The sequence below is a fragment of the Undibacterium sp. Tian12W genome, assembly GCF_049339405.1.
Taxonomy (GTDB): domain Bacteria; phylum Pseudomonadota; class Gammaproteobacteria; order Burkholderiales; family Burkholderiaceae_D; genus Undibacterium.
The window spans coordinates 1-57671 of sequence record NZ_JBMPPK010000020.1; the positions used below are offsets into that span (position 1 = coordinate 1).

General features: G+C 50.7%; 53 protein-coding genes and 1 tRNA gene (1 of these 54 running past the window's edge). 27 read left to right on the forward strand and 27 right to left on the reverse strand.

Annotated features, from left to right (window positions below; all coding sequences use genetic code 11):
- Nucleotides 1-1153: 1153 nt before the first annotated feature.
- Nucleotides 1154-3424 (reverse strand): TonB-dependent receptor, encoded by a 2271-nt coding sequence (locus ACO0LI_RS22995; RefSeq protein WP_423035512.1) that lies wholly within the window; start codon nt 3422-3424, stop codon nt 1154-1156.
- Nucleotides 3425-3643: 219 nt separating this feature from the next.
- Between ACO0LI_RS22995 and ACO0LI_RS23000 the strand changes: the two genes are divergently transcribed.
- Nucleotides 3644-3901 carry a hypothetical protein gene (locus tag ACO0LI_RS23000; protein WP_423035514.1) on the forward strand — a complete coding sequence of 86 codons (258 nt, stop codon included), beginning with the start codon at nt 3644-3646 and terminating at the stop codon, nt 3899-3901.
- A 35-nt stretch (nt 3902-3936) separates the two neighbouring features.
- Here ACO0LI_RS23000 and ACO0LI_RS23005 read toward each other — a convergent pair whose 3' ends face one another.
- Nucleotides 3937-4803 carry an SDR family oxidoreductase gene (locus ACO0LI_RS23005; protein ID WP_423035516.1) on the reverse strand — a complete coding sequence of 289 codons (867 nt, stop codon included), beginning with the start codon at nt 4801-4803 and terminating at the stop codon, nt 3937-3939.
- A gap of 49 nt (nt 4804-4852) precedes the next feature.
- Nucleotides 4853-5512: an O-methyltransferase gene (locus tag ACO0LI_RS23010; protein ID WP_423035518.1), complete on the reverse strand. Its 660-nt coding sequence runs from the start codon at nt 5510-5512 to the stop codon at nt 4853-4855.
- Between the two features lie 415 nt (nt 5513-5927).
- Between ACO0LI_RS23010 and ACO0LI_RS23015 the strand changes: the two genes are divergently transcribed.
- The 8 genes from ACO0LI_RS23015 (at nt 5928) to ACO0LI_RS23050 (ending at nt 15956) form a co-directional block, all read left to right on the forward strand.
- The gene (locus ACO0LI_RS23015; protein WP_423035520.1) at nt 5928-6560 is read left to right on the forward strand and encodes a TetR family transcriptional regulator; all 633 of its coding nucleotides are present in this window, start codon (nt 5928-5930) and stop codon (nt 6558-6560) included.
- A 78-nt stretch (nt 6561-6638) separates the two neighbouring features.
- Nucleotides 6639-7838: an NAD(P)/FAD-dependent oxidoreductase gene (locus ACO0LI_RS23020; RefSeq protein WP_423035522.1), complete on the forward strand. Its 1200-nt coding sequence runs from the start codon at nt 6639-6641 to the stop codon at nt 7836-7838.
- 308 nt (nt 7839-8146) lie between these two features.
- Nucleotides 8147-8359, forward strand: coding sequence for a 30S ribosomal protein S21 (gene rpsU / locus ACO0LI_RS23025; protein ID WP_005877634.1), 213 nt, complete (start codon nt 8147-8149; stop codon nt 8357-8359).
- 240 nt (nt 8360-8599) lie between these two features.
- Complete coding sequence (locus tag ACO0LI_RS23030) at nt 8600-9046, forward strand: GatB/YqeY domain-containing protein (protein WP_110257242.1); 447 nt, start codon at nt 8600-8602, stop codon at nt 9044-9046.
- Between the two features lie 50 nt (nt 9047-9096).
- The gene (gene dnaG / locus ACO0LI_RS23035) at nt 9097-10890 is read left to right on the forward strand and encodes a DNA primase (RefSeq protein ID WP_423035524.1); all 1794 of its coding nucleotides are present in this window, start codon (nt 9097-9099) and stop codon (nt 10888-10890) included.
- A 1151-nt stretch (nt 10891-12041) separates the two neighbouring features.
- The gene (gene rpoD / locus ACO0LI_RS23040) at nt 12042-14210 is read left to right on the forward strand and encodes an RNA polymerase sigma factor RpoD (protein ID WP_422952800.1); all 2169 of its coding nucleotides are present in this window, start codon (nt 12042-12044) and stop codon (nt 14208-14210) included.
- A gap of 166 nt (nt 14211-14376) precedes the next feature.
- A tRNA-Ile gene (locus ACO0LI_RS23045) sits at nt 14377-14453 on the forward strand.
- 6 nt (nt 14454-14459) lie between these two features.
- Nucleotides 14460-15956 (forward strand): DEAD/DEAH box helicase, encoded by a 1497-nt coding sequence (locus tag ACO0LI_RS23050; protein ID WP_422952758.1) that lies wholly within the window; start codon nt 14460-14462, stop codon nt 15954-15956.
- A gap of 69 nt (nt 15957-16025) precedes the next feature.
- On the opposite strand, the gene ACO0LI_RS23055 is transcribed toward ACO0LI_RS23050, so the two are convergent.
- A complete protein-coding gene (locus tag ACO0LI_RS23055; RefSeq protein WP_422952759.1) occupies nt 16026-16970 on the reverse strand; it encodes an ornithine cyclodeaminase family protein in 945 nt (314 codons plus the stop codon).
- A gap of 385 nt (nt 16971-17355) precedes the next feature.
- On the opposite strand from ACO0LI_RS23055, the gene ACO0LI_RS23060 reads away from it, so the two are divergent.
- A complete protein-coding gene (locus tag ACO0LI_RS23060) occupies nt 17356-17688 on the forward strand; it encodes a DUF3579 domain-containing protein (protein WP_422952760.1) in 333 nt (110 codons plus the stop codon).
- Between the two features lie 40 nt (nt 17689-17728).
- Here ACO0LI_RS23060 and ACO0LI_RS23065 read toward each other — a convergent pair whose 3' ends face one another.
- Nucleotides 17729-18640, reverse strand: coding sequence for a LysR family transcriptional regulator (locus ACO0LI_RS23065; protein WP_423035526.1), 912 nt, complete (start codon nt 18638-18640; stop codon nt 17729-17731).
- Nucleotides 18641-18741: 101 nt separating this feature from the next.
- Between ACO0LI_RS23065 and ACO0LI_RS23070 the strand changes: the two genes are divergently transcribed.
- From ACO0LI_RS23070 to ACO0LI_RS23090, 5 genes are all read left to right on the forward strand, one after another.
- Nucleotides 18742-19473, forward strand: a complete 732-nt coding sequence (locus ACO0LI_RS23070) for a histidine phosphatase family protein (RefSeq protein ID WP_423035528.1) — start codon at nt 18742-18744, stop codon at nt 19471-19473.
- A gap of 20 nt (nt 19474-19493) precedes the next feature.
- Entirely contained in the window at nt 19494-20258 is a 765-nt protein-coding gene (locus ACO0LI_RS23075; protein WP_423035530.1) for an SDR family oxidoreductase, read from the forward strand.
- 25 nt (nt 20259-20283) lie between these two features.
- Nucleotides 20284-20733, forward strand: coding sequence for a PaaI family thioesterase (locus ACO0LI_RS23080; RefSeq protein ID WP_423035532.1), 450 nt, complete (start codon nt 20284-20286; stop codon nt 20731-20733).
- A 58-nt stretch (nt 20734-20791) separates the two neighbouring features.
- Nucleotides 20792-22018 (forward strand): acyl-CoA dehydrogenase, encoded by a 1227-nt coding sequence (locus ACO0LI_RS23085; RefSeq protein WP_110255837.1) that lies wholly within the window; start codon nt 20792-20794, stop codon nt 22016-22018.
- Nucleotides 22019-22152: 134 nt separating this feature from the next.
- Nucleotides 22153-23856, forward strand: a complete 1704-nt coding sequence (locus ACO0LI_RS23090) for a long-chain-fatty-acid--CoA ligase (protein ID WP_423035534.1) — start codon at nt 22153-22155, stop codon at nt 23854-23856.
- 87 nt (nt 23857-23943) lie between these two features.
- Here the strand turns inward: ACO0LI_RS23090 and ACO0LI_RS23095 are convergent, their stop codons facing one another.
- From ACO0LI_RS23095 to ACO0LI_RS23115, 5 genes are all read right to left on the reverse strand, one after another.
- On the reverse strand, nt 23944-24120 hold the full coding sequence (locus ACO0LI_RS23095; RefSeq protein ID WP_422952767.1) for a hypothetical protein: 177 nt from the start codon (nt 24118-24120) through the stop codon (nt 23944-23946).
- 75 nt (nt 24121-24195) lie between these two features.
- A complete protein-coding gene (locus ACO0LI_RS23100; RefSeq protein WP_423035536.1) occupies nt 24196-24648 on the reverse strand; it encodes a hypothetical protein in 453 nt (150 codons plus the stop codon).
- A gap of 28 nt (nt 24649-24676) precedes the next feature.
- Nucleotides 24677-26137, reverse strand: coding sequence for a TIGR01777 family oxidoreductase (locus tag ACO0LI_RS23105; protein WP_423035538.1), 1461 nt, complete (start codon nt 26135-26137; stop codon nt 24677-24679).
- Entirely contained in the window at nt 26134-26781 is a 648-nt protein-coding gene (locus ACO0LI_RS23110) for a DUF4166 domain-containing protein (RefSeq protein WP_423035540.1), read from the reverse strand. The genes ACO0LI_RS23105 and ACO0LI_RS23110 overlap by 4 nt, the downstream gene beginning before the upstream one ends.
- Nucleotides 26778-27248 carry a cell division protein gene (locus tag ACO0LI_RS23115; RefSeq protein ID WP_423035542.1) on the reverse strand — a complete coding sequence of 157 codons (471 nt, stop codon included), beginning with the start codon at nt 27246-27248 and terminating at the stop codon, nt 26778-26780. Before ACO0LI_RS23115 ends, ACO0LI_RS23110 begins: the two co-directional genes overlap by 4 nt.
- A gap of 177 nt (nt 27249-27425) precedes the next feature.
- Here ACO0LI_RS23115 and ACO0LI_RS23120 point away from each other — a divergent pair, with 177 nt between their 5' ends.
- From ACO0LI_RS23120 to ACO0LI_RS23140, 5 genes are all read left to right on the forward strand, one after another.
- On the forward strand, nt 27426-28118 hold the full coding sequence (locus ACO0LI_RS23120; protein WP_422952771.1) for a response regulator: 693 nt from the start codon (nt 27426-27428) through the stop codon (nt 28116-28118).
- Nucleotides 28115-29440, forward strand: a complete 1326-nt coding sequence (locus ACO0LI_RS23125) for an ATP-binding protein (protein ID WP_423035544.1) — start codon at nt 28115-28117, stop codon at nt 29438-29440. Before ACO0LI_RS23120 ends, ACO0LI_RS23125 begins: the two co-directional genes overlap by 4 nt.
- 169 nt (nt 29441-29609) lie before the next feature.
- Complete coding sequence (pal, locus tag ACO0LI_RS23130) at nt 29610-30146, forward strand: peptidoglycan-associated lipoprotein Pal (protein WP_422952773.1); 537 nt, start codon at nt 29610-29612, stop codon at nt 30144-30146.
- A gap of 175 nt (nt 30147-30321) precedes the next feature.
- On the forward strand, nt 30322-31158 hold the full coding sequence (locus ACO0LI_RS23135; protein ID WP_423035546.1) for a serine hydrolase: 837 nt from the start codon (nt 30322-30324) through the stop codon (nt 31156-31158).
- A gap of 99 nt (nt 31159-31257) precedes the next feature.
- A complete protein-coding gene (locus tag ACO0LI_RS23140) occupies nt 31258-31599 on the forward strand; it encodes an NIPSNAP family protein (RefSeq protein WP_422952775.1) in 342 nt (113 codons plus the stop codon).
- Between the two features lie 37 nt (nt 31600-31636).
- Here ACO0LI_RS23140 and ACO0LI_RS23145 read toward each other — a convergent pair whose 3' ends face one another.
- Complete coding sequence (locus tag ACO0LI_RS23145; protein ID WP_423035548.1) at nt 31637-32026, reverse strand: winged helix-turn-helix transcriptional regulator; 390 nt, start codon at nt 32024-32026, stop codon at nt 31637-31639.
- A 115-nt stretch (nt 32027-32141) separates the two neighbouring features.
- Here ACO0LI_RS23145 and ACO0LI_RS23150 point away from each other — a divergent pair, with 115 nt between their 5' ends.
- The 3 genes from ACO0LI_RS23150 (at nt 32142) to ACO0LI_RS23160 (ending at nt 35113) form a co-directional block, all read left to right on the forward strand.
- Entirely contained in the window at nt 32142-32675 is a 534-nt protein-coding gene (locus tag ACO0LI_RS23150; RefSeq protein WP_423035550.1) for a nuclear transport factor 2 family protein, read from the forward strand.
- 59 nt (nt 32676-32734) lie between these two features.
- Complete coding sequence (locus ACO0LI_RS23155) at nt 32735-33592, forward strand: SDR family oxidoreductase (RefSeq protein WP_423035552.1); 858 nt, start codon at nt 32735-32737, stop codon at nt 33590-33592.
- 216 nt (nt 33593-33808) lie between these two features.
- On the forward strand, nt 33809-35113 hold the full coding sequence (locus ACO0LI_RS23160) for an alpha/beta hydrolase family protein (RefSeq protein ID WP_423035554.1): 1305 nt from the start codon (nt 33809-33811) through the stop codon (nt 35111-35113).
- A gap of 48 nt (nt 35114-35161) precedes the next feature.
- Here the strand turns inward: ACO0LI_RS23160 and ACO0LI_RS23165 are convergent, their stop codons facing one another.
- The 11 genes from ACO0LI_RS23165 to ACO0LI_RS23215 form a co-directional block, all read right to left on the reverse strand.
- Nucleotides 35162-35731 carry a NuoB/complex I 20 kDa subunit family protein gene (locus ACO0LI_RS23165; RefSeq protein ID WP_423035556.1) on the reverse strand — a complete coding sequence of 190 codons (570 nt, stop codon included), beginning with the start codon at nt 35729-35731 and terminating at the stop codon, nt 35162-35164.
- The gene (locus ACO0LI_RS23170; RefSeq protein ID WP_423035558.1) at nt 35688-36566 is read right to left on the reverse strand and encodes a helix-turn-helix domain-containing protein; all 879 of its coding nucleotides are present in this window, start codon (nt 36564-36566) and stop codon (nt 35688-35690) included. The genes ACO0LI_RS23165 and ACO0LI_RS23170 overlap by 44 nt, the downstream gene beginning before the upstream one ends.
- Nucleotides 36567-36624: 58 nt before the next feature.
- On the reverse strand, nt 36625-37242 hold the full coding sequence (locus tag ACO0LI_RS23175) for a hypothetical protein (protein ID WP_423035560.1): 618 nt from the start codon (nt 37240-37242) through the stop codon (nt 36625-36627).
- 49 nt (nt 37243-37291) lie between these two features.
- A complete protein-coding gene (locus tag ACO0LI_RS23180; protein ID WP_423035562.1) occupies nt 37292-37897 on the reverse strand; it encodes a response regulator transcription factor in 606 nt (201 codons plus the stop codon).
- Nucleotides 37894-39003: a sensor histidine kinase gene (locus tag ACO0LI_RS23185; RefSeq protein ID WP_423035564.1), complete on the reverse strand. Its 1110-nt coding sequence runs from the start codon at nt 39001-39003 to the stop codon at nt 37894-37896. The genes ACO0LI_RS23180 and ACO0LI_RS23185 overlap by 4 nt, the downstream gene beginning before the upstream one ends.
- Before the next feature lie 42 nt (nt 39004-39045).
- Nucleotides 39046-40866: a CIA30 family protein gene (locus tag ACO0LI_RS23190; protein WP_423035566.1), complete on the reverse strand. Its 1821-nt coding sequence runs from the start codon at nt 40864-40866 to the stop codon at nt 39046-39048.
- Between the two features lie 26 nt (nt 40867-40892).
- Nucleotides 40893-41141 (reverse strand): hypothetical protein, encoded by a 249-nt coding sequence (locus ACO0LI_RS23195; RefSeq protein WP_423035700.1) that lies wholly within the window; start codon nt 41139-41141, stop codon nt 40893-40895.
- Nucleotides 41126-42982 (reverse strand): signal peptide peptidase SppA, encoded by a 1857-nt coding sequence (sppA, locus tag ACO0LI_RS23200; RefSeq protein WP_423035568.1) that lies wholly within the window; start codon nt 42980-42982, stop codon nt 41126-41128. Before sppA ends, ACO0LI_RS23195 begins: the two co-directional genes overlap by 16 nt.
- A 31-nt stretch (nt 42983-43013) precedes the next feature.
- Nucleotides 43014-44027 carry a S1/P1 nuclease gene (locus tag ACO0LI_RS23205; protein ID WP_423035570.1) on the reverse strand — a complete coding sequence of 338 codons (1014 nt, stop codon included), beginning with the start codon at nt 44025-44027 and terminating at the stop codon, nt 43014-43016.
- A 376-nt stretch (nt 44028-44403) separates the two neighbouring features.
- Complete coding sequence (locus ACO0LI_RS23210; protein WP_423035572.1) at nt 44404-45150, reverse strand: hypothetical protein; 747 nt, start codon at nt 45148-45150, stop codon at nt 44404-44406.
- A gap of 26 nt (nt 45151-45176) precedes the next feature.
- A complete protein-coding gene (locus tag ACO0LI_RS23215) occupies nt 45177-45368 on the reverse strand; it encodes a hypothetical protein (RefSeq protein ID WP_423035574.1) in 192 nt (63 codons plus the stop codon).
- Here ACO0LI_RS23215 and ACO0LI_RS23220 point away from each other — a divergent pair.
- The 4 genes from ACO0LI_RS23220 (at nt 45367) to ACO0LI_RS23235 (ending at nt 49562) form a co-directional block, all read left to right on the forward strand.
- Nucleotides 45367-47043 carry a peptide chain release factor 3 gene (locus ACO0LI_RS23220; protein WP_423035576.1) on the forward strand — a complete coding sequence of 559 codons (1677 nt, stop codon included), beginning with the start codon at nt 45367-45369 and terminating at the stop codon, nt 47041-47043. The genes ACO0LI_RS23215 and ACO0LI_RS23220 overlap by 2 nt on opposite strands.
- 320 nt (nt 47044-47363) lie before the next feature.
- Entirely contained in the window at nt 47364-47678 is a 315-nt protein-coding gene (locus ACO0LI_RS23225) for a hypothetical protein (RefSeq protein WP_422952790.1), read from the forward strand.
- 271 nt (nt 47679-47949) lie between these two features.
- On the forward strand, nt 47950-48759 hold the full coding sequence (locus ACO0LI_RS23230) for a transporter substrate-binding domain-containing protein (protein ID WP_423035578.1): 810 nt from the start codon (nt 47950-47952) through the stop codon (nt 48757-48759).
- Between the two features lie 143 nt (nt 48760-48902).
- Nucleotides 48903-49562 (forward strand): amino acid ABC transporter permease, encoded by a 660-nt coding sequence (locus tag ACO0LI_RS23235; RefSeq protein ID WP_422952792.1) that lies wholly within the window; start codon nt 48903-48905, stop codon nt 49560-49562.
- 25 nt (nt 49563-49587) lie between these two features.
- Here the strand turns inward: ACO0LI_RS23235 and ACO0LI_RS23240 are convergent, their stop codons facing one another.
- The 5 genes from ACO0LI_RS23240 to ACO0LI_RS23260 form a co-directional block, all read right to left on the reverse strand.
- Nucleotides 49588-51045: a M48 family metallopeptidase gene (locus tag ACO0LI_RS23240; protein WP_423035580.1), complete on the reverse strand. Its 1458-nt coding sequence runs from the start codon at nt 51043-51045 to the stop codon at nt 49588-49590.
- 8 nt (nt 51046-51053) lie between these two features.
- Nucleotides 51054-53162 (reverse strand): tetratricopeptide repeat protein, encoded by a 2109-nt coding sequence (locus tag ACO0LI_RS23245; protein WP_423035582.1) that lies wholly within the window; start codon nt 53160-53162, stop codon nt 51054-51056.
- Between the two features lie 70 nt (nt 53163-53232).
- Nucleotides 53233-53970, reverse strand: a complete 738-nt coding sequence (locus ACO0LI_RS23250; protein WP_423035584.1) for a YoaK family protein — start codon at nt 53968-53970, stop codon at nt 53233-53235.
- Between the two features lie 138 nt (nt 53971-54108).
- On the reverse strand, nt 54109-55623 hold the full coding sequence (locus ACO0LI_RS23255) for a tryptophan halogenase family protein (protein ID WP_423035586.1): 1515 nt from the start codon (nt 55621-55623) through the stop codon (nt 54109-54111).
- Nucleotides 55624-55782: 159 nt separating this feature from the next.
- Nucleotides 55783-57671 carry the 3' portion of a TonB-dependent receptor gene (locus ACO0LI_RS23260; RefSeq protein ID WP_423035588.1) on the reverse strand. The gene runs 868 nt beyond the window's last position, so only the last 1889 of its 2757 coding nucleotides appear in the window; the start codon falls outside the window, past its right edge — the gene reads right to left on this strand; its stop codon occupies nt 55783-55785.

The following is a 57671-nucleotide window of genomic DNA, read 5'->3' on the forward strand; positions in this document are numbered from 1 at the left end:
GCAGGAAGATGAGCGTTACGACCAAATGAAATTGGGACTGTAGCCGCCTTTAGGCGGCTCAAGGGTTACCAGCGCCTTTGAGGCGCCCCAGCAATAAACCTCCGGCTTTGCCGGAGGTAATTTAATTTTGGAGTTCAGAAATTGATAGAAACAATTAAGACCTCATTTCTTTTTGCATGACGGAAAAGAATGCTTATTTAGTGAGTACATAGCAACTTCTCTCGCAAATACCGTGCCCAAATTATCACTAGGAAACTTACCGCGCCCATCATCATGTAGCCTTTATTGCTATAAAACAAACCTAAGCAAAACCTATAGCGACCCTTCCAGTAGGTGTCCTTGTAAATTCTGCAATTGGTGACCTCACTATATCAGCGATTTTTTTCTTTCTGAAAAATAAATTAAAAGTTGAAGATGCAATTTACACGGTAGTTTTAAACGCATAAAGCTCATTGTGCAAAGCTTTATGAACTGCAATGGGCAACGCCACTAGGTCTTGATTTGCAGCTCCACACACATACTCTCGAACAGTGTGGTGCTTGGGGCCAGAAGCAGAATAAGTAGATAGCGTTCCAAAGGCCATAGCCCTTGCAGGTCCAACTGCAACACCAGAGGACATTTATTGTGAAATAGTATGAATGAGCGTCGCCATTACTAGTTGCAGGGGTCACTAGTAGACGGGGTCACCCATTAACCCCCGGTAGTCAAGTAGTCGAACCACATACTCGCAACACACCGCGATCATATTTACCACGCCATCACACGCTTGTTTCAGAATGCCGTCGTGCCTTTTGCTTCAACGTGTGGTTGCGTGAATCGCACCAGTCACCCATGTGGATCTAGCGAAACATCAAACTGGATTTCGCCCAAGTAGCACAGCTACTCCAGAAGCATCTCAGTACCGCGTTGCGTCCAAGTGATGGGCAGATCTACGGCTACCGGATTCGGTTCCAACCCCTTGTGGCTCGCATTGCAGACGACTCATTGTAAAACAGCGATTGTGATGGCAGATACTGCGTGTCCAATCAGTTCTGATGGCTTGTGATCCAACCCCAGTCTCTGGCTCACGCAGTGCTGCCAACTCTCAGGTGTAACGTTCCCCCCAAAAAAAACGCCGGATCACTCCGGCGTTTTTTATCAGCTTAACAAGCTATCAGAAGTTAGCCTTGAACTGTACGCCGTAGTTGCGTGGTTCGTTCAGGATACCTGTCAGGTTGTTGAAGTCGATGGCGGCAATGACTTGTTGCTTGTTGGTGATGTTGCGACCATAAGCAGCGAGTTCATATTTGCCGTCAGCCCACATGTAAGCCAGGCGCAGGCCGCCTTCGAGCATGGATTTGGCTTTGTATTCCTTGGCTTCATACAGGAACATATTGTAGGAATCTTTGTAAGACCAGTCTGTGCTGGCGTACAAAGTGCCTTCGCCGATTTGTGTGGAATAACGCAGCGAGAAGTTGCCTACCCATTTAGGTGCGCGTGGCAGTGGGTTGCCACCGATCAGTACCGTACCGGCAACAGGGCCGGCAGGGTTGGTGACTGTACAGCCGTTACCGCAAGGCGCGACGAACAGTTTGCCATCCCTGATTTCAGTATCGTTGTAGCTGACACCTAATGTGGTTTTCCAGTTGCGGTTCAGGTTGGCTTGCAATTCCATTTCAAAGCCTTGGCCAACAGCTTTGTCAGCATTGACCAGTTTGTTCTGGTTCACGCCGCCGCTACCTGCTGTCAACTGCAAGTCTTTGGCTGTATATTGGAATACTGTTGCGCTGATACGTGCTGTGTTATCCAGAATGTCTTTCTTGATACCAGCTTCGAAGGACAGGGTTTTTTCTGAATTGGCGACGGAAATACTGTCACCAAACAAAACACGGCCCTGGATACTCGGTGCGCGGTAGCCAGTAGCGATACGGGCAAACACGGATGTTGCTTTATCCAGTGTGTAGTTTGCACCCAGATCCCAACTGATGTTGGTGGCAGATGGGTTGGCTCTGAACAAAGGTGTGCCAGGCGTGCCCAGGGCTGTGCCTGGTGTCCAGGTACGTTGTGCATCAAAGTCTTTTTTATCGCTGGTATAACGCAAGCCGCCGCGCAGTTTGAACTGGTCAGTAACCGCATAGTTCACAGTACCGAAGGCTGCCCAGGATTTTGCGCTTTGATGTTGAACTGCATAACCATCTTGTGGATTGCCTGGTGCCAGGGAATTGAAGTCGAAGCTGTCAACTTGCAGTTCTTCACTGAAGTAATACAAGCCACCTATCCATTGCAGCGCGTCTTTAGTATTGGATTCAACGCGGAACTCTTGCGTGATCTGTTTCAGGCTAGGCAAGCCATCTGCAGTTTCAGATGGGAAGGGGATAAAGCCAGGGCCCATAGAAGAAGCGAACGATGCGCCATAACCGCCGTCAACGTCAGCGCGGCTATAGAATTTTGCCTTGTCATACGCTGTGATGGAGTGCAGGCTGATGCCTGGCATATCCCAGCGCAAGCGTACACTACCACCGGAAGATTGCAGCTTCTGGCTGTTCAGGCCATCCGTCGGGTAGCTGGCATAGTCAAAGCCTGGAACAATATTGTTTGTTCCTTTTTGGATAATATTGGCGCGGAACAGAGTGGCATTGCCAGACATGTCACGGCCATGCAAATTCACCAGAGCACTGAAGTCGCCATTTTTATACAAGAATTGCAGACGTGCAGCATTGTCGCGGTAACCTTCGAGATTTTTCTCACCAGTCGAACGTGGGTTGGTAACGCGGTCATCACGTGTTTGTGATTGTGCCGAGAAGCGCATTGCCCAGTCTGGATTCAGTGGCACGTTGATAGCGCCTTCCAGATTGATCGCTTTGTAATTACCAAAGCCGATATTGCCATAGCCCTCAAAACGACGGGTAGGTTTGGCAGAGTCAAACTTCAGTACACCGGCTGGCGAGTTGCGGCCGAACAGCGTGCCTTGTGGGCCGCGCAGAATTTCTACCTGGTCTACGTCAAATACCGGGAAGCCTTTCAGCATAGGGCTTTCTTGCACAACATCGTCATACACCAGGCCAACTGGCTGGGACGCATTCAGATCGAAATCGGTATTGCCCAGACCACGGATATAGAAGCGTGGGAAAGAGCGGCCAAAGTCGGATTCTACGTTCAGGCTAGGTACGCGCGCCGCCAGGAAACGAATATCCTGACCGCTGGCATTGTAAGTATCGAGAGCCTCGCCTTTGATGGCAGAAATGGACATCGGTACTTCTTTGATGTTTTCTGCACGACGGTTGGCGGTAACGATGACGGTTTCCAGTTGCGTACCATCATTTTTTGCTGCAGGCGTGGCAGCCTGAGCCCAGGCAGCTTGCATGGGGAAGGCTGCAGCAACCGCCAGGGCGATCACGCTGAAGCTGACTCCCTTGTGCAATTGCTGAGAAATAGTTTTGCGCATGTTAAATTCCCAAGTTGATGTTAATCGATGATGTTCTGAAATGGTGCACTTGCACCATCCCTGAAATGGGGCGTGGTGAAATCGGGGATTTCTCTACGAGCGCCACCGCAAACGTTTGCGTAATCGTTTGCGGTGCGGCGAATCTGTTATCTCTCTAGCCAGCAAACAAGTCAAGAATTACTTAAATCCAAATAAGGAAATAAGCTTTTTGCTGCAAGAATGTTGCTAATTTCAAACAATAATGTTGCCGAACAGAACTCCCGGTTTGCAAATTTTTTTTGCCTGAAAATGGGGCAAGGCAGGAGGCGGGAATGGAAAGTGGACTTGCTGCAGACGACAATTGCCATAAAATTTTTCATGACATATCAGGGACTTGAAAAAAACTGGTCTGCTGATTCAACTATCCTCATGTTGCTGAAGCAGGTGGAAGACAAAAAACCTTGGCAGCCGCTGTTAGCAGCTTGCCAAGGTATTTGAGGGAGTTTCCTTGAAATAAATGTCAGTCAGTGTGGTCAGCTGATGTAATAAGCGGCCTGGTCCAGGTCTGTGAGCAGGGACGGGCCTTCAGGAATCCAGCCTAGCAGTGCTCTCGTCCGCAAACTGGTAGCAGCCATGTCAGCCCCAGCCATTTTTGCGAACCAGCCAAAGTGATCTGCTTCTCGCGATTCGACTGGCAAGCCCAGGTGGTGGCCTATCATTTCGGCTATCGTCTTGAAGGGAATGCTCTCATCGGCGACGGCATGGTAGACCGAGTCGGTCACACCCTGTTCCAGCGCGAGGCGGTAGACACGTGCAGCATCTTGCCGGTAAACACCAGACCAGCAGTTTTGGCCGTCGCCCAGGTAAGCGGAGACACCCTTTTCCTTTGCCAGTCGTATCAGCAGAGGCACGAAGCCATAATCGCCAAGGCCGTGAACTGATGGCGCCAGCCGGACTGTCGCCGCACGTACGCCGCGTTCAGCCAGTGTACGGGCCGTCGGTTCTGATTTGCGCGGTGAACCCGGATTGGGCAAATCCAGTTCACTTGCTCCACGCGCCATTCCAGACAGCCCGGAAGTGACGATGAGCGGGCGGTCTGACCCCTCCAGTGCGCTTCCCAGGGCTTCGATGACAAGACGGTCTTGCTCGCAATTCTCAATGAATTTTGAAAAGTCATGATTGAACGCAGTGTGAATGACGGCGTCAGCTTTGTCTGCGGCTGTACGCAGTGCATCAAGATCTTCCAGCCTGGCGAGCAGGACTTTTGCACCCGTTGCAGCGAGTGCGGTTGCTTTTTCGGCAGAGCGGGCAAGCCCAGTTACCAGATGACCTGCGTTGATCAATTCCTGAACTACTGCAGAGCCTACCCAGCCAGTAGCTCCTGTGACAAATACGTGCATAATATTTTCCTTAAATTTAATTGTGATTTGTTTGAGGGTTTGTGAGAATTCAGCCCAGCCACATCGATACTTCTACATCGTCGCCAAATGGCAGGGACAGATAGCCGCTACCTGGTGCACGTATCTGCGCCAGGTAATCAGGGCTGTAGTCGGCGTTATCGGCAATGATCAGTGCACCCGGGCGCAAGTGCTTTTGAACCAGCATCAGGACATCGCTATAGAGTGCCTTGGCACCGTCGAGTAATAACAGGTCAATGGATGCGGGAAGATCTGTTGCCAGCGTCTGCAATGCATCGCCTTCACGTATCTCGACCAGATCAGCCAGACCGCCTTCGTCCAGATGTTTGCGTGCCTGCACCACCTTCGATGGCTCAAATTCGCTGCTGATCAGGCGGCCGCCACCGTTGTCGCGCAATGCTGCAGCCAGGTGGAGAGTGGAGATGCCGAAGGACGTGCCAAATTCAACGATATTGCGGACATTGCTGCTGCGCGCCAGCATGTAGAGCAGCACGCCTGTCTCGCGTGAGACGGGCAGCCAGAGGTCTTTCAGCAAATTATAAAAATCCAGGTATTCGGTTTTGCTGTGCATCAGGCGTTCGCGCTCTTCACGCGAGATGCTGGCAATGGCTGGGCTGGTCGCAGCATCGGCTTGCCTGAACAGACGGTCAAGCAAGGTCGCCAGTGTGGGTGAATTAAGTGTATTGGTCATGAATGTATCCGGTTCTGAATTGAGTGCAAATGTAAACGCCACCTGCCATGCAGACGGCTATAAATAAAACGCGATTAATTCGTCGCATTGGTGAAAAATGATACGGGCAATGATTCACCTTGACTAATCGCATTGGGCATCGCGTTTTTTGGCAGGCTTGCATTAATGGATAAGTCTTTGATTCACTATAAGAATTTGTGTTTCAGGTAGCGATAATTGAGGTTTTGAATGACATGATCATCAGATCAAAGCTCAGGTTTTGCTTTGATCTGAAATTGCTTTCATTGCAATGATTTAGGTGAATTGCAAGCTGATTGAGGGATGACACAGCTTGGGTTAATATGTGATGGATTCATCGCATTACCACAGGATGGATTTTCCATTTTCTTGTTCGCTTTCTACGGTTTCTTACACGATGACTACCCGCCGCCGTCCTCAGGTTTCCACCCGCAAGCAACCACAACAGGTGCGCTCGGCAGGTCTGGTAACGGCAATCCTGGAGGCGGCAGTTCAGGTACTGGCGCAAGAAGGTGTGACGCGTTTTACTACGGCCAGAGTGGCAGAGCGGGCAGGGGTTAGCATAGGTTCGGTTTATCAATACTTCCCTAATAAGGCCGCGATTCTGTTCCGGTTGCAAACCGACGAGTGGCAACAGACTACCGAGATGTTGCGCCGTATTCTTGAAGACACCAGCAAGCCGCCGCTCGAACGTCTGCGCACACTGGTCCATGCTTTCATACGTTCAGAATGTGAAGAGGCTGAAACACGTCTGGCGCTCAGTGATGCCGCACCGCTTTACCGCGACGCGCCCGAGGCGCAGGAGGTAAAGGCGTCCGCAGACCATACTATCGACTTGTTTATGGCAGAAGTACTGCCTGGGGCATCTGGCGCCACGCGCACGCTTGCTGGTGATCTGGTCACCACTACCCTGAGTTCAGTAGGCAGCAGTTTTTCTGGCACACGCCGCACTCAGGCAGAGATCAAAACCTATGCCGATGCCATGGCGGATATGTTTTGTGCTTATCTCAAGGGCATTCAGCAAGATTGAGCTGCATTCGCAGATTCATTGCGCCTGCCATAAGCTACAATCTCGCCTGAATTTTTGAAAGTACCGAAAGTAAATACCATGAGTAATCAATTTGACCTTGCCGTGATAGGCGCAGGCGCAGCCGGGATGATGTGTGCTGCTGTTGCAAGCCAGCGCGGCAAGCGCGTGGTATTGATTGATCATGCCACCCGTCTGGCAGAAAAAATCCGTATCTCGGGTGGTGGGCGATGCAATTTCACTAACCTGCATGCAGGCCCGAATAATTTCCTTTCCGAGAACCCGCATTTTTGCAAAAGCGCTTTATCTCGCTACACGCCGCAAGATTTTTTGTCCTTGATGAAGCGCTATCAGATTGCCTGGCATGAGAAGCATAAAGGCCAATTGTTTTGTGACGACAGTGCTGAAGACATCATCCGTATGCTCAAGGCTGAGTGTGATGTCGGCAAGGTCGACTGGCGCATGGGCTGCAAGGTCGATGATGTGCAACAACAGGAGCAGGGCGGTTTCTTGCTGCAAACCAGCGCAGGCTTCATCCGCACTGCGCAAGTGGTGATTGCCTGTGGTGGCTTGTCCATCCCAAAGATAGGCGCGACTGACTTTGCCCATAAGGTAGCGCGCCAATTTGGCCTGAAGATCATAGAGCCACGTCCGGCTCTTGTGCCTCTGACTTTCGACGCCAAAGCCTGGGAACCTTTCGTGCCCTTGTCTGGTATTTCACTGGAAGTAGATATAGAAACAGGTGAGAAAAAATCACGCACAGTATTCCGTGAAGATTTGCTGTTCACTCACCGTGGCTTGTCTGGGCCGGCTGTTTTGCAGATATCCAGCTTTTGGGAGCCTGGCAAAGCCATACGCATCAATCTCTTGCCAGAAGTCGATGTGGCAGAAGACCTGGTGGGTAATAAATCGACGATCAAAAAGAATCTTGCAAATCATTTATCGCAATATCTGCCAGCTCGCCTGGTTGATGGGCTGTTAACTGCCCATGGTTTTGCTGGTGATGCCAGAGTAGCGGACATGCCGGACAAGCGCTTGCGCCTGCTCGGTGAAAAGCTGAACCGCTGGGAACTGATACCGAATGGGTCTGAAGGTTACCGCAAGGCTGAGGTCACCCGTGGTGGTGTTGATACCCGTGAGTTGTCCCAGCAAAGCATGATGGCGAATAAAGTGCCTGGCTTGTATTTTATCGGTGAGGCAGTCGATGTGACGGGTTGGCTTGGTGGTTATAATTTCCAGTGGGCCTGGGCTTCCGGTACAGCCGCTGGACTGGCGATATGAAGTGTTGTAAGAGCGGTGTTGTAAGAGCAGTGTTGGGCAGTGTTGTCATGGCGTTGTATTTTTGCCTGTTATAATACCCGGTAGCAGTATGTTGAATTGCATCTCGTTTTTTACTCTGTAATGAATGATATTCAGGCACATACCCCTGCAAATATCGAAATTTCCAGCTAAATGTGGGCGAGAATTTGATGATCTTGTTTTGCCTTGCGTAAGTTTTTGCGCAAGATTTAATCAACTTCCTTCCATTAATTTAATTTTCCTGTTAATATCTCGGTCTTCCTATAAATCTTTCCATGGTTTGAACTTACATGACCACAATTCGCCTTAAAGAAAACGAGCCGTTCGAAGTTGCCATGCGCCGCTTCAAGCGCACTATCGAAAAGACCGGTCTGTTGACCGAATTGCGCGCTCGCGAGTTCTACGAGAAGCCAACAGCAGAACGCAAACGTAAGTTGGCTGCAGCTGTTAAGCGTCACTACAAACGTATTCGTAGTCAGCAATTGCCTAAGAAGATGTACTAATCCAGCTGTTGTGTCTGGCAATTTGCCGGATGCCTCATCGCTGTTGGTGCATTAAAGCTTAGGTTTGCATGCCCGCTCCGGTCAGCCGCAGCGGGCTTTGTTGTCTTTGTTTCGGGCATTGTGCAGGCGCTGTGCAAGTATTATGCAAATATTGTGTGCCGCATTGTATGTGCCCGGGCTGGTATGTGATTCCAGTGCAAATTTGCGCGGAATTCATTTAAATAATTTCAGGAGCAGCTTATGAGTTTGAAAGAACAGATCACCGATGACATGAAGGCTGCCATGCGCGCCAAAGAAACAGTCAAGCTGGGTACTATCCGTTTGCTGACTGCAGCCATGAAGCAAAAAGAAGTCGATGAGCGCGTAGAGCTGGACGATGGCATGGTATTGGCCATCATAGAAAAAATGCTCAAGCAGCGTAAAGATTCCATCACCCAGTTTGAGGCGGGTGGTCGCCAGGATCTGGCTGATATAGAAAAAGCTGAACTGGCAGTTTTGTCTGTCTATATGCCAGCCGCAATGTCAGATGAAGAAGTGCAGGCAGCCGTGGCTGCTGCCGTGGCAGAAACTGGCGCAGCCGGCCCGCAAGACATGCGTAAAGTAATCGATGTATTGAAGGCAAAACTGGCTGGCCGTGCCGACATGGGCAAGGTTTCTGGTCTGGTCAAAGCGGCATTGTCCAAGTAATCTGGTCATCTGCTTAGACTTTTGTTTTATCCTTTAGCTGGCGTCCTGCTTTGATACCACAAAGTTTTATACAGGATTTACTGGCCCGCGTTGATATTGTTGACGTGGTGGGTAAATACGTGCAGCTCAAAAAAGGTGGCGCAAACTACATGGGTTTGTGCCCCTTTCATAACGAAAAATCCCCAAGTTTTACCGTCAGTCCGACCAAGCAGTTTTATCATTGCTTTGGTTGCGGTGCGCATGGCAGTTCCATCGGTTTCCTGATGGAATATTCTGGCCTCAGTTATGTGGATGCCATCCGCGACCTGGCGCAAAACAATGGCATGATCGTGCCAGAAGAAGACCGGCTCTTGCCCGCGCAACGCGCAGAAGTCACGGCAAAAAGCCTGGCTTTGTCAGAAGTCATGACCAAGGCAGGTGAATATTACAAACAGCAATTGCGTACTGCACCGCAGGCTATCGCTTATCTGAAGAAGCGTGGTTTGACTGGTGAAATAGCGGCGCGCTTTGGACTTGGTTTTTCGCCAGACGCCTGGGATGGTTTGCGCAGCGTCTTCACTGACTACAATGTACCTGCCCTGGTCGAAGCTGGTCTGGTCATTGATAAAAGTGAAGAAGAGGGCGGCGGTCGCAAGCGTTATGACCGTTTCCGTGACCGCGTCATGTTCCCGATACGTAATACCAAAGGCCAGATCATCGGTTTTGGTGGGCGCATCATGGAACAGGGCGAGCCCAAATACCTGAACTCGCCAGAAACCCCGTTATTTCAAAAAGGCCTGGAGTTATATGGTCTGTTTGAGGCGCGCCAGTCCATACGTGAAGCCGGCTATGTGTTGGTCACTGAAGGTTATATGGATGTGGTGGCGCTGGCGCAGATGGGTTTTCCGCAAGCGGTGGCAACCCTGGGTACGGCGTGTACGCCTACCCATGTGCAAAAACTTTTGCGCCAGACGGATCATGTGATCTTCAGTTTTGACGGTGATAGCGCCGGTCGCCGCGCGGCGAGGCGTGCACTCGACGCCTGTCTGCCGCATGCGAATGACGACAAGGTCATCAAGTTTCTGTTTTTACCCAAGGAACATGATCCCGATAGCTATATCCGCGAATTTGGTGCCGATGCCTTTGAGCAGGAAGTGCGCGATGCGATGCCGCTGTCGCAATTCTTTATGCGCGAAATGATAGGCGACAATGATTTAAATACTGCAGAAGGGCGCGCCCGCACACAGTTTGACGCCAAGCCTCTATTGCAGGCCATGCAGTCATCCGGTATGCGTTTGCAACTGGTGCGCAATCTGGCGCAGGTAACGCAAACCAGTCCGGCTGAAATTGAAACCATGTTTGAACTAAGTCAGCCAGTGGCCCGCGTCAAGCTGGCGCCACCCAAAAGCAAACGTAATGCACCGGTTGGCCTGGAGTTGCAGATCATGCGCATCCTGGTTGCGCATCCTTCGCTGGCGGTGATGCTTGATGAAAGCGTGCTGGCAGATGCAGCAGCGTTGTCACCCGATGGGGCTAATATGCTGCGCAGCCTGGTATTTACGGCGCAAAGCATGGGTGAAAGTGCCCAGTTTGCTGCGCTGGCAGAGCAATTGCGTTCCCTGGGTTCGGATTTTGATGCGCTGATTGCCGAGATTGCTGAGCAGGCAGAGACTGATATCGATATTGTCCGGCTGGAATTGGCCGGGGCTCTGCGGCAAATGCGCCATCAAGTCTTGCGTGCCGAGGCCGAGAACCTGGCTGCGCGTGGCTTGCGTACTCCTGAAGACATGGCGCGTTACCGCGAAATTGGGCAATTGCAAGAACAGCTTAAGAAGCAAGCTGCTGAAGAAGCGGCGCGTCGTTAAATAAAAAGCAATTTCCAACGTTGGAACTTTTTCCAGTTCGTAACTGTCATGACAGTTTGCGTCGGGGTCTTGTTATTTCCGGTTTTGACGTCATTTCTGCTATTGAAGTCGGGGCGCGGATTAAGTTATTTAATTATTTGTTAATTAATTTTGCCGACCCATGCAGAGTGGAGTGAGGTTTTTGCCTATTTTTTCTCCAGTATTTGCCTAAAATTTATTCACCAAATTGCCACTAAGTTGATATAAGCACAGTCTTAGGCTGGAGTAAAGTAGGTTCGCGTGGTATAATTAAAGGCTTTCGATTCAAGGTCTTAGGTTGTTTCATTCTGGGCGAAGCTTTTTGCATTTGCACAGAATGTGTTGTTTAGGTGAGCGTAATGCTCCTCCGAGTAACCCAAAACACTGGCGCTGAGACTCGGGAAGTCTGCAACAAACCAGATTTTGCTCTGCGATGCCGATCACCAGATCTGCTGGCAGCGCATTTTCTTTTTTGTGATGTGCCCACAGGCGACTTCCTCAGTTCCGGATGGTTTGATTCAATGGCTAGCGCAATGAAGAAACCCGCGAAAACCCTGAAGTCCACTACGGTAACAAAAGCCGTGGCAAGCGCACCGAAAAAGTCGCCTGCCACTGCAACGAGCAAAGCGGTAAAAACCGCGGCAAGTGCTGGCACCAAGGCAAAGACGGCTGCAGCGTCTGTTGCACGGAGTACGAGTAGTAAGGCTGTGACTGTCAGTAAAACAGACAAAACAGCGGAGCAAAAAGGGGTTGCGAAAGACGTTAAAGCGCCTAAAGTGATAAAGACCTCACTGGCAGCGGAGACCGTCAAGGTGAAACAGGCAACAAAGCAGGCAACAAGTAAAGCAGTATTGAAAACGGCAACAAAAGCCAAAGACACGGATGAAATATCCGCGTCTGCGACAAAAACGGCTGGTAAGGAAGTGAGCGGCAAGAATGCGACACCACCGGCAAAAAAAGGGAATCAGCCAGCAGAAGCGGCCGAATCCCAGCTCAGTGGAAAAACCAGGAGTGCATCTGCAGCCCGGCCAGAACCAGTATCCGTATCATCGAAAGCTTCTGTGACAATTAACAAAACCGATTCAAAGACAGTGACTAAGCCAACCAAGAATTCAGCGAAAGCTGCACCAGAGGTGCAGGAAATCAAAACCGGTTCTGCGCCTACAGTAAGCCAGACGACCGATGCTGCGGTGCTTGCCGCCATTGACACCTCCGGCTATGTATTGCCCGGGGTGAAGGTGCCTGGTCGCCGTGGTCGCAAGCCAAAAGAATACCAGCCTGAGAATGAAGAAATCGCCGCGCTCAATGCAGTAGAGCGCGCCGAGATGAAAGCCATAGACAAGGCCAAGGCAAAAGACCGCAAGGCCAAAGAAAAGGCTTTGCTCAAAGATGCCTTCTCTTCTGATCCTGAGGCTACTGAAGAAGAACTCGAACGCCGTCGCCAGAAACTGAAAACCCTGATTAAGCTGGGTAAGGACCGTGGCTACCTGACGTTCGCAGAAATCAACGATCACTTGCCAGAAAACGTTGTCGATCCTGAAGCCATTGAAGGCATCATTGGTACCTTCAATGACATGGGCGTGGCCGTGTATGAGCAGGCCCCTGATGCTGAAACCCTGTTGTTGTCGGATAACGTCGTCACTGTCACGACCGATGATGATGAAGTTGAAGCCGCTGCTGAGGCTGCACTTTCTACGGTTGATTCTGATTTTGGTCGCACCACTGACCCTGTGCGCATGTATATGCGCGAAATGGGTTCGGTCGAGTTGCTGACGCGCGAAGGCGAAATCGTCATCGCGAAGAAAATCGAAGAAGGCCTGAAAGACATGATACAGGCGATCTCTGCCTGTCCAACCACGATTGCAGAAATCCTCGCTGCGGCTGACCGTATCGCTGCCGATGAAATCAAGATCGATGAAATCGTCGATGGTCTGGTCGATCCGAATGCGGATGAACAGGCTGCGCCGGTAGTTGTGGTTGCAGAAGAATCGTCTGAAGAAGATGAAGAGGACGAAGAGGAAGAAGAGGAAGAAGAAGACGATGATGGCGGTGCCGCTGGCGCAGCTGCAATCTCTGCTGAACAACTCGAACAATTGAAACGTGATGCCCTGGCAAAATTCGAAATCATTTCAACGAATTTTGACAAGATGCGCAAGTCCTACGAAAAAGAGGGCTACAACTCCAAAACTTACGTCAAGGCGCAAGAAGCCATTTCCAGCGAATTGCTGGGCATACGCTTTACCGCGAAAGTAGTTGAGAAATTGTGCGACACCCTGCGTGGTCAGGTAGATGAAGTACGCCATGTAGAAAAGCAGATACTCGAAGTTGTCGTTAATCGTTGCGGCATGCCACGTTCCCACTTCATCAAGGTGTTCCCTGGTAATGAAACCAACCTGAGCTGGGTTGAGGGCGAAGTAAATTCTGGTCATTCCTACAGTGCTGTGCTGGGCCGTAACATCCCTTCAGTGCAACAACTGCAGCAGAAACTGATCGACCTGCAATCTCGCGTAGTTTTGCCTTTGCCTGATCTGCGCAACATCAACAAAAAGATGTCTGCCGGTGAAATGAAGGCACGCAAAGCCAAGCGTGAAATGACTGAGGCCAACTTGCGTCTGGTGATTTCCATCGCCAAAAAATACACGAATCGTGGCTTGCAATTCCTGGATCTGATTCAGGAAGGTAATATCGGTTTGATGAAGGCAGTCGATAAGTTTGAATACCGTCGTGGTTATAAATTCTCGACCTATGCAACATGGTGGATACGCCAGGCTATTACCCGTTCTATCGCCGATCAGGCACGCACGATTCGTATTCCAGTGCATATGATAGAAACGATTAATAAAATGAATCGTATCTCGCGTCAGATTTTGCAAGAGACAGGTGTAGAGCCTGATCCTGCAACGCTGGCGATCAAGATGGAAATGCCGGAAGATAAAATTCGCAAGATCATGAAGATTGCGAAAGAGCCGATTTCCATGGAGACACCGATAGGCGACGATGATGATTCCCACTTGGGCGATTTCATCGAAGACAATCACACATTGGCGCCGGCCGATGCTGCTCTGCATGCATCGATGCGCAATGTAGTAAAAGACGTGCTCGACTCTTTGACGCCGCGCGAAGCAAAAGTATTGCGCATGCGTTTTGGCGTTGAAATGTCCACGGATCATACCCTTGAAGAAGTAGGTAAACAATTTGACGTGACCAGAGAACGTATTCGCCAGATAGAGGCTAAGGCTTTGCGAAAATTACGCCATCCATCACGCTCGGATAAGCTCAAGAGCTTCCTCGAAGGTAATTAATGTTATATAATGGGCGTCGGTTTTCCGGTGCCCATTGAAATTGTTGTGCTGAAATTTGGCGCAATTTTTGCAGGCGGCATCATCTGGCTTTACCTGCAAAACCTGAAGTATTTTTCCAAACTGGATTAACCTCAGATTAAAGCAGGCAGAGCTTGCAGAAAGAATTGGGCCCATAGCTCAGTTGGTTAGAGCAGCGGACTCATAATCCGTTGGTCGCAGGTTCAAGTCCTGCTGGGCCCACCAACTACCATGACTGATATCAAGTCCCCAGTTACACCCTCTGATGAGCAAGCTACCCCTACGGTAAAGTTTGCCGATTTTGGTCTTGCGCCAGAAATCTTGCGTGCCCTGACAGATCAGGGTTATGTGCATCCAACTCCAATTCAGGAACAGGCTATTCCAGTTGTCTTGCAAGGCCGTGACGTGATGGGCGCAGCCCAGACCGGCACAGGCAAGACTGCAGGTTTTTCTTTGCCTATCATCCAGTTGTTGCTGGCCCATGCAAGCAGCAGTGCTTCGCCGGCACGCCACCCTGTGCGCGCACTGATTTTGACGCCGACACGTGAACTGGCTGACCAGGTCGCAGAAAACGTCAAGGCTTATTCCCGTCACACGCCCTTGCGTTCTACCGTCGTATTTGGTGGCATGGACATGGCACCGCAGACGGCAATCTTGCGTAACGGCGTCGAGATCGTGATTGCCACGCCTGGTCGTTTGCTCGACCACGTACAGCAAAAAACCGTCAACCTGTCACAGGTCCAGATACTGGTCATGGACGAGGCTGACCGCATGCTGGACATGGGCTTCCTGCCTGACCTGCAACGCATCATCAACCTGCTGCCTAAAAAGCGCCAGAACCTGATGTTCTCTGCGACGTTCTCGCAAGAGATCAAAAAACTCGCTGCCAGTTTCCTGACCAATCCGCAAACCATAGAAGTGGCACGCAGCAATGCTACTGCCGATAATGTCACGCAGATTTTGTACAAGGTATCGACGGAAGAAAAACGTGATGCCGTATCCTTCATCATCCGTGAACGCGGCCTGAAGCAAGTCATCGTGTTTTCCAACACCAAGATAGGTGCGTCACGCCTGGCTGTGCATCTGGTCAAGCAAGGTGTCAAAGCATCTGCGATTCATGGTGACAAGTCACAACAAGAACGCATGGCTGCACTTGAGGCTTTCAAGCAGGGTGAAGTTGAAGTACTGGTAGCGACTGACGTTGCTGCGCGCGGTCTCGACATTGCCGAGCTGCCTTGCGTCATCAATTTTGATTTGCCGTATAACGCCGAAGATTATGTCCACCGCATAGGCCGTACTGGTCGTGCCGGGGCCAAGGGGGATGCAATTTCCCTGCATACTGACCAGGATGAACGTTTGCTGATCGACATAGAAAAAATGATCAAGCAAAAAATCGTGCGCCTGAATCTGGCCGGTTTTGTCGCGACGTCCGTGCATCAGCCAGAACATCGTGCACCGCGTGAACGGGGCGAGCAAGGCGATCGTTCCGGTCGTGGTGACCGCGCTGACAGGTCTGACCGTGGTGAAAGAAGCGAGCGCCCAGCGCGTAGCTATCAACCACCGAAAGAGAAAGTCGATCCGTGGTTCCTCAAGCCTTATGAACCAAGTTCAGGTGCGAGTTCAAGCAGCAACAATACGACAGCGTCGATGGCATCACCATCAAATGCCAGCACACCAGCCAAGCCACAAAAACGTGCGGCTTTGTTGGGTGGGTTTCCTAAGAACTAAAATCGGGTTTAGCAAGGTCCATGGCTTTGTGGAATGTATATTATCTCGTAGGTTGGGCCGGGCCCAACCTCAATATTGTCTCGACCACACCAAATTCGCTGCACACAAATCCTCGATTGCCGTTCCCACTGATTTGAACAAAGTGATCTCGGCATTGCTCTTGCGGCCCAGGTGCTTATCAGCGCAAAGCTCGGCCAGTTCCGCAACAATCGCTGATTTTGCCAGGCTGCCATTCGCCAGTGTTTGTGTGATATCTCCTGCCTCAGCCAGGGCACCTGCATAAGTATCGACAAACACGGTGGCTCTGCTCATTAGCTCGTCATCCACTTCACGCATATCTGGCTTGAATCCACCTACCAGATCAAGATGCGTTCCCGCTTTGACATAGTCACTCAACACAACCGGTGTCTTGCTGGTGGTCGCGCAACAAATGATGTCGGCTTCATGGCAAGCTGCTGCCAGGTCTTCCCTGACATGTACTCTGATATGTGCCGGGAATTCTGTATGCTCGCGTATTATTTTCGCGGCACCTGCTGACTTCTCTACGGATCTGCCCCAGATGCTGATATCAGTAATTGCCCTGGTCTGGCAATGTGCAATCGCGATATGGGGTGCCAGGCTGCCGTTGCCAACCAACAGCAAATGCCGTGCATCGTGCCGGGATGCATAAGAAGATGCAAGAGCCGAGGCCGCAGCGGTGCGCCGCAAAGTCAATTCCTCACCATCCATCAAGGCCAGCGGTGCACCTGTTTTAGTGCTAAATAAAACAAAGACTGCTTGCACGGTTGGCATGTCTGTATTCTTTGGTGCCACCGTCACCAGCTTCACACCCAGTTGCCCTTGCGGCTGCCAGACCGGCATCAGTAGCAAACTGGAATTATCTGCTTCAGACAGGTTGTGAGCATGCCGTTTCGGCGCAATGACTTCTTGCGTAAATGCCAGGCGTAATGCGGGTATCAGTTTTGCATAGGGCAGGGCGATGCTGACTTGTTCTTTTGTGAAATAAGGGATCATATTGTGTAATCAGAAGCTTGCTACGAATGGATGCGTTTTTTTATTGTAAGGGCATATGCATTTTGCATTCAATGATGTAATGCCTGAACACGGCAGATGCATCAATTTTTATTAAACGCCAACTCTCTTCCTGCGGTTTGTGCTTCGCTGATAAATACAGTGCTTGTCAATCAGGCAAAGCCTTGTGCTGACTTTTCTTTACTCCCTCTCAAAATGCACTATAGTGGCTCAATAAGATTGCATGCTATGCATCAAAGCCAGATATATCAGCGATGCCAGTTTTGATTCAAGTCTTCTATAAGATATAATATGGAAGTATATTGAAAGCTTGGTATTACATAATGATGTTAAGCTTAATTCACTCTTGCTTTTGCAAGCCGAGCACATGGCCGATTCCAAAGAAACGCAACAAGTACGCGAGTTTTTCATCCAGGGTGTAACCAGCGATGGAAAACAATTTCGCCCCAGCGATTGGGCAGAGCGCCTGTGCGGAGCCATGTCCTGTTTCAGCCCCGACGGTGGCAGAAATTCACACTTGCAGTATTCACCTTATGTACGCCCGATCTTGTTGAACGGCGTGCGTTCTGTCGTGGTGAATGAAGCCATACGTGAAATCGAACCGCTGGCTTATCATTTCGTCGTCAGCTTTGCTAAAGATAATGATTTGCAAATTATCGATGCCTGTCTGCTGCCAGACGAGCCTAAGGCTGGCAAATAAATCCCATTCCATTTGAGTTGAATGCAGGACCAGGCCGGTATCACACCGTCTGATCCTGAAACGCCTCTATCACCTGTTGTCTCAACCAGCGATTGGCAGGGTCATTTTCCACATTCTGGTGCCAGTACAAATACACATCCCATGAGGGCATGGCTGCTGGCAGCGGCAATATCTGATTGTCGAATTGTTCATTCGCGATACGTGCATAGCCTTCCGGCATGGTCAGCAGTAAATCTGTCTGGCTGACTACCCGGCAAGCGGCAAAATAATGCTGACAACGCAGGCGTATGCGTCTTTGCAAGCCAAGACGGCTCAGCTCAAAATCTTCCAGACCCATACCTTTACGGCGTGAACTGGCGAGTATGTGTTCGGCCTGCATATAGGTATCCAGATCCAGCTTGCCCTGTATGACGGGGTGATCGCGCCTGGCCAGTACAACAGTATTTCCTTGCACTACCTTCTGACGGTGTATCTCATTTGGCAATGGCAACAGCATGTCAATCGCCAGATCCAGGCTGCCAGCCGCCAGTTCGCTAACCAGTTCCCGTCTTTCCACCTGTATTGCCGCCAGATTGATTTGTGGTGCCTGCCGGGTAATGCTCTCCATCAGCGGTGGCAGGGCGGTCGATTCCAGCACATCACGCAAGGCCAGATTGAACTGTTTGCTAGCCAGTGCCGGGTCAAACTTGTCATTTTCGGTCAGCGTCACTTCCAGCCCGCGCAGAGCTTGCCGCACCGGCTCTATGATGCTGCGCGCCAGTGGGGTCGAGACCATCATCTGGCCTTGGCGTACAAACAGAGGGTCATTGAACAATTGCCGCAGGCGGTTCAGCGCATGGCTGATAGCTGGCTGGGTCAGGTTCAATTGCTGGCTGGCGCGGGTCACGCTGCCTTCGGTATAGATGGCAACAAAGACAGTGAACAAATTCAAATCGACGCGTGATAAATGCATGGGATTAATTAATCTTGATAATAACTATTCATTTGATCAATTATAGTCCCGGGCTTACACTTTGTTCATCAATTTATAAGTGATATCTCACAGAGGAAGTAATGGCAGCTTTATATCTGGTCAGGCACGGGCAGGCTTCATTCGGCAACCAGAACTATGACCAATTGTCTGAACTCGGCGAACAGCAGGCAAGACACTTGGGTCGCTGGTGGGCAGCGCGTGATATGCAGGTATCTCGTGTCGTCACTGGCGCGCTGAAACGTCACCAGCAAACCGCGCAAGCCTGTCTTTCCGAAATGCGGCAACAAGATGTTGATGCACTGGATACTTCAGCCTGGCATTGCGATGCCGGTTTCAATGAATACAACCACCATGAAGTGCTGGCACGGCACGTACCTGCTTTTGATGATCCGGCAGCAGTCAAGCATTTCCTCATGAATACGCCGAATGGCAAGCAAGCCTTCCAGGATATTTTTGCCCAGGCCATCAGCCGCTGGATGTCAGGTGAACATGATGCTGAGTATGTAGAAAGCTGGAATGCATTTCGGGAGCGCTGCGTTATCGCCATGCACAAGCAACTGGCAATTGCGGATGATGCCAAGAACATCGTCGTGTTCACTTCTGGCGGCACGATCTCGGCCTTGTGCCAGCATGTGCTGGGTTTCCCTGATCCACGTTTTGCTGAACTCAACTGGTCACTGGTGAATAGCGCGGTCACCCGCTTTCATTTGCAGCCAACGTCTGAGGGCATATTGCGTCCTGCGCTGGCTTATCTGAATAATTTTTCACACCTGGAAGTGCTGAACAATCCAAAAGCAATTACCTACGTATAAAAACAAAAGAGAGACAAGACATGAAAGCAATTTTTGATTTGACCGGCAAGGTCGCACTGGTCACTGGTGCCAGCCGTGGCATAGGTGAAGCTGTTGCCAAAACCTTGGCTGCTAACGGTGCCCATGTCATCGTGAGCAGCCGCAAGGCAGAAGCCTGCGAAGCCGTGGTAGCAGCAATCGTCGCTGCCGGCGGCAAGGCAGAAGCTCGCGCCTGCCATATTGGTGAAATGGCGCAGATCGATGCCTTGTTTGCCGATATCACAGCCGCGCATGGCAAACTCGATATCCTGGTCAATAATGCTGCCACTAATCCTCACTTTGGGCATATCACCGAGACGGATGTCAGCGCCTTCCAGAAGACGGTTGATGTCAATATACGCGGCTATTTCTTCATGTCTTCAGCTGGTGCCAAACTGATGGCAAAACATGGTGGGGGCAGCATCATCAATGTGGCTTCTGTCAATGGCGTAGTGCCAGGTGCCATGCAAGGGATTTATTCCATCACCAAAGCAGCAGTCATCGCCATGACCAAATCCTTCGCGCAAGAGTGCGCGCCCATGGGTGTGCGCGTGAATGCCTTGCTGCCTGGCGCGACCGATACCAAGTTTGCCTCCGCCCTGTTCCACAATCCTGTGATCCTTGAAAAAGCACTGACCCGCATACCGATGAAGCGCATTGCCGAACCTGACGAAATGGCGGGCACGGTCTTGTACCTGGCATCGAATGCATCCAGCTATACCACGGGTGCCTGCATCAATGTTGATGGTGGTTATCTGGTTAGTTAATAAGGCAAAAGGACAAGGCGCGATCATGAAACCGGCATACGAGGCTAGCAATCCAGATTACGCAGTGCAACTGAAGAGTCTGGTGCTTGCCATGCCCATGGCGCAATGGCTGGGCATAGAATTTGTGAAGATAGTGCCGGGCGAAGTGGAACTGGACATTGCCTATCGCGAAGAACTCAGTTTCGTACCAGGGAAGATGCAGGCCACAGCCATCTTTGCAGCAGCAGATTTTGCCGGCGTCTCTGCCGCTGGTACCCTTTTACCAGCAGGCTGGATCAACGCCAGCATAGATTGTAATTTAAAGATAGTCGCCCCTGCTAATGGTGAAAAATTGCGAGCACGTGGGCGAGTGGTTTCAAATGGAAAGTTATTGACAGTCAGCGCCGCAGAGGTTTTTTCTGTACGTGATGGCAAAGAGGTTTTGTGCGCAACAGCATTGCTGACAGCGCGCAATATCGAACTACAAAGAAAGTAAAGCGGACATAGCCATGTCCATTTGAAAAAACTGAACCAACAAGGAAAAAGGACACATCATGGATTTTCAATACAGCCCCAAAGTCAAAGATTTGCAGGCACGCCTGATCGCCTTCATGGACGAGCACGTCTATCCAAATGAAAAAACTTTCTTTGGCGAGATAGCCGCCAACCGCAAGGCAGGCAATGCCTGGATACCGACCAAGGTGGTTGAGCAATTGAAAGCCAAGGCACGCGATGCCGGTTTGTGGAATCTCTTTTTGCCAGAATCTGGCCATGGTGCAGGTCTGACCAATCTCGAATACGCGCCGCTGTGCGAAATTATGGGTCGTGCCGTCTGGGCACCTGAAGTATTCAATTGCTCGGCACCTGATACAGGCAATATGGAAGTGTTTGCCCGCTATGGCACGCCTGAGCATCAGGAACAATGGCTCAAGCCCTTGTTGCGCGGTGAAATTCGCTCCTGCTTTGCCATGACAGAACCGGCAGTGGCCTCTTCTGATGCCACCAATATTGAATCATCGATAGTGCGTGATGGTGACGAGTACGTCATCAATGGCCGCAAATGGTGGTCGTCTGGGGCGAACGATCCGCGCTGCAAAGTGTTTATCTTCATGGGCAAGAGTGATCCTGACAATGCTGATCGTCACAAGCAGCAATCCATGATCATCGTGCCGCGTGATACACCTGGCGTGACTATTTTGCGCGCCTTGCCGGTATTCGGTTATGACGATGCACCGCATGGTCATGGCGAAGTGCTGTTTGAAAATGTTCGTGTGCCGGCTTCAAATATCTTGCTGGGCGAAGGCCGTGGTTTCGAGATTGCCCAGGGCCGTCTGGGACCTGGCCGCATCCATCACTGCATGCGTTTGATTGGTCTGGCAGAGCGCGCACTCGAAGACATGTGCAAACGCTCTTTGACACGCGTGGCCTTTGGCAAACGCGTAGCCGACCAGGGCGTGACGCTGGAACGTATCGCCAATGCCCGCATCCTCATCGACCAGGCACGTTTCCTGGTCTTGAATGCTGCACAGATGATGGACACGGTTGGCAACAAGGCCGCAGCTAAAGAAATCGCCATGATCAAGGTGGCAGCACCAACCATGGCTTGCCAGGTCATTGACTGGGCCATACAGGCGCATGGTGGTGGTGGTGTGTCAGATGATTTCAACCTGGCTTATTCCTATGCACAGGCGCGCACCCTGCGCCTGGCTGATGGCCCGGATGAAGTACACAGGAATCAAATCGGCAAGATGGAGTTGAAGAAATATACGGAGAAAAAATAATTACTTGTAGTTTCATAAGTGCGATTTACGGGTAGTTCCGGATTAGCTCTTCCTCTTTTTGAGGCAGGGCTTTTCCGACGTTAACTTCCCAGTTGGCTGACATTTTCAAATTATTCTTATAAAGAGAGACAAAAATGCGCGACTTACAACCCTGGATCAAATCTTACCCCGCAGGCGTACACTGGGACGCCGATCTGCCCATCAGCAGCGTGCCACAATTACTGCATGATGCCGTTGCCAAATGGCCAGACTTGCCCGCACTGGAATTCATGGGCAAGAAAACCAGCTATGCAGAATTGCAAAAGCTGGTGAATCAAGCTACCAAAGGCTTCCAGCAACTGGGTGTAAAGCCCGGCGTGCATGTGGGCCTGTATCTGCCGAATACACCGCATTACGTCATCAGCTTTTTCGCGATCTTGCAGGCCGGTGGCACGGTAGTGAATTACTCACCGCTGGATGCCGAGAAAGTGCTGGAGCATAAAATTGCCGACAGCCATACCGATATACTGGTGACGCTGGATATGGTCATGCTGTACCCGCAAATGGCCAAGATGCTGGGTCATACCCGTCTGCAAAAACTCATCATCGGCAATATCCCGGAAATGACACCTTATCCGGATGCCGTCAGGGTGAATCTGGACAAGGCAGCGCAATTAAGTATTATCCCTGACGATGCCCAACATCTGCTGTTTGCAAAACTGCTGGACAATGATGGTGACTACACGCCCATCCCGGCAATCGATCCCAAAGAAGCGATCGCTACTCTGCAATATACCGGCGGCACCACTGGCCTGCCCAAGGGCGCAATGCTCACGCATGGCAACCTCACTACGGCTTGCAGCCAGATCATGGAGACCACCAATATCGAGCCACGCGTGCTGGAAGAGGGCAAGGAAAAGTTGCTGGCCGTGCTGCCGCTATTCCACATCTATGCATTGACGGTGGATATGCTGTTTGGCATACGTCTGGGTGCGGAGATAGTCTTGCATACCCGCTTTGATGCTGATGCCGTGGTGAAGGATCTGGCGAATAAAAAAATCACGGTATTCCCTGGCGTGCCGACCATGTACACCGCCATCATCAATCATCCACAGATCAAGGAATTTGATCTGAGCGCTTTAAAGTTCTGCAACTCTGGTGGCGCGCCCTTGCCGACAGAAGTGCTGCAACAATTCCAGGCATTGACGGGCTGTACCCTGCTCGAAGGCTGGGGCATGACCGAGACTTCACCCACCGGTACTTTTACGCCATTGGGAGGCGTGCGCAAGGCTGGTTCCTGTGGTTTACCGACGCCAGGTATCAGCTTTAAATTTGCCAGCATTGACGACCCCCGCCAGGAAGTGGCTTTGGGCGAGCGCGGTGAAATCTGCGTGGCCGGCGCGAATATCATGAAAGGCTACTGGAACAAACCAGAGGCGACTCGTGATGCGTTTACTGCTGACGGTTACTTCCGTACCGGCGATGTTGGTTATATGGATGCTGACGGTTTTGTGTATATCGTCGATCGTACCAAGGACATGATTTTGTCCGGTGGTTACAACGTCTATCCACGCAATATAGAAGAAGCGATTTATGAACACCCAGCTGTCGCCGAAGTCAGCGTCATTGGTATCCCCGATGCATATCGTGGGCAAGCTGCCAAAGCATTTATTAAACTCAAGGCAGGGCAGGCAGCATTTAGTTTTGATGACTTGAAAGACTTCCTCAAGGACAGACTGGGCAAGCATGAAATGCCGCAAGCCATGGATATCCGTGCAGAGTTACCTAAAACCCCGGTAGGGAAGTTGTCCAAAAAAGAATTGTATGAGGAAGAGGCTAAGAAGAGGGCCGCTGTCTGAGTTAGCCTGAGCGTTTTCGATTAAACAAGTTTTTGCGCGTTTCTGCGGCTTTCTGGTTCCCTCCAGGAAAGCCGCAGTTTTTTCATTTTATTTTTTCTTGCCAGCTACATTGGCCTTGAGCTGAGTTTGCAAAGCCTGCAAATCTTTCTCGCTATGTTCAACAACAATAGTGCTGGTGTCAGCAACTTGGGTCTGGCTGCTGACTTGTAGTTCTGGCACGGCTTTTCTTGGCCTGACAGGCTGGGGATGACGCAGGAAAAACATGGCTGGCTCCTTGAATTTACAGAGCCAGATTGCGACTGAATTTCAAATTTCAAGTGGGGACACTTTGCATGACAGCTAAACGCTTCGTCGCGTTTCCCTTAAAGGGTCATGAGGTTTGCAATTACCCCCATTTCTGACGCTGTATATTTTCCCCAGGTCCGTCATCAATTTGGCGGTGACAGTGTAGGGGCTGCCCAGTGCAGAACGAAAGTAGTGCAAATGTGCTTCACACTCAGGCTGAAAATTAATCTCTATTGTTGCTGCCTTTAGCCAGTCTTCTGGAATACCTTGCTTGTTCATGATTGCACGCAACTTCACCTTATAGTAATGCATGACAGCATTGAACTCTGCACTTTGCGGTGTGCAGATGATATTGAGCAAATCTAGCGTAAGCAAAGTAATAGAACGTTCATGCGCAAAGCGACAAAGCTTGCCTATGGCCCAATAGCCTTCAAGATCATTATTGCGGCTGTTAAAGCTATCCGCAATTCCTGCTGCTATCGATTTGAGTTGTCTTCTGCGCGGCATAGGCATCTTTGCATCTTAATCAATCTGCTTAGACCAGGTTTATCAGTGCAATACGCAAATCCGGATAATCAAAAACAAAACCGTCTTCCAATAATTTTGCTGGCACCACGCGCTGGCCTTCCAGTAATAAATCAGCTTGCTCACCCAGCAACAGGCGCATAGGCCAGCCTGCGGTGGGGAAAAAGCTGGGGCGATGCAGTACATGGGCGGCGATGGTGCTGAACTGTTTTTGCGTGACTACTTCAGGTGCAGTGAAATTATAAGCACTGTCCGGCGGCAGGCTGGCTTCATGCTGCCATAGGTGGGCAATGCCGCGCAATACATCGTGCACATGTATCCACGATTGCCATTGCTTGCCGCTACCCAGCGCACCACCCAGACCCAGCTTGATGGGCAGGAGCATCATGCCCAGTGCACCTTGCTGGCCCAGGACAACGCCCAGGCGCATCCTGGCGACCTTGACGCCGTAATTAGTGGCAGCCTGGTTGGCCTGCTCCCATTCCTGGCACAGTTCTGACATGAAGATGGATTGTGGTGCTGCGCTTTCGCTTAATTCCCTGTCATCGCCTGATGCTTGTATGCCGTAGTAGCCTATGGCAGAAGCTGCCAGCAAGAGCCTGGGTTTGCTTGCTGCACGACTGATCCATGCAGTAATTTCTCTTGTCAAACCAGTGCGGCTATGCCGCAATTCTGCCTTGCGTTTTTCTGACCAGCGCCAGCCCAGGATACGTGCACCGGCCAGGTTGATGATGACATCGATGCGTTGATTTGCAGATAATTCCTGCATCGATGCAATGACTCTGACTCTGCCGTCAAATTTCCAGCTTGCCTGTTTGGGATTGCGGCTGAGTATCGTCACTTGCTGCCCATCGGCCAGCAAGGCCTTGACCAGCAAGCTGCCGATAAAACCTGTGGCGCCGGTGACCAGAACCTGCTCTGATTGATTGCTGAAATGTATGGTGGATGCCTGTTTATCCTTGTCGGCCAGTTTGCCGAGTCGCAGTGCTGCCAGCCCATCACGTATGCCTGAGAGGCCAACGCCCACTCCACATAAGGCCAGGAATACACTGAGCCAACCCTGTGGTTGCCATAGCATTTGTGTAGGAGCAGCAAACCACTCAGGCGTATTCAATATCAACAAGGTGATAAAGGCACCACCATTAATCGCGAGTACGGTATGCGTCACGCGTTCAGTGGCTGGTAAAAGTCGGGTCTGGTCTTCAATCACAAAGTCCCACAAGGTCAGGACTATTTCCACACCAAACACCAGCAATAGCACGATGGCCCAGGCACCATGCCAGGCCCATGCTGACAAACCAACGAACAGCAAACTGTAGATAAGCGCGCGGGTCGCATGTATGCCCAACTCTTTGCGTGCGCTGGCGCGTTGTGGCAAGGCCTCGGTCAGTTCATGGTGATACAAGGTATCGAAAGCGCCGAGCAAGCCTTGTGCGGCCATTAATTGCAGGGCAAGCAGGTGAGTGTTCATGATGCAGCCTCAGGATGAATTTCCTTGAAAACGCCGACCTGGGTAAAGGTGCGGCCAAACAAGGCGTGTTTGATTTCTATGCGGATATTGAATTGCTCAGGATCGTCATTACGATGGCACAGATAGGTTTTGCCAGGCGTGAAAATACCCGGTATGGGTATGCGGTAGCCCAGTACATCCCAGAAGTAACCATCGCTGGTGAAGTAGAGATTACCCTCATGGACATGCAGGCGCAGCTTCATGCCCAGACCCATGCCCACATATTCGAGCACTTCACCTTTCTCGCTTTCCTGCATATACGATGTGAACTGTATCGGTGGCCTGTTGTGCAGGCGGTATATTCTTTGCTTGAAGATAGAAGGGCAATCTGGTTTGGAATACACCATGATATCGACAGGGAAGTCGTGATCAGTGTAAGGGATCAAGGCTCCGGCTATCATCGGTTTGGTCAGGTGTCCAAGGAGTTTGCCTATTCTTGAGCAGCTCAGTTCACTGAGTTGGCCAGTGTAGTACAGTGGCTTGTCCGGCTCAGGGTTCTTGGCAAACCTGGCCTGGATATCGGGGTGCAGTTTCAGCCATTCCTTACCCAGGATTTTCCTGAATAATTCGCCTTCGGATGGGATGGGTTTGCTGTCTGGGTTCATGCACTTCTTTCTGTATTTTCAGTATTCTTTGAGTCCATTTTCCATAAGATGAACAAGGGAGGGATCATGCTCAGCACCGCGAATGCATCTATCCAGACATTGATCAGCATATTCGCCTGCATGGAAATCAGCATATCTTGCGGTGCCCATACCAGTATGCCTATCATCAGCCACAGCCAGGCAAAGCGGCTGCGATGCTGGTTGCCCAGGTAAATCAGCGCACCCATCCACAAGCCCACAGTTTGCACGGTAGCGCCAAACAAACTCATCCACCAGACTTGCATATTGCGCGCCGCATCTGGTGCAGCCTGTGGCCAGAAATGGCTTTCTATGAGCTGGTGATAGACCTCCACCAGACCTGTGGCACTGATCCAGGGCAGCAAGATGCCGATCAGCAAATGAGCGAAAGCTGCTGAATACAGCCAGCGTATCAGCCATTTGCGCAATGAAGATTGTTTTTGCGGCATGATTTTTCCTTTATTTCTTTAATTTCTGTCGTTACAGAAATTAAAGATTAAATGGCAACGTCTGTCAAGTGATTTGCAGCATATCTTTTGAATCCAGCCATGGCGTACAATCACGCTGCACTTATTGTTTCATTCGTCTTTTCACTCGTCCTTTCACACATCAAGCACATACAAAACATGAAAGTCCTGCTCGTCGAAGACGACACCATGATAGGTGAAAACATACAGATTGCTCTGGAAAGCGAAGCCAATCTGGTCGATTGGCTCAGCAATGGTGAAGCCGCCGAGGCGGCCCTGCAATTTCATAGCTATGATGTGTTATTGCTGGACCTGAGCCTGCCACAGCGCGACGGCATGGACATTTTAAAAGCCTTGCGCAAGCGCGGTGATACCTTGCCGGTGCTGGTCATGACTGCGCGCGATGCCGTGCCTGATAGGGTGCGCGGCTTGCATGCAGGTGCAGACGATTACCTCGTCAAACCTTTTGATCTGGATGAACTGATCGCCCGCATGCATGCCCTGGTAAGGCGCTCGCATGGGCGTACTGATACTTCTTATGTATGCGGCGACGTCGTCGTCAATACCACGACGCGGCAAGTATTTAGTGGTGCAGAGCAGGTCATACTGTCTTCCCGCGAATGGACGATACTTGATGCTTTGGTAGCGCGGCCTGGTGCCATACTGTCGCGCAGCCGTCTGGAAGACCAGTTATTCGGTGCCACTTCAGAAATAGAAAGCAATGCGGTCGAAGTGTATATCCACGGCCTGCGCAAAAAGCTGGGGCAAAAATTCATCGTCAATGTGCGTGGCGTTGGCTATATGGTTGAGAAAAACATGGTTGAAAAAAGCGTGGTCGAGAAAAACACATGAAGTCTTTGCGCCTGCAAATGATGCTCTTGTTTGGTATCGCCATTCTGGCTGCAGCGGCCCTGCAGTTTGCCAGCTCGCTGCATGCCGCCATCGGTGAAGCCAACAAGCTGTTTGATTATCACATGCAGCAAATGGCACTGGCCTTACAGGACGGTGATTTTGATCAGGTCGATTGGCATAATTTGCCAGGAACAGAAATTGATGATTTTGATTTTGTCGTGCAGGTCTGGTCAGAAGACGGTGCCAGGGTTTATCAGTCACGCCAGCACCGCAGTCTGCCCAAACAAGCTGCCCTAGGTTATTCAACAGTGACGCTGGAAAACGGTGACTGGCGCGTATATGCCGCCGAAGAAAACAAGCGCGTCATTCAGGTCGCACAAAAAATGGGTTCGCGCAAGGACAGGGCAATATCTTTTGCACTTAGTACCTTGTGGCCGGTGATACCTGTGTCCCTGCTCTTGTTTTGCGCAGTCTGGTGGGGGATCAACTCTGTGCTGGCACCTCTTAATCGCATAGGTAGTGAACTGGCCAACCGCAATGCCAATTCGACTGATCCGGTGTCGTCAGATGGCGTGCCGAAAGAAATTTCCCTGCTGGTGACGGAATTGAATTCGCTACTTAGCCGCATGGGTCTGGCGATACAGTCACAACAACGCTTTGTTGCAGATGCCGCACATGAGCTAAGGTCGCCGATCACCGCCTTGCGCTTGCAGGTGCAAAACCTCGGCAGGGTCAAGGATGAAAAAAGTCACGAGCAAGCCATCAATCGCCTGCTAGGTGGTGTCGATCGTGCTTCTCGTCTGGTTGAACAATTGCTGGCGCTGGCCAGGCAAGACCCGACTTCACAAGCCAGCCTGAGCTTCCAAAACATCACGCTGAACACCTGCATAGAACAGGCGGTCAGCGATGTCATGCCCTTTGCGCAATCCAGAAAAATCATCATCAATGCAGAAATGCCTGAGTTGCTTGAACTGCAAGGTGATAGCGAAAGCCTGCGTATCATGATACGCAACCTGCTCGACAATGCCGTGCGCTATATACAGGACGAGGGCATGGTGCAGATCAGCCTCAGCCGCGACAAAGATGGTGTGCGACTTGGTATACAGGACACTGGCGACGGCATCGCGCCAGAAGAACGTGAACGTATCTTTGACCGCTTTTATCGTGTCGCAGGTACCAATAAAAGCGGCAGCGGCCTGGGTCTGGCCATCGCCAAGGCGATTGCTGACCGCCATCATGCCAGTATCAGCCTGGCTGACGCAGCCCTGGGCGGGTTGGAAGTAATTATCCTGTTTCCTGCTTCTCATACCCTGCCAGGCTGAAAAACGCTCATATTTTTGACAAAACTCTGTGTTTGATTGCTGGTAACACGGTTTTTTAAGATTCGCCTAAGTTTCCTGAGGCAAGATGGCGTTGCTTCATACTACCTGGTAGCGCTTGATTTATGCATCAGGTTTGAATCGACCAATTAAAAATTTAGAGGGTATTTACATGCGTGCAATCAACACAATCAAAAGCGCCGCCGGTCTGGTAGCAGTAGCAGTTTTATTGGCAGCTTGCAGTTCACCAGTAAAAGTGGCTGAGCAACCGGCAGAACAAACGAAGACAACAACCAAGCCTCCCGTAGTAGATACACGTACAGTTGCTCCGTTAAAAGCAGAAGTTGATGATTTGAATAATCCTAATAGTCCATTGGCAAAGCGTAGTGTCTATTTTGACTTCGATCAATACGTTGTCAAAACTGAGTATAGCGGTACTGTCAACGCCCACTCCAAATACCTGAGTGCCAATAATGGCAAGAAAATCCTGATTCAGGGTAATACCGACGAACGTGGTGGTCGTGAATACAATCTGGCGCTGGGCCAGAAACGTGCAGAAGCCGTGCGTAAATCCCTGTCTTTGCTGGGCGTGCCTGAAGCGCAAATGGAAGCGGTGTCCCTGGGTAAAGAAAAACCAAAAGCCACAGGTAGCGATGAAGCTGCGTGGGCAGAAAACCGCCGTGCAGATATTATCTACTCAGGCAAGTAATCTTCAGTTGTGAAAAACCGGTTTGCATGCAGCGAGCAAAATTTGCCGCCTGTATGCAAGCTGGTTTTTCTCTATAATGTTGACGCAAAATTGTTATGCTCAGCTTAGTCTTTTGCCTTAGCAGTTTTGCGTCAGCCTTATTTGTTTAATCCCGTGACAGAATCGATGTGCCCAGATGTTGAAGCCCAAGTTATTAGTTGTCCTGATGTTGTACTGTGGCAGCCTGTCTGCCATGCAATTGAGTGCCCAGAATGCTATCGTCGTTGATGAGCGTAATGGCCAGGTTCTGCTGGAAAAAAATGCTGATGTGGTCGTACCCATTGCCTCGCTGACCAAGCTCATGACAGCCATGGTGCTGCTCGACAGCAAAGCCAATATGGATGAAAAAATCTCCATAGAAGAAGAGGATAAAGACCAGCTCAAGCATAGCCGCTCCCATGTCCCGATAGGCTCAAGCCTGACGCGCCGGGAAGCCTTGCAACTGGCATTGATGTCCTCTGATAACCGTGCTGCCGCTGCTCTGTCCCGCACATATCCTGGTGGTCAGGGTGCCTTTATGGTCGCCGTTAAATCCAAATTGATTGCTTTAGGTATGGGGCACACTGTCATTCGCGAAGCGACTGGCTTGTCGCCAGAAAATACCTCGACAGCTGCTGACCTGGTGAAGATGGCACAAGCTGCATCACGCTATCCGGAAATTACTGACATTACGACCGACAGTGAAGACAGCGTCACCCTGAAGAATGGGCTCAGCCGTGAATTCCACAACACCAACCGCCTGATCGGTAAAAAAGGCTGGGACATCCTGCTATCAAAAACCGGCTTCACCAATGAAGCAGGTGCCTGTCTCATCATGCGAGTCAAGTTGGCAGGTAAAAAGGCCACCATGATTTTGTTGAATGCACGGGCAGGGTCGGCACGCTGGACCGACGCCCTGAATATAGGGAAATTGCTGGGCTATAAAGAAGAAATCAAGGCAAAGATAAGCAGAAGACATAGGCGTCATCACTGATCTTGTTCGTCCATGTCAGTACGTTTTTTTGATGATAAGTGGATGCCAGCAGCTTGTGCTAGCATGACGATTCTCAAATGAACCCTGACAGGCAAAACTATGACCCGCTTGGTCGAAATTCGCACCTATCGTCTCAAACCCGGCGTTGCCGAGGCCTTCCACCAGGCCGTGCATACCGTTGCTGTACCCATGCTAAAAAGCAGGAATATGGATGTAGTCGCTTACGGACATTCTGATCATGAAGAAGCGACATATTATCTGGTACGTTCTTATGCCAGTCGCGCAGCTTTGGAAGCAGAGCAAGATGCCTTCTATGGTTCCAGCGAATGGAAAAATGGCCCAAGAGCAGAGCTGGTCGATCGCATCGAGACGTATATGAATACTCTGGTCTGGTTGTCAGAAGACGCTATCAATAGCATGCGCGAGTTGAACAAAGCGTAGATAGCCTGCTACAGTCTCGGTCAGTGCTATGCAGGGCTTACGCAGCTTCATTCTCTTGATCAAACGCCTGCCTCGATAATTTAATCTTTTCAAAATTCTTGTCTGCCCAATCTACAAGGGCGCCCAAAGGCAGCATGACCGAGATACCTAGCGGGGTCAATTCATATTCCACACTGGGTGGTTTGGTCGGGAACACTTTTCGACTCAATAAACCATCCCTTTCCAGATCGCGCAAAGACTGTGTCAGCATGCGCTTGGAAATGTCAGGTACTTGCTTATGTAGCTGACTAAAGCGCAAAGGGCCCGCTTGCAGTGTCAGCAAGATCAGCGGCGTCCATTTGGTGCTGATATGGTCGAGCACATTCCTGACCGGGCACATGGCAGGATCAAAATCCGATGCCATCCCCACCGCTTTAGATGGGTTCACTTTTGGTAACCTTGGCACGAAAAACTGCCTCCTTACAATTTTTAGACATAGTCTCTATTATAGACCTTGATTCGATCGCTAATACAAGTATATCGAAGCTAGGAGAGACTTTGTCATGAAAAAACAGATATACCGTTTTAAGAAAAACCTGGGCCTGGGTGCCATGTCTGCGCTCACCTTATCCACCTTGTTGATGGCTCTACCGTCGTCCAGCCATGCGCAGGAGCCGGTTGTAGGGGGCGAAAACCCTGATCTGCTGTTCAGCAGCAGTGATCCAAAGCTGCATGCCAACAAGCAAGTGGTCTATCACATCGTGAAAGACTTGCTGGAGGCCGGCCATTGGGAACTGGCGGACAAGTATCTGTCCAAGCGCTACCTGCAGCACAACCCGAACGCAGCGTCCGGCCTTGCTGGCGTGGTGAAATATTTTATCGACGTCAGAAAAGTCCAGGCCACACCCATACCGGAAAAGATGACGAAACCTGTGGTTGCCGTCATTGCAGAAGGTGACCTGGTAACAGTCATGTATCCCTTGCCAGTCAGGGACAAGACCTCCGGCCAGCTTTTATACACCACCACCTGGTTTGATACCTGGCGGATAGTGGATGGAAAGGCAGATGAACACTGGGATTCTGCACTTAAAAATTGATGAATTTTGATGAATTTTGATGAATATTGACGAATTTTCACATAACAGGAGAAATACATATGATCGCAGTTACAGGTGCAAGTGGGCAATTGGGACGTCTGGTGATACAGGCTTTGTTGGGCACAGTCCCGGCTAATCAGATCGTTGCCATCGTCAGGGATGTCAGCAAAGCTGAGGATTTGCGAGCCAGTGGTGTGCAGGTTCGCCAGGGTGATTACAGCCAGCCGGAGACTTTGGCGACAGCCTTGCAGGGAGTGAAAAAAGTCTTGTTGGTATCCTCCAGCGAAATTGGGCAAAGACTGGAGCAGCACAACAATGTTGTGCAGGCCGCAAAGAATGCAGGAGTGGAATTAATCGCCTACACCAGCATCCTGCACGCAGATACTTCACCACTATTGCTGGCCCAGGAGCATGTAGCGACAGAACAACTGATACGCGACAGCGGTCTGCCTTTCGTGTTCTTGCGCAATGCCTGGTATATAGAAAACTATTTTTCTGCAGTGGGCACTGCGCTGCAAACTGGCAAGGTATTTGGGGCAGCAGGAGATGGTAAATTCTCTGCAGCTTCCCGTGCCGATTTCGCTGCGGCTGCTGCAGCGGCACTGACTGGTCAAGATCAGGGCGGCAAGATATATGAACTGGCCGGCGACCAGGCGTTCACTCTTGCAGAGCTGGCTGCGACCCTGGCTGAATTGTCAGGCAAGCCTGTCGCTTACGTGAACTATGCGGAGACTGAATACAAGGACTTGCTCGTCTCATTTGGTTTGCCAGAAGGCTTTGCCCATATCCTGGCACAATCAGATACAGGCGCTGCACAAGGTGGTTTGTATGATGGTAGCGGTCAGTTGTCCAAACTGATCCAGCGGCCAACGGCGACTTTGCATTCTGTGCTGCAAGCGCATTTGGCAACGGTGTAAGCGACTTGTCATCATAGGTCAAATCAAGCCGAACCAAGCCAAACTAAGCGAGTAAAGCTGCTGCCCGCAGTTTTACTGGTTTTTTTTACGTTACCTTTATTTCAAAGCCTTTGATCAGGGTTTGAGTCATCGAAATCCTGCATTCATCGGATTGTAAGAGCTGGCAACGACAATACTGCATAGCATCCACGGCATTGATTCCTCTTGGAGAAATGCGTGAAAATATTATCTTCTATCCTGTTTGTTGCATGCACGCTAGCATGTCCCATCCTGTTTGCACAGGTTATCACTGTGCCTGATGTATTGAAGTCCAGCTCTTTTATACCGGCGCCTTGTGAGATAGGTATTTTTCAAAAAGACAAACAGGCATTTGTTGTCGTGACCAAGGCAGACAAAGGATTTAACTACAGCTTCAACAACGGGATGCTTGGCAATACGCTGGATTCCGGGACTACGCTCATATGTGGAAAGAATGCAGTCCTGGTTCGGGGAGATGAGGTCTGGAACAAGCTGGCCATTTCCGAGTTGAACACGCGATTTGAATCTGGTGGTGTCATACTCGCAGGTCGCTTGATGGAAGCTATGGAGCCGCCCGGTGCCGGGAAAAATACACCCCTGGTCGTCTATGCACATGGCTCAGAAGGCACTGGCTGGATAGACCACGCAGGTGACCCTTATCAAATGCTCGGGCGGGGTATTTCGGTCTTTGTGTATGACAAACGCGGCACTGGATTTTCGCAAGGAGAATATACCCAAAACTTCCCTCGCCTGGCCGATGACCTGGTAGCAGCTTCACACGAAGCCAGGCGGCTGGCAGCAGGGCGCTACGGTCGTTTTGGTCTCATAGGCTTGAGTCAGGGTGGGTGGATAGTGCCACTCGCGGCAGCGCGGGCCAGGGCAGAGTTTCTTGGGATTGGCTTTGGCCTGGCGGTTGATATCACCGGGCAGGATGCGGAGCAGGTCAGCAAGGAATTACACGATCACGGTTATGGCGACGACATACTTGCCAAAGCCAGCAAGGTCACAGATGTGACAGCAAAAATAGCAAGATCTGATTTGAAAGAAGGGTTTGATGAGCTTGCTGATATCCAGAAGCAGTTTGGCAAAGAGGCGTGGTTCACAAGTATAAAGGGAGGATACTCAGGCGTGTTCCTGAGCATGTCCATAGATGATTTGCGCCGTAATGGCGTACCAAGATTCGACAAGCTGAATATTGACTGGTCGCTTGATCCCATGCAGGTCTTGAGCAAAGTTGATGTGCCACAGATGTGGGTATTCGCGGATGAAGACCGCCAGGCTCCGGGTGCGGTGAGTTTGGAAAGGCTCTCGAATCTTCGCCGCCAGGGCAGTGATATCACGATTTACCGCTTCCCCGATACTGGTCACGGCATGTGGGAATATACAGAAGCAAAAGATGGCACGCGCAAGCAGACACGTATTACGCCAGGTTTTTACGATTTGATGGCGGACTGGGCAAAAGGCAAACTTGACGGCAGCTATGGGAAAGCATATCGCAGATAAATGCTCATGGATATGCTTCCCTGTATCTCTGAAATACCAGAGCCTTTATTATCGGGCAAAGCTATTGCTGCGCTTAATTTTGTTCTGTAACTGCAGCAGGCTATAAATCAGCGCCTCTGCCGTAGGTGGGCAACCTGGGATGTAGATATCGACGGGCACGATACGGTCGCAACCGCGCACGACAGAATAAGAGTAGTGATAGTAGCCACCGCCATTGGCGCAAGAACCCATGGAAATCACATAGCGTGGCTCTGCCATCTGGTCATACACTTTTCGTAGAGCTGGGGCCATTTTATTGGTGAGGGTGCCGGCAACGATCATCAAATCTGCATGGCGTGGGCTGGCGCGGGGCATGAATCCAAAGCGGTCCATGTCATAGCGGGCGCTGGCAGCCTGCATCATCTCGACTGCGCAACAGGCAAGGCCAAAGGACAGGTACCACATGCTGTTGCTCTGTACCTTGTTCATCAAATCGTTGACGTTGGTGAGGATGTATGAATCCTGAAACAAACCTGCTTGCTCTTCCATAATGGGGTTCCTTGCTTGCCTGGTATGAGAAACCCCGATTATGGATTCAGGCGATAAGCTGGTCTTGAACCGAAACGACATCGATTTCATCTAGCGGAATAAACATCTTGCCTATATCAGTTTCATTGAAGCGAAAGGCCCAGAGCGCAGGGTCCTTTGCTGCCAGCCCACGCATGAGCTGGGCTGGCGTATGGCCGGTAAAGCGGGCAAAGTCGCGGTTCATGTGCGCCTGGTCGGCGTAACCAAAGCTGATCGCACATTCAGCCCAGGTAGGTGCTGGCAAGTTACCCAGCATGACTTGCATCAGCGACGCGCCATAACGCAGGTGCTGTTTGTAGCTACGCAAACTCAGGCCAAAGCTGGTCAGGAAGCGCCGTTCAAACTGTCTGGTACCAAGCCCCAGCTTGTCAGCCAGCTCATCGCCTGGTTTACTGATCCAGTGAGGTGGCATTGCCAGTGGGGCGATGCGCGGTTTTTCCTGCAAACGCAAGCGTAGCAACATGTCTTGTAGCGCTTCCAGTTTGGCCGCAGTGTCGCTGGCGGCATGCAATTTGTCTTCCAGTTCATGGTAGCTGGATGCTGGCAGTACATCGGCGAGATCAATGACAGCATCACTGAACTCATCCACCGGATAGCCAAGAATAGCGCTAAGCATGCCCGGGCGGAACGCGGCTGAAATAAATCGTGAACCGGCTTGAGCCTTGCCGCGGTAGCGATGACGGCTGGGGCCAACGATAGCCAGAGGAGGCAAAGCTTGCCCGTCTTCCATTTCAACCGCACCATGCGTGACAACAATCAGCATTGGTAATGGGCTTGCTGGTACTGTGTACCAGCAGTCGGGTATATCCTTGACGAGAAAATGCATGCAGACATCCGCCAACAGGGGATGTGGGGCGAGGCTGACATGGGATAAATAATCTTGCAATTTACGCTAACTCTGATTGCGGAAGAATTGGCGCTATTGTAGCCTGTTTGCAAGAAGCTTATTCACTCCTGACTGCTTGCTCTTCGGTCTGGTCCTGCGGCAGATAGCATGTGGCTGGCAGTGTTTCGGGCTTTATTTTGTAGAGATAAGTTGCTGTCGAAGTCTGCGCATCAGGTTGGAGTTTGATGGTCTTGAAATAGCGTCTTCTTAAGTCGGCATAGGCACGTAGATTCAGCGGGCTATCTTTCAGGAGCAACAGTGGATTGGCAGCGATAGGTGCAAAATCTTCGCCCGGCCGATATTTGGAAAAAGCAAATCCCAGGCGTTTTACATATACCGGGAACATGGCCTTGCTTTCTTCCATGCCGCAAGCCAGCAAGACTGCAATTGCCTGGTGTTGGGCAGATGCTTTCCATTTATTACTCTCGTAATAATACAAGCCGGCGTCATCATAATTTTCTACAGTGCGCCAGCTACTCGCTGGCAAATAGCGACTGAGCTTGAGTGCAGCGGCATTCAGTTGCAATGCTTTTTTCTGGTCGTGATTTTTTTCAAATGCACTCATGGCGGCTTCGCGCAGCGCGTCTGACTTCGCTTCAAGCGCGGTTTGCTGAGCGTAGGACAGCAAAGGAAGGCTGCATATCCAAAAAATAACTGCTTTTCTCATCGCCTTCATTCTTTTACTCCTTGCTATCGATCCTTCCAATTATAGGCCGCCTGAGAATTTACAACCAGCCTTGATCACGCGCCAGGCGATAGGCATCTACACGGTTTTTTGCATGCAGTTTGCTGATTGCTTCTGACAGATAATTGCGCACCGTGCCTTCAGATAAATGCATGATTTTGGCAATTTCTGTACTGCTGGAACCCGACCCTGCCAGTCGTAAAACCTGGCGTTCACGCTCGCTCAGCGGGTCTTGTTCGCCGCCCCAGCTTTCCATCGCCAGCTCGGGAGCGATAGCGCGGCCACCGCCATGCACAGTGCGTATGGCTGCTGCCAGCGTATCGGCAGGCGCATCTTTGAGCATGTAACCACGCACGCCACTGGCCATGGCGCGGCGCAGGTAGCCGCTGCGGGCAAAAGTGGTCAGCACGATGACTTTGCTGTTGAGCTTTTTCTCTGCAATTGCTGCTGCCAGTTCCAGCCCTGTCATCAAGGGCATTTCTATATCGGTAACGAGTATGTCTGGCTGTTCTTTTTCGCACAAGGCCAAGGCTTCCTGGCCGTTTTTTGCCAGCGCAATGACTTCCAGGTCGTCTTCCAGGCCCAGCAGGGCGGCCAGTGCGCCAGATACCAGGGCCTGGTCTTCGGCGATGATGATACGTATCATGTCTTTTCTTTCAAGGGCAAAGATAATTCCAGGTGCAAGCCTGTGGCCTCTGGTGCTACATGTACTTGCAGGCTCCCACCCAGGGCCAGTACACGTTCACTCATACCGTTCAAACCACTACCTTTGCGTACTGCACCAGTTTGCCCGGCAACACCATTGTCGCTGATTTTCAATACTACATGCGCATCATTCTGGTAAAGCCTGATGTGGCATTGACTGGCATGGGCATGCCGTATGATATTTGTGATGGCTTCACGCAATGCCAGCGCCAATACGTTTTCCTGTGCCGAGGGGATGGTGAATTGCTCAATCTCGCTGAGCAGGGTCACTTCAGCCGCGTCCAGGGTTTTTTTCGCCGATTGCAGTTCATGCCCCAGGCCAGTGGCGCGATAGCCGATGACGGCGGCCCGCACTTCTGCCAGTGCCTGCCGGGCGGTGTGCTCTATGTCATTGATCTCTTTTTTGCAGGCCTCTGGATTTCTGTCCAGCAGTTTGCCGGCGAGTTCTGCCTTCAGGGTAATCACTGAAAGAGTATGACCAAGCAAATCATGCAAGTCCCTGGCGATGCGTTCGCGCTCAGCGAGGGCGGCCAGGTATTCGACTTCTTCCTGCTTCTTTAGCAGGTTTTCATTGCTGCGGCCAAGACGTTCACTGATGATGGCGCCAGCCCCGCTGGGGATGCTGAAGATCAGCGCCGGTACCCAGAAATAAGAATCCAGATGCATCAGCAGGCTGGCACTGACTATCGTGATGCCGATGCAGAATAAAGTCAGGTAAGCCTTGCGGGTATCCGGCAAACGCGAACAGATGGTGGCAGCAAATATGCAAAAAGTGGAACCGCCATAGTTATAAGGTGCCCACACGATACCCTGGGCGCATATAAATAAGATGCATGCATACAGGCGCCAGCCTGAGCACCAGAAGCTGTAAAAATAAACCGGCAGGAACAGCAACAGGCTCAGTGCCAGAAAAGCGATTTCCTCAGCTGTGGGTGTCACGTATAAATACTTCCAGCCAAAAATGGCAAACGAGAGTAGCCAGAAGTAGGGTGCCTTGCCATAACGCACTGGCACCCAGGGGAAAGAGAGAATTGATAAGATTGGCATGGTGACGGCTTTACCCCGGGGTGTTGAAACAAGAATGCAGCATTATTCCTTCAAAAGGCGGATGTCGGCAATTTCAAAATGATATTCACCAGTCTGCGGCCCGGCATTGAAGGCGAGGATAGTAATGATGCTGGGGTCCATCCCCTTGAATTTAGTGAAGGGGATAGAAATTTCCTGCCAGTCTGACGTGGTTTTGAAACTGACTGAGACGGGAATAAAGCTGCCTTGCATGCTGATGCCTACGCTATAGTCTCTGCCATCACCCTTGACTCGGAATTTCAAGGTATTGGCATTGCCGAGATTGACTGCTTCCATAGGTGTGTTGCCGGGGAAAAAAGCCACACCAGCCCAGGGATAAGCAAAGCCGGGGTTGATGCTGCCAGAGACCGAGAGCGCATTCGCAGGGACATCGCCATCCTTGCCAGACTCGAGGACTTTTAGCATGACGGTGGATTTGCCACTCATGGGGGCATCATTGGATGGATACCAGCCTGAGCCAAAAGGGCTGGCCAGTTTGTCTTTGCTGAACAGGCTTATGCGTCCATCTGCAGGAATTTCTACCAGCAGGTTTTTTTGCATGCTTTGTTTGCTGACTTCCTGCAGTTTTTGTTCACGTTGTGCGGTGACTCTTTCGCCATCTTTCCATACATCGACAATATTGCGTGTATTGAGAATATCTTTGTCAGGCTCACCATCAACCAGCAAGAGATCAGCTTTGTAGCCCCTGGCAATACGGCCACGGTCTTTCAGCCTGAAGGCAGTGGCTGGTACCGATGTGGCTGACGCCAGTGCTGCTATTGGGCTCAGGCCTGCCTCAACCAGTGCAGCGAGTTCATGATGCAGGCTGATGCCATACTGGGTGCCGGCATTGCCAGCATCGGTACCGGCCAGGACAGGAATGCCTGCCGCATGCATGGCCGCTGTTAGCTTTCTTGGTGCCTTGAGCAAATCAGCATCAGGTTTGTGGCCATACGGTGTATTCAGTGGCTGCATTTGCGATTTGCTGAGCAGGGCAATCATGCGTTTATCAGACAATACATCCTGTTCTTTCAGACCGGCGATACTATCCAGCACTGCAAAAGTCGGTATGACGAAAGCATGTTTGCTTTTTGCGCTGTTGACGAGTGCACGCAAATCCTGCTCACTGATTTGCCTGTCGGTGAACAGATGCACGAGGCCATCTGCACCGGCATCCAGCGCATCCTGTGCCTCTTTCAGGGTACCTATATGGACAACAGCGAGCTTGTTGCGCAAGTGTGCCGCCTTGACGAGTGCCTTGACGGTAGCATTGTCCAGGCTGTTGAAGGGATGTTTTTCACTGCCATGCTCTATGACGATTTTGATAAAATGTGAGCCTTCGGCAATACGGGCATCCACCCACGCCTGTGCTTCTTCAGGCTTGGTCAGGGTAGGGATGGGCATGCCATATTCTGTGCCATGGCCACCGGGCGCAGTGGCGAGTGTGCCGGCAGAGATGATGTCGGCGCGGTCGCGGTTTTCGCCCTTGCGCATTTTTTCATTGATGGCCTTGAGCATCTCGACATTGCTGAACATGTCGATCTGCGTGGTTACGCCATACAGGAGTGGCAGTTCCTGATCCTGGAATGCATGTACATGGGCATCAATCAGACCTGGCAACAAGGTGCGGCCTTTGCCATTGACGATGGTGGTATCAGCGGCAGGCTTGCCGGTGAAATTGCTATCCTGGATCTTGCCATCGACGATGAGTACATTTTTATCAGTTTGGATTTTCTGGCCATCAAACACGCGCACATGTTCAATCAAAAAACTCGCAGCAGTTGCGGGGAAATGAATAGTGCCAGCGCAAACAGCCAGTGCCAGGGCGAGAGTGGTTTTATGCATAGAATGACTCCTTGTTGGTTATGTTTTTATTTTGCCCTGCCATGCACAGTTGCGACAGAGGCAAATGCCATCAGTTTGAGGTGACATTTGTCATATCGCTCTTTATGACCTTTATGACCTTTATGACCTTTATGACCTTTATGACCTTTATGATCTTGATCATCTTTGAACTTTGCTTCCTGATCTTTGAAGCCTGCATTTTTGTGGCCAAAAAAAATCCCGCAAGATGCGGGACTGTTTATCCTTTGCCCAGATGGCACTAAGGTGATGTACACAGACAATGTGCCAATGCAGTGAAGCCTTTGCCTTCTTTATTGACTTCTGACAACCAGCTCAGGTCGTTCAACACCTGGCTCGCAGCCGCTGGTGGCAGACCGGTAGGTACGGCAGCAAGTTTGAAGTTGTCTTGCAATACCTTGGCGAGTTTGGCGTCAAAGATACTCAAAATGCGGTCTATCCTTGAAGGCTCGCGTTCTATATAGCTGACGCGGTAATCAGCACCCAGCTTGGCGCGGGTCGATGCGGACTTCAATGCATCGCCAAAATTACCTATGGTATCAACCAGGCCTCTTTCCTTGGCCTGGGTGCCAGTCCAGACACGGCCCTGGGCAACTTCATTGATTTTCTCTGGCGTGGTTTTACGGGCTGCCGCTGCCTTGGAGGTGAATTCAGCATAAGTGTGATCTATACTGGCCTGCAAAATTTGGGCAAAACGCGCATTGAAAGGACGCAGGGGATTGAATGGATCGGCCATCCAGGTGGTTGGTGAACCAGCAGTATGTACCCCCAGTTTGTCAGCCGCCTTGTCCGCAGATGGCAAAATCGCGATAACGCCAATGGAGCCGGTAATCGTGGCTTCATCTGCAATCACTTCGTCAGCTGCCATCGAAATCCAGTAGCCGCCCGATGCCGCAACGTCACCCATGGAGACCACGACGGGTTTGCCTGCCTTGCGCGTGAGTTCCAGTTCGCGACGTATCAGTTCAGAACCAAAGGCACTGCCGCCGGGAGAATCTACCCGCAGCACAACAGCTTTGATGCTGTCATCTTCCCTGGCTTTACGTATCATTTGCGAAGTCGATAAACCACCGATGGAACCTGGAGGCGCGCTTCCTTCGCTGATTTCACCAGCAGCAACGATGACACCGACGGCATCACCAAATGCCTTGGTCTTGACCCTGGCCAGGTAATCGTCAAATGAAATCTGACGGAAGGTTTTGATCTGTTCGTCCCTTACACCGCGCTTGAGCATCAGTTCACGCAATTCATCGCGGGTTTTCAAACCATCAACGAGCTTGGTATTGATCGCCAGTTTGGCGAGGTCGCCACCAGCATCGGTCAGCAATTTACCGAGGTCATTGATGCCGCGCATGATGTCGCCTGCTGGCAGTTTGCGGGCTTTTTCTACGTCGGTGGTATAGGTTTTCCACAGACCATTGTATAAATAAGCCTCGGCTTCTGCCGCTTCTTTGGATGGGCCGTTGGCGACATAAGGTTCACCAAAGCTCTTGAAGTTACCAGCCTTGAGCACATTGACGGTGACACCAACTTTGTCGAGTGCATCGCGGTAGTAATTGCGGTATTTACCAAAGCCCGTGATCGACACGGTACCCATGGGATGCAGATAGACTTCATTTGCATGCGAAGCCAGATAGTACTGGCGCTGGTCAAAGCTGGAACCCCAGGCGACCACGGTTTTGCCGCTGGCCTTGAAGCGGTCAAGTGCTGTTGCCACTTCACGCAGGGTAGCGAGACCTGCGCCCCCCATTTCATCGAGCAGCAAGACGGCACTGCTGACTTGCGGGTCTTTGCTGGCCTGGTCCAGCACCGCCAGCACATCGCGCAACTGCGTGGTTCTCTTGGTGTCACCCCTGGCTTCTGCCAGCAAGGCTTCGCGCGGGCTGCTGTCATGTTGCTCTACCAGCGTGCCTTTGAGGTTCAGGATCAGGGCAGTTTTGCTTTCTATTTTTTTCACCCCGCTGCTGAGAAGATTGACGATGATCATGATCAGGATAACCAGGATCAGCAGGTTGAAAAATACCCTGCGGCTGAAATCCAGCGCATTCCAGAGATACTTGAATCCTTTTCCTGCCCAGCGTAGCGGAGTGAAAGCCATAAAAATTTCCTAATGTGACGGTAAGACTGAATTATTCAGGCCAGATGGTTTTTAATAACTGGGCCAGATGGGCACCGGCACGCGCCAGCGCATCTTCTTTCATATTCAGCATGGTTTTTTCATATTCAAGCGGTAAAGCGATAGACCAGTTATTTCCTCTTTGGTTCGGTGTGCTTTTACTGAACTGGGTGCCCGCAAACAAAATCCTGGCGTCACGGATGGCATCATTGGCCCACAAGACTGGCAATTCTTCAATGGTGCCATTGGTTGGCGCCACCGCTTTTGCCTTTTTGGTCAGCGCATCATTCATGCGGCCACGCTTGAATTGCTGTGGCAGATCGTCCCACAACGAATGCAGATTGCCACATGGGCATTGCAGCGCATTGCCACCTACGGTATTGCTGCCACGGTCATACTGGCCTTCATCAGGGTTGACGATCTTGCCTTCCGCATTCAGGAACACAGATCCTACATGCAGCGGTTGGTGCAAGTCGCCAACATAGTGAGTCAATAACATCAGGGCTTCCTGCTTGTCCTTGAAATTGAAAGGGGCAGGCTGAGGCTTGCCTTGCAAGACCATGACCGCAGCACGGATCGCATACACAACATCATGATCGCTGGTGCCAACATAGCCCAGTTTGTATTGATCATGCTGCAAAGCCACGTCGGCATAGTGATATTGCTTGTGGCAATTTTCTTCGTCAGAAGCCGGGTTGCAATTGGTGTTATTGCGTTTTACATAGTCAGCCATGGCGGCGATGCCTGCTGCCGTCTCGAAAGAAGCACATTCTGGATAACGGCCTGTAGATGTATAGGCAAAATCCTTGTCCGGCGCTATACCCTTGACGCAATCACCCCATACAGCAATTTTTTCCAGTGAGTTATCACCGAGCAGGGCCTTGACCTGGGCACCAGCCTTGCTGCCTGCCAGCAGGTTTTCGGCAACGGCACCTACCGTCTGGTGTCCATCTGCGCCCCAGGCAAAGCTCAGTTGAGGCAAGCTGGCCAGCGCCAGCATGAAAGCGGATATCAGTAGCTTTTTCATAGAAATATCAGATAAGGAGTAATCAATACCAAAGATGGTAAGCTGCAAAGATGACGAGGATATAGCAAACTGATTAAATTGTGTGTAGAACTCATTTCATAAATAGGGTGAGATGCGTTTGCCTCATAACACGGTTTGGCAATGCGGATACGGCTGTTAATAGTGGCGCGACCGACAATAAATTCTATGCTGTCTGGCACACGTTATGAGGCAAACCCTTCGGGAACTGACGATTTGGGCGCATTGCTGTGCGTAGTGAGCCACCCCTCCTTTGCTAAGGCATGAGCCTTAGCTGCACAGGGTACATACCTAAGGCCTTGCACTGCATCCCAAATCGCCTTGTTCGCACTCATCCTATTCATGAAATGAGTTCTGATCAGAAAGCATATTGCAGGCGCATGCTGAACACGCCGGCATGGCGGGTATTGAGTTTGCCCACGACATACGAGGCCTCATACTTGATGGCTTGCTTGCTGTCCGGCGTATTGCCCAGCCTGACATTGCCAGAAATCATGGGGCCTGCGCGGTGAGATTGCCGGGCTCTGGCTGACCAGTTGTCCCAGTCGCCGAGTTCTCCAAATCCCTGCAAACCAAATTCCAGCTCAGACCGCAGGCGGTATTTACCTTGCCACTGGTATTTCATCTGCATGCGGCTGGTGGGCGCGACGCGGTAAGTTCTTTCCAGAAATACATTGGTATTTACCTGTATGCGGCCAAATTCAGTCTGCATGGCGGGGCCAAATTCAAAGTCCACGCCACGACTGTTGTCGGTATTTTTGTTCAGGCTGGTATGCAGCGCCAGATCAACCGGATATTGTCCATGAGTCAGCAAGAAGTCGTTTTGCCAGGTCCAGGCGCTATTTGCCAGCGAACTTGCGCCACGTTTTGCCCAACTGGCATACACTTCGGTGTACCAGGTCTTGTTGGGCATATAGCTGACACCCAGTTCAGGTACAGTCGAGGTCGCCCGGTTTTCGGGGAATGAAGACCAGGATTTGAAATCGATGGTTTTTTCACCCTCATTTTCATAGATACTGACCAGATAATAACCAGAACCTGCCTGTGCAGGCATGGACATGGATGCGCAGAGAGAAAATGTTGCCGTAAGAGCAAATTTCTTCATGGTTAACTAAGTTATTGTAGATATCGTCATGCCCACATGATGGCATTGTCATGGGAAAGTGCAAGAAAATCTCTGGGGGAATTGTTATTTCCGTCATTTTTCTTGGAACGGGTGGCAAATTGCACAGGTGCTGGCAGCGCTTGCATTCGACTTCGCCCCCAATACCAGCTAAACTTGCGTGTTTTTCTCCATTTTTGCGGCATCAGCATGAACACCATGAATACATCCCCAGACGATAGCGCTGAATCCGGCCACGAGTCAGTCTCAGAGACAACTACGTCCAGCGCGGCATCGAAAGACCTGATCAGCCGCGAAGTGGCACGCCGCCGCACCTTCGGCATTATTTCCCATCCGGATGCGGGTAAAACCACGCTCACTGAAAAGCTGTTGATGTTCTCTGGCGCGATTCAACTGGCTGGTACCGTCAAGGCGCGCAAGAGTGGCCGCCATGCGACATCCGACTGGATGGAAATCGAAAAGCAACGCGGCATCTCGGTCGCTTCATCGGTCATGCAGTTTGAATACCGCGACCACGTGGTCAACCTGCTCGACACCCCGGGTCACCAGGATTTTTCTGAAGATACCTACCGTGTATTGACGGCAGTCGATTCTGCCCTGATGGTGATTGATGCCGCCAAGGGTGTGGAAGAACAGACCATCAAGCTGCTGAATGTTTGCCGCATGCGCAATACGCCCATCATCACCTTCGTTAACAAGATGGACCGCGAAACCCGCGACCCGCTGGAATTGCTCGATGAACTGGAATCGGTACTGAAGATACAGTGCGCACCAGTGACCTGGCCTATCGGCATGGGCAAGACTTTCCGCGGTGTGTATCACATCCTGAAAGACGAGATTTTGCTGTTCACACCAGGTAGTGAGCGTGCAGATCAGGAATTTGAAGTCATCAAGGGCATCAATAATCCGCGCCTGGTAGAAATGTTCCCGCTGGAAATCGAACAACTGAAAATGGAAGTCGAACTGGTGCATGGCGCTTCCCACCCATTCAGCCTGGAAGACTTTTTGGCTGGTGTGCAGACGCCAGTATTCTTTGGCTCTGCCATCAACAACTTCGGCGTGCGTGAAATTTTGAACGCCTTGCTGGACTGGGCACCGGCACCGCGTGAGCGTGATGCGACTATCCGTTCTGTTGAACCAAAAGAAGTCCCATTCTCTGGCTTCATTTTTAAAATTCAGGCGAACATGGACCCGGCCCACCGTGACCGTATTGCCTTCCTGCGCGTGTGCTCTGGCCGGTTCGAGCGCGGCATGAAACTCAAACATCTGCGACTGAATCGCGAGATCAAGGTGTCTTCTGTCGTGACCTTCATGGCATCTTCGCGTGAACAGGTGGAAGAGGCTTACGCTGGCGATATCATCGGTCTGCCCAATCATGGCAATATGCAGATCGGTGACAGCTTCTCTGAGGGGGAATTGCTGCAGTTTACCGGCATCCCTTACTTTGCACCTGACTTTTTCCGCACCGCACGTATCCTGAACCCTTTGAAAATCAAGCAATTGCAAAAAGGCTTGCAGCAATTGGGTGAAGAGGGTGCCGTGCAGGTATTCAAGCCCGTCGTCAGCAGTGACCTGGTGCTGGGCGCGGTGGGTGTCCTGCAGTTTGAAGTGGTCGCCAGCCGTCTCAAAAATGAATATGGTGTTGATGCCGTGTTTGAAGGCACCAGCATTAGCAGCGCTCGCTGGATCAGTTGCGATGACAAGAAAATGCTGGCCGACTTTGAGCGCTCCAGTGCCGGTGGTAACATCGCCTATGATGCGGCAGGCAATATGGCCTACCTGGCGACCTCGGGTGTGAATTTGAAATTGACACAAGAACGTTGGCCTGGCGTAACTTTCCACGCTACACGTGAACATGCGGCTAAATTGAGCTGAGGCTATCTGCCCCACATTCAGTAAGCGTCGCCAGTAAAAAAGCGGCTGACAGAGCAAAAAGCTTTTGTCAGCCGCTTTGCTATTGGGGCTTTAAAAGTTTACTTGAATGCAGATTTTAATTTGCTAACATGGTCATTTAAGATCAACTTTTTGCACGGCAATATGACGCGCAGTTGACATGTAGCTGTCATATTGTGGGTGCAAGATAATGTACACACACCCAATAGCCTTGAAGTAGCAGTATCTGTGACAGCAGAAATTGCAGGTGGGCAATCAATTTCCTTCCCGGTTTTTTTGCAACTTTGATGAGGAGCGTGATCATGGCATTATTTTTTATTGAAGCAGTCCGTTTTGACGGCAGCGGTCAGCGTGTCGCCAAAGTACGCTGGGGCAAGAGCAAGGGTGGCCAGGTGATGCCCCCCGCCATGGTAGATGACCCGCAGGAGGCCGATGTACAGACGGTACTGGATACCATTGCCAATGGCGATGAAGTATTACCGAAATTCCACGGTGAAAATGGCATCATACTGGGGCCAAAAGTGGTTGGCATACATTATGAAGATGGCGCCAGTGGTTTGAGCACCGCAAGCGACGATACGCCAGGCCACAGCCTGAACGATTTGCCTTCTTTCTGATCTTTTTTGATCCTTCTGCCCCTTCCGGCGCGCCTCTGTTTTTCCTTGCAGCAAGAGTGTAAGAGGCGCGCCAATTCCCGGTTTTGCAATCCTTCCATGTTTTTCGCATATAGACTGGCTTGGTATATGCAAATAAGAAATACTTCGTTGTCCTAATGTAGTCAGACTCCATATCATATACAGGTCGCCGGATAAATCTTTCTTTCTGGCATGTTTCAGTGTGTATGCCTTCTGTTATCAATAACGAAGGTGTAAAAAACTTCTCAGGGATATGATGAAAACTTCTACAAAAAAAACAATCTCCACTTTGCTGGCTGGCGTTATTTTGGCTGGTGCTTCTTTGACTGCAACAGCTGCAGATTTACTCGATACTGTTAAATCACGCGGTACTTTGAAAATCGCGCTGGAAGGTACTTACCCTCCATTCAATTTTAAAGATACCAAAACCAATGAACTTGCTGGCTTTGACGTTGATGTTGCCAAATTACTGGCAGCTAAACTGGGTGTTAAACCAGAATTCGTGACTTCTGAATGGAGCGGCATACTTGCAGGTTTGTCGGCAGGCAAGTTTGATGTCATCGTCAATCAGGTGGGCGTGACCGCCAAGCGTCAGGAGACTTTTGATTTCTCTGATCCATACACTGTTTCCAGCGCACAGCTCATCGTCAAAAAAGATGAGAAACGCGAATTCAAAAGTCTGGAAGACCTGAAAGGCAAAAAACTTGGCGTAGGCCAGGGCAGCAATTATGAAGAACGTGCCAAGGCGGTTGCTGGCGTTGAAGTCAAGAGCTACCCGGGCGCACCTGAATACCTGCAAGATCTGGCAGCTGGCCGTGTTGATGCCGCATTGAATGACAGCTTGATGGTTGCCTACCTCGTCAAAACCAGCAATCTGCCTATCAAGGCTGGTGCACCTATCGGTGAAATTGCAAAAAATGGTATTCCCTTCCAAAAGAATAACCCTAAGTTTGCCGCTGCCCTGAATGCAGCTTTGGCTGACATTATCAAAGACGGTAGCTTTGCCAAAGCATCTAATAAATGGTTTGGCAAGGATGTCAGCAAGGCACCTGCTGCACAATAAGCGACAAACAAGCTGAAATTAAGTCGGCAATACTGTTTGATATGGATTGCCGGCTGATTACGCATGTATGATTAAGTGGATGTAATCCATTTGATGTCACTACTATCCCCGTCATCACGGGGATATTTCTTTTTAAAGTCGCCATGGAAATTTTCGAATTGCTGCAAATGGCCGCACCGGTCATGTTGAAGGGCGTTGCCTATACCCTGTTGTTTGCCATTGGTGCCATGGTGGGTGGTTTGATACTGGGTTTCTTGCTGGCGGTTGCGCGGATATTGCCAAGCAAATTGATCAGCACGCCAGCTGCTGTCTATGTCAGCCTGATACGCGGCACACCCTTGCTGGTACAGATTTTCGTCATCTATTACGGCTTGCCTGGCATAGGCATAGAATTTTCAGCGACATCGGCAGGCATACTGGCCCTGAGTCTGAACGCCGGTGCCTATCTGTCAGAAAGCATACGCGGTGCAATAGTCGGTGTCAGCCGCGGCCAGTGGTCGGCCAGTTCCAGCCTGGGTTTGAATTATGGGCAGACCCTGCGCTATATCGTCGTACCACAAGCCATGCGTGTGGCAGTGCCGTCCATGAGCAATACCCTGATCAGTTTGATCAAGGATACTTCTCTGGTATCGGTCATTACCGTGACAGAGCTGATGCTGGCGACCAAAGAAGTCATCGCCACCAGCTTTCGCCCCTTGCCACTGTACATCGCAGCCGCTTGCGTTTATTGGGCGCTGAGCCTGTGTTTTGAAGTCGTACAAAGACGCCTGGAAAAACGCTTGCAGCAAGCCCATCAGGTTTGACATTGCACCGTACCGCACCGCTTGCCTAGGCAGGTCGTGCAGCATCCTTTTGCAAGCCATTCAGATAAGCGACCGTCAGTTTAGATTGTAGCGCGGCTTGCAATAATTCTGACGGCATGAGCCTGGTGTCAGCGCGTGTCATGGTCAGTGCCTGGCCAGGCAGCAGGCTGGCTTTATAGCCATAATGCGTCAGGCACGCGGCAATCCAGGACTCCATGATTTCGAGTACATAAAGACGCTTGCCCAATGGTGACAGGAAGCTGACACCTTCTGGCCTGAGCCTGTCCCATAAGCTGTTTGGATCAGTCGCCATCTTGACCAGTTCATTCAGGGACAGGGCTTGCGGGTCCATCCAGCTACCGGCAAATCGTTGTTTATTCTGTTCCTGCAAGACTTCGGTAGCATATCTGTCCCAGTCACAATGCTGCAGATTTTCTTTTTCAAACATCGCATACCAGGCATTCTCTGTTTCTGCTTCTCCACCCAGTAAATGCAGGCACTGGGACAGAGGAGGGAAGCTGGGTTTGGCACCCGGCACAACGGCGGCTACCCTTTCTTCCAGACTGGGATGGGTATCAAATTCCGTGGTCGTATGTGATTCTGCATAGTTGATCGCAGTTTGAATATCGGCCCGCTTTACGCCGGGTTTGCAGAAACGGCGGAAACCTTCAAAGATAGGCATGCGCACGCCACGATTCAAGGCAGGGCCAAGTTCATAATCAAGATAACTGGACCACATCGGTGAAATCAAATGCACCTTTTCCAGCGCTGCCCGGGTAGCTACCGGACCAAATTTTTTGGCAGCCAATGCATCGGCAGCGAATTCCTGCTCGCGTGATACGGCTGCTGATAATTTCAAAAACCATTTGCCGTAATAACGGAACAGGACATCCAGGAAAAACATGGAATCGTCCAGGTCGGTTACTGTATAGGCGATAGACGTGCGGGTGCGGTATACCCAGGGGCCGAGTGACAGGTCGCCTGCAACAAAGTGACCAAATTCATGCGCAATGACTGAGCCCAGTTCCGCCTCCGAGAGTGTGCCCAGCAAGGGCAGGCCCAGACCAACCTCAAGCTCCTTGACCTTCCCCCGCCAGTTCTTTTTGCCGCTGATGAAAGCAGATGCCACACCTATCAGGTGAATGTTGACTGGTGCTTCTACCTTGAGTTCCTTGGCGATGCGTTCCACCATGGCATACAAGGGTTCAGCGGTTTGGCGTGATAAAGGTTTAACGGTATCTCCGCTCTTTTTCTCTTTGCTGCGAGGTCGCAGCGAATACGCCAGCGTCAATGCAGCAATGCCTGCAATGACACCAGAAAACTGTAAAGAAGAGCGGTGATTGATCTGGGTAATCGGCACCCATGCCAATGCAATTAACAGCCCAAGGGCGAGTACCCAAAAGCCAACCCAGAGGGCGACAACCAGTCCGGCGCGGCGCGTCAGGTTGGTTTTTTGTGGTTTGCGTTGATGATCTGTTTTCATAAATTAACTCAGCTTTTCCATTGCCTGATTGCCGTGCTGACTACACCTTGTAGCACATCTGTTTTGGCCGCTAACTGCCTTAGATTCTGCCGTTCCTGCGCCGACAGTTGTGGATTGCGTGAGCGGATAAAATAAGCCGCAGCCAGCACATCTGTTTCAAAATCTACTTCATCCAGGTTCACTTTTTCGCCCCGCACATATTGCTCAAAAATCGACAAATCGGCTTTGCGCATATGCATCATCTGCCGCAACTTGTCCTGAGTGGTTTTGTCATTGATGCGGCTGGATTCGCCATATAACAGCGCCAGTTGATCAGCCCCCAGATGCTGGCGTACCTGTGTCGTGTTGATATGCTTTACCAAATCCAGTGTCTGCTCGGGTGAGCTACGCAAGCTGAGTGAGAGCTTGACCATGGGCAGGTCACGATGCTCTGTCTTGTTCGGTGGCAGGCCAGCTTTGGCGCGATAAATATCCAGGATATTGTCATTCTCGTCGTCCGGCATGCTGCGCAAATACTTTTCCGGATCACCAATTCCCTGTTGTCTGGCTATTTCATTGAATTCGACAGTGAACATGGCTCTTTCCAGACCTTTGCTGTTATTGATTGCTGCATCCAGTAATTTCAGGGCATCAGCGGAGCGTTGTTGCGTCAGCAACAGCTTGATTTCTGTATCCAATAAATAGCTGGCATTTTCTGGCGACAGCTTATGCAGTTGCTGCAAATCCTGGGCCGCACCGCGACTGTCGCCATGAACAAATTTACGCCAGGTAAGGCTGCGCAGGATATTGGCATCTTGCGGGAATTTTTTCGCCAGGTTTTTCATTGCCTGCAAGCCTTCATTACCGCTCAATAGCGAGGCATACAGGTATTGCTCTGACGAAGAGTCAGCAGCCTGACTGGCGCGTTGGGCATATTCCTTGAGCATGATGTCATGCTCGCCGATATCATCACGCAAATCCTGGATGCCGCGCTCCAGCAATACATTGTCCGGATGTATTTTTAAAACCTTGCGGCTCAGGCGCAGCGCTTCTGCGCGCGAGATGCCATTGGCGACATACAGGGCAATATCAGTGGTGCGCGTATCCCAGTCCTTGATGGCGGCATAGGCTTCCAGCGCTGGCAACATGTCTTTTTCCAGACCGTGGCCAAATGCATAATTCAGGCAGGACATCACAGCAGGTGTGTCAGCCTGGTTGACGACAGTCAATTGTTTGGCGCTGACGCTGCTTTGGTGCTTGCTCATGCTCTTGGTTTGCGGCGGTTCTGTGAACAGATACTCGACACCGGCAAATTCCAGCAGGCGCTTGCCACAATACACGGTCTGGCTGCCAGCCTGTCCGGGCGTAGCTGGTTTGACTTTGCTATAGATGATGGTGTTTTCTACCAGTGGGGCAGCTCCGGCGATATTCCATACGTTAAAGCGGTCAGTACTGGCCAGTGTCTGATCATAGCTATCGATGATGCCGGTCTTATCGCTACTTGCTTCCCCTGTCAAATGGCCGACTGGTAGCGTCATCGTCGCGCGCCCTTGCGCTGCCACGGTCAGGGTTTGTTCTCCTATCCTCACTTTGACGGGTATGTCAAAACCATTCAGTATGGTCAGATTCTGGGTGCTCGCTTCCTGATAGCTGGCCGCCGCACCAGTCAGCACCATGATGACCATGGCCAGCGCCAGGCCACGTGTATATAACCAGCCCATGATGCCCAGAGGCGCACGCGCATAAATCTGCCATTGCCTGTCGCCAGTGCTGCGCACTACGTAAGATCCCATGGGAACCAGCGGGATGCCGAACAAAATGACAAAAGCATGCAGGGCAATATGGCTGCCGTCGGTATCCCGTTCTGATTCACCGACAAAACTGAACCCGACAGAATTAATTGTTCCCAGTGAAGGCGTGCCTTTCAGCGGTTTGGCAAACAGGCGGCGTTCACTGGTCAGCTCCTTGAGTACATCCTTGTGCTGCGGAAGGCGACGGAACAGGCGTGCCAGCACCAGAGAACGATAGACCTTGAATGGATCTCCAGATTCTATGGCCCGGCTGATTTTCGGGTCATCGCTAAAAGTGCGCAACTCTGGCACACGCTGGAATAAATTGGCTGGATCAGATATGGACATACAGATTTATGAATAAGATAGCCAATAATAAATTGAAATAAGGGATGTACAAACGATTACGTGAAAAGCATCAGGCTTTCCTGAAGCGTGGTGCCAGCGATAAAACCACCAGCGCAGTGGCGATGGGCAGGGTAGAAATAAAACCGAAATGTTTGAATCCATACGCGCCAGTCAGAGCGCCGAAAAAAAACGAGAATACCAGCAAGCCATGCAAACGCAATTTTTGCAAATTGGCGCCCACTTCGTTTTCATGATGAATCTGGTCTTTGTTCCTGTTCCAATACATCATTTTCCCGAGTTCTATACCTATATCAGTGACCAGGCCAGTGACATGGGTGGTGCGTATCTCGGCTTGTGAGATTTTAGTGATAAGCGCATTTTGCAGGCCCATCACATAACAGAGCAAGACGGTAGTAAAAGAAACGGTGATCAGGGCATGTTCTTGCAGTTCAGTACCAACCAGGCCGAATACCAATAATAGCGCAGCTTCCAGCAGCAAGACCGGGGTATAGATATAACGAAACTGATTGCGTCTCGCATAGTTGACCATGAGGGCTGTGCAAGCAGCTCCCCAGGCAAAGGCCACAAGCATGAACAGCGCGGCAAATGCAGGCAGTAATTTACCCAGCACCAGATCGTCGGCAGCAGAAGAAAGCATGCCCGTCATGTGCGAAGTATATTGTCCTACTGCCAGAAAACCACCCGCGTTCAAGGCTCCGGCCACACATGCGAGGCTCACTCCCAGATGCAGATTAGCCCGGGGAGTACGCTTGGGTGAAGTCAGCTTGGCGAGATAATTGATGGGCATGCAGGAAACGATAGAATTTTTGCCAGTCTGAGCAGAGTTTAGCTGAAAAACTGGCAAAAATGCACGTCCACCTGCATTTGCTTGCTTTGAACATGTTGTTTGCTACGTGCTCACTTCTCTATTTCCGTGACAGTCAACTCACATCGCAGGCTTTTGCTTAGCCAAAAAACTGCGGTGATCCTGAAAATTCAGGGCGCAACGCTGGATAAAATCACCGAGTGGATATTGTTGTTGCTGTTCACCAGCAGTTGTTTTCTTTTCTGCATCGGGGAATATGCCCATGCCCGCCAGCAAAGCGTACCAGGAGGCTACCGGGTAATACTTCTCTATATTCTGACGGCGTATTTCATCGCCCAGATCACGACCTTCCAGCCAGGTCGAAAAGATGTGCTTGAGTGAATCAGGTATCCTGTGCAGATCGGCTGCGTTAGCCTTCCAGTATTCTGTATCTGTCCGGGTATTGGTTTTGTAATGGGCGATGATGTAATTCCTGTGTCCGTCAAAATAATCATTGATTTCCTGGTTATAGACTTGTTGAGCCTGTTCGCTCAAATCACCTTTTTCCAGGAACAGGCAAAAGATCGCAGCGGTCATTTGCGTCAGATAAAGTGCCGTCGCTTCCAGCGGTTCGAGGAAACCCTGTGACAGCCCGACAGCCAGACAATTCTTGTTCCAGTGTTTTTCCACACGGCCGAGTTTCATCTTCAGATGGCGTGCTGGCGTGTCGGAGTCCAGCGTGCCAATTTTTTCGCGCAATTCTGTCTCTGCCTGATCTGCCGTCGTAAAAGCCGAGCTATATACATAGCCATTGCCATAGCGGTTTTGCAGCGGTATTTTCCAGGCCCAGCCATGCTTCATGGCAGTGGATACGGTCAGCGTGGGAATTTTGTCGCCTATGTCGGTAGGCATGGCAATGGCTGAATCGTTAAGCAAATTATCTGCGTAACTGACAAAAGGTGTTTTCAGTGCCTTGTCTATCAGGAGGGCAGAGAAACCTGAGCAATCGACAAAGAAATCTGCTGCCAGCTCACTGCCATCAGCCAGGCTGACGGCGGCAATATTCCCTTTTTCATCCAGTCGGGCGTGATCGATATGCGCCTTGATATGTTGTATGCCTGTCTGCAAGGCTTTCTTGCGCAGGAATTTGCCGAGCAGCATGGCGTCGAAATGATAGCCATAGGTAGTAAAGAAAGGGAAGTTGTGGTCGCCGATAGGTGCAAGGCAACTGTCAGCCAGTTGCGCCGAAAGAAAAAACTTGTTCGGCAAGGCACAGACATCTGCCCCTTGCAAGCGTGCTTTGACGTTGTCGATAAACGATGGCAAGGTCAGATTATCGATCATGGTCACAAACGGGTGAAAATAACTCGCATGACCGGTTTTGCTTGACCAGCCATCAAAGGCAATACCGCTTTTGTAGGTGGCATTGCATTCAGGCATCCATTCTGCTTCCTGTATGCCCAGAGTGTCGAAGAAGCGTTTCATGACTGGTGTTGAGCCTTCGCCTACACCAATGACGCCAACGGTTTCTGATTCTATGACGGAAACCTGTATGCCCTTGTCCTTGACGGAATGAGCAATCAGCAGTGCTGCCATCCAACCGGCAGAGCCGCCGCCGACAACCAGGATTTTTTTTATGGAGTCTTGTGTAGTCATATCGTTTGCCGTGAAGATAACAGTATCAGAAGAATATCTGACAACAGGGTTGCAAATGAAAAAAAGTGATGGGGCAGGCATGCACCATCACTTATAAAGCGGGAAGCACAACAACGAATCAACTTCCCCGAATTTACCGCTATAGCATTACAAAACAGCTTACATCTTCGCGTGCAAAGTCAGGAAGATTTGACGGCCATTTTTATACAGGGATGCTGGCAAATCTGCTGCACCTGGTGTTTTCCAGGTAGAGCTGACCAATGGGTTATTGAGATCTTTACCATCCAGAGAGATGGAGAAGCTGTCATTGATCTGATAAGCCAGTGTGGCAGACAAAGTACCGATATCGTTCTGGTAAGCGGCGCTGTTACGGCTGGTACCATTCAGGAAGCCGGAACGATAGCTGTATGTCAGACGTGCGCTGAACTTGCCATCTTCATAGAATGCACCGATGTTGTATGCATTTTTGGAAGTACCGATCAGAGTACAGTCAGGAGCCAGTAAATCACCGCACTTGGAACCAGGAGCTGCACCTGTTTCTTTACCCAGTGTGTAAGTGTAGTTAGCGTTGATACCAAAACCTGCTGGCAATGCCTGGATGTAAGCCAGTTCCAGACCTTTAACTTCGGCCTGGGTATTGATAGGCGTACTCATTGCATATACAGTGTTTTTCTTCTGGATCTGGTTGTAGAACGTGCCTGTGCTTGCGCCATAAGTCACGTATCCATCCAGAGCCGAGTAGAAAATATCAGCAGAGACCAGGGATTTTGGAGCGAAATACCATTCCACGCCCAGATCTACTGTGTTTGCACGGATAGGTTTCAGGTTAGGGTTACCACCGTTACCAGTACCTTGTACGTCACGCAGATCCAGACCAGCCATTTGACCCAGTTCAGGACGGGCCATCGTGCGGGAAACACTAAAACGGGCAACCATGTCTTTGTTCAGATCCATGCGGAAGTTTGCACTTGGCAGGAAATCGACATAATTGTTGTTATAGGTACGTGGCTCAAAATTACCGGAAGCACCGATCTCATTACGTGTGACTTGCTCGCTGGTGCGGGCAACACGCAAACCGAAATTACCGCTGATGCCTTCGCCTGCAAAATCAGCCATCACATATGCAGATTGTGTTGGTTCTTTAATGGAGAATTCATTTTGCAGCAAATGACCAGAGTAGTTGGTGTATTGCGCCAACCAGGCATTCACAGAAGCTTGAGAGAAAGTCCAGTAACCTGCACCGTTAGCACCCAGATCATTGAAAATGGCTGGGAAAGCTGTCAAACCAGACATAGGCAAGTTGGCGGCATTGCTCAAACCTGGCAAAGCATTGTTACCGATAGAAGTCAGATCACGCTTGTGTTCAGCAGCACGGAAACCGAAACGCAGAGTAGGGATGCTGGCGAGATTGGTTTTGAACGTGCCGTCGATTTGTGCGTAGTCTTCCTTGTCATTGGCAGTTACGTGTGAACCGTAAGTGTATGGTGCGCCAGGTGTGCCAGGTGCGCCATTGTTAAAGCCGCCGATAGAGAATTTGTCAGCACCAGGAGTGACATAAATCACAGGCTTGTCAGAACCCTGAACTGTGTAGCTACCACCTGTCCATGGCATCCAGATACCCATCGCACCACTGATCGTGTTGCCCAGGCCTTTGGTTGTACCCACTTTACCGGCAAGTGTCAGTTGATCATTGACGCGGAAAGAGCCGTCGATGTTAAAGAACTGAGACTGGCTTTCTGCTACAGGACGGGAGAAAATTTCCTGTACAGAGCTGGACATGCCGCTACAAGGTACGCAACCGGCAGGATTACCAACGGACAATTGGGAAATAACGCCCTGGCTCAACGTACCACTGACAGCGCTGGTTGGGAAACCAGTTGTTGCCCAGGATGGTCCGACGAAACGGCCCAGGGATTGCATGAAGTTGTGATTGACGTTAGGTGCATCCAGATGAGACTGGAATGCAGTGATGTCAATGCTCACATCCTTGGATGGTTTGAACTGGAAGTCAATCAAGCCGCCTTCGCGGGTACGTTGCTGTTCAAACC

What these genes read in the sequence shown, in the direction of transcription:
- ACO0LI_RS23010 (WP_423035518.1), bottom strand. Translation starts at nt 5,512, where the DNA reads ATGACCAATACACTTAATTCACCCACACTGGCGACCTTGCTTGACCGT.
- ACO0LI_RS23225 (WP_422952790.1), top strand. Translation starts at nt 47,364, where the DNA reads ATGGCATTATTTTTTATTGAAGCAGTCCGTTTTGACGGCAGCGGTCAG.
- ACO0LI_RS23055 (WP_422952759.1), bottom strand. Translation starts at nt 16,970, where the DNA reads ATGATCCCTTATTTCACAAAAGAACAAGTCAGCATCGCCCTGCCCTAT.
- ACO0LI_RS23005 (WP_423035516.1), bottom strand. Translation starts at nt 4,803, where the DNA reads ATGCACGTATTTGTCACAGGAGCTACTGGCTGGGTAGGCTCTGCAGTA.
- ACO0LI_RS23080 (WP_423035532.1), top strand. Translation starts at nt 20,284, where the DNA reads ATGAAACCGGCATACGAGGCTAGCAATCCAGATTACGCAGTGCAACTG.
- ACO0LI_RS23070 (WP_423035528.1), top strand. Translation starts at nt 18,742, where the DNA reads ATGGCAGCTTTATATCTGGTCAGGCACGGGCAGGCTTCATTCGGCAAC.
- ACO0LI_RS23165 (WP_423035556.1), bottom strand. Translation starts at nt 35,731, where the DNA reads ATGAAATCGATGTCGTTTCGGTTCAAGACCAGCTTATCGCCTGAATCC.
- ACO0LI_RS23190 (WP_423035566.1), bottom strand. Translation starts at nt 40,866, where the DNA reads ATGCATAAAACCACTCTCGCCCTGGCACTGGCTGTTTGCGCTGGCACT.
- ACO0LI_RS23000 (WP_423035514.1), top strand. Translation starts at nt 3,644, where the DNA reads ATGTTGCTAATTTCAAACAATAATGTTGCCGAACAGAACTCCCGGTTT.
- rpsU (WP_005877634.1), top strand. Translation starts at nt 8,147, where the DNA reads ATGACCACAATTCGCCTTAAAGAAAACGAGCCGTTCGAAGTTGCCATG.
- ACO0LI_RS23255 (WP_423035586.1), bottom strand. Translation starts at nt 55,623, where the DNA reads ATGACTACACAAGACTCCATAAAAAAAATCCTGGTTGTCGGCGGCGGC.
- ACO0LI_RS23015 (WP_423035520.1), top strand. Translation starts at nt 5,928, where the DNA reads ATGACTACCCGCCGCCGTCCTCAGGTTTCCACCCGCAAGCAACCACAA.
- ACO0LI_RS23250 (WP_423035584.1), bottom strand. Translation starts at nt 53,970, where the DNA reads ATGCCCATCAATTATCTCGCCAAGCTGACTTCACCCAAGCGTACTCCC.
- ACO0LI_RS23030 (WP_110257242.1), top strand. Translation starts at nt 8,600, where the DNA reads ATGAGTTTGAAAGAACAGATCACCGATGACATGAAGGCTGCCATGCGC.
- ACO0LI_RS23155 (WP_423035552.1), top strand. Translation starts at nt 32,735, where the DNA reads ATGATCGCAGTTACAGGTGCAAGTGGGCAATTGGGACGTCTGGTGATA.
- ACO0LI_RS23245 (WP_423035582.1), bottom strand. Translation starts at nt 53,162, where the DNA reads ATGTCCATATCTGATCCAGCCAATTTATTCCAGCGTGTGCCAGAGTTG.
- sppA (WP_423035568.1), bottom strand. Translation starts at nt 42,982, where the DNA reads ATGGCTTTCACTCCGCTACGCTGGGCAGGAAAAGGATTCAAGTATCTC.
- ACO0LI_RS23175 (WP_423035560.1), bottom strand. Translation starts at nt 37,242, where the DNA reads ATGAAGGCGATGAGAAAAGCAGTTATTTTTTGGATATGCAGCCTTCCT.
- ACO0LI_RS23085 (WP_110255837.1), top strand. Translation starts at nt 20,792, where the DNA reads ATGGATTTTCAATACAGCCCCAAAGTCAAAGATTTGCAGGCACGCCTG.
- ACO0LI_RS23205 (WP_423035570.1), bottom strand. Translation starts at nt 44,027, where the DNA reads ATGAAAAAGCTACTGATATCCGCTTTCATGCTGGCGCTGGCCAGCTTG.
- ACO0LI_RS23220 (WP_423035576.1), top strand. Translation starts at nt 45,367, where the DNA reads ATGAATACATCCCCAGACGATAGCGCTGAATCCGGCCACGAGTCAGTC.
- ACO0LI_RS23090 (WP_423035534.1), top strand. Translation starts at nt 22,153, where the DNA reads ATGCGCGACTTACAACCCTGGATCAAATCTTACCCCGCAGGCGTACAC.
- ACO0LI_RS23020 (WP_423035522.1), top strand. Translation starts at nt 6,639, where the DNA reads ATGAGTAATCAATTTGACCTTGCCGTGATAGGCGCAGGCGCAGCCGGG.
- ACO0LI_RS23140 (WP_422952775.1), top strand. Translation starts at nt 31,258, where the DNA reads ATGACCCGCTTGGTCGAAATTCGCACCTATCGTCTCAAACCCGGCGTT.
- ACO0LI_RS23065 (WP_423035526.1), bottom strand. Translation starts at nt 18,640, where the DNA reads ATGCATTTATCACGCGTCGATTTGAATTTGTTCACTGTCTTTGTTGCC.
- ACO0LI_RS23235 (WP_422952792.1), top strand. Translation starts at nt 48,903, where the DNA reads ATGGAAATTTTCGAATTGCTGCAAATGGCCGCACCGGTCATGTTGAAG.
- ACO0LI_RS23115 (WP_423035542.1), bottom strand. Translation starts at nt 27,248, where the DNA reads ATGCCGCAAAAACAATCTTCATTGCGCAAATGGCTGATACGCTGGCTG.
- ACO0LI_RS23100 (WP_423035536.1), bottom strand. Translation starts at nt 24,648, where the DNA reads ATGCCGCGCAGAAGACAACTCAAATCGATAGCAGCAGGAATTGCGGAT.
- ACO0LI_RS23215 (WP_423035574.1), bottom strand. Translation starts at nt 45,368, where the DNA reads ATGGTGTTCATGCTGATGCCGCAAAAATGGAGAAAAACACGCAAGTTT.
- ACO0LI_RS23095 (WP_422952767.1), bottom strand. Translation starts at nt 24,120, where the DNA reads ATGTTTTTCCTGCGTCATCCCCAGCCTGTCAGGCCAAGAAAAGCCGTG.
- ACO0LI_RS23240 (WP_423035580.1), bottom strand. Translation starts at nt 51,045, where the DNA reads ATGAAAACAGATCATCAACGCAAACCACAAAAAACCAACCTGACGCGC.
- pal (WP_422952773.1), top strand. Translation starts at nt 29,610, where the DNA reads ATGCGTGCAATCAACACAATCAAAAGCGCCGCCGGTCTGGTAGCAGTA.
- ACO0LI_RS22995 (WP_423035512.1), bottom strand. Translation starts at nt 3,424, where the DNA reads ATGCGCAAAACTATTTCTCAGCAATTGCACAAGGGAGTCAGCTTCAGC.
- ACO0LI_RS23120 (WP_422952771.1), top strand. Translation starts at nt 27,426, where the DNA reads ATGAAAGTCCTGCTCGTCGAAGACGACACCATGATAGGTGAAAACATA.
- ACO0LI_RS23180 (WP_423035562.1), bottom strand. Translation starts at nt 37,897, where the DNA reads ATGATACGTATCATCATCGCCGAAGACCAGGCCCTGGTATCTGGCGCA.
- ACO0LI_RS23125 (WP_423035544.1), top strand. Translation starts at nt 28,115, where the DNA reads ATGAAGTCTTTGCGCCTGCAAATGATGCTCTTGTTTGGTATCGCCATT.
- ACO0LI_RS23075 (WP_423035530.1), top strand. Translation starts at nt 19,494, where the DNA reads ATGAAAGCAATTTTTGATTTGACCGGCAAGGTCGCACTGGTCACTGGT.
- ACO0LI_RS23105 (WP_423035538.1), bottom strand. Translation starts at nt 26,137, where the DNA reads ATGAACACTCACCTGCTTGCCCTGCAATTAATGGCCGCACAAGGCTTG.
- ACO0LI_RS23230 (WP_423035578.1), top strand. Translation starts at nt 47,950, where the DNA reads ATGATGAAAACTTCTACAAAAAAAACAATCTCCACTTTGCTGGCTGGC.
- ACO0LI_RS23135 (WP_423035546.1), top strand. Translation starts at nt 30,322, where the DNA reads ATGTTGAAGCCCAAGTTATTAGTTGTCCTGATGTTGTACTGTGGCAGC.
- ACO0LI_RS23185 (WP_423035564.1), bottom strand. Translation starts at nt 39,003, where the DNA reads ATGCCAATCTTATCAATTCTCTCTTTCCCCTGGGTGCCAGTGCGTTAT.
- ACO0LI_RS23210 (WP_423035572.1), bottom strand. Translation starts at nt 45,150, where the DNA reads ATGAAGAAATTTGCTCTTACGGCAACATTTTCTCTCTGCGCATCCATG.
- ACO0LI_RS23110 (WP_423035540.1), bottom strand. Translation starts at nt 26,781, where the DNA reads ATGAACCCAGACAGCAAACCCATCCCATCCGAAGGCGAATTATTCAGG.
- ACO0LI_RS23060 (WP_422952760.1), top strand. Translation starts at nt 17,356, where the DNA reads ATGGCCGATTCCAAAGAAACGCAACAAGTACGCGAGTTTTTCATCCAG.
- ACO0LI_RS23150 (WP_423035550.1), top strand. Translation starts at nt 32,142, where the DNA reads ATGAAAAAACAGATATACCGTTTTAAGAAAAACCTGGGCCTGGGTGCC.
- ACO0LI_RS23050 (WP_422952758.1), top strand. Translation starts at nt 14,460, where the DNA reads ATGACTGATATCAAGTCCCCAGTTACACCCTCTGATGAGCAAGCTACC.